The sequence below is a fragment of the Paenibacillus paludis genome (assembly GCF_042610515.1).
In the GTDB taxonomy this organism is placed as follows: Bacteria; Bacillota; Bacilli; order Paenibacillales; family Paenibacillaceae; genus Paenibacillus_AQ.
Genome location: NZ_JBGJZP010000034.1, coordinates 1 through 55,943, shown reverse-complemented (window position 1 = coordinate 55,943; position 55,943 = coordinate 1). Strand labels below are relative to the sequence as shown.

Annotated in this window: 46 protein-coding genes and 1 pseudogene; 15 read left to right on the top strand and 32 right to left on the bottom strand. The window is 48.2% G+C overall.

Annotated features, from left to right (window positions below; translation table 11 throughout):
- Nucleotides 1-337: 337 nt before the first annotated feature.
- Genes ACAN56_RS34180 through ACAN56_RS34170 form a run of 3 tightly spaced genes read left to right on the top strand, consistent with a single transcriptional unit; the run spans nucleotide 338 to nucleotide 3,020 of the window.
- Nucleotides 338-871: a hypothetical protein gene (locus ACAN56_RS34180; protein ID WP_038591965.1), complete on the top strand. Its 534-nt coding sequence runs from the start codon at nucleotides 338-340 to the stop codon at nucleotides 869-871.
- Complete coding sequence (locus ACAN56_RS34175; RefSeq protein ID WP_379148421.1) at nucleotides 868-1,527, top strand: hypothetical protein; 660 nt, start codon at nucleotides 868-870, stop codon at nucleotides 1,525-1,527. Before ACAN56_RS34180 ends, ACAN56_RS34175 begins: the two co-directional genes overlap by 4 nt.
- Before the next feature lie 56 nt (nucleotides 1,528-1,583).
- Nucleotides 1,584-3,020: a DHA2 family efflux MFS transporter permease subunit gene (locus ACAN56_RS34170; RefSeq protein ID WP_081966194.1), complete on the top strand. Its 1,437-nt coding sequence runs from the start codon at nucleotides 1,584-1,586 to the stop codon at nucleotides 3,018-3,020.
- 114 nt (nucleotides 3,021-3,134) lie between these two features.
- On the opposite strand, the gene ACAN56_RS34165 is transcribed toward ACAN56_RS34170, so the two are convergent.
- The 11 genes from ACAN56_RS34165 to ACAN56_RS34115 form a co-directional block, all read right to left on the bottom strand.
- The gene (locus ACAN56_RS34165; RefSeq protein WP_038591960.1) at nucleotides 3,135-4,028 is read right to left on the bottom strand and encodes a hypothetical protein; all 894 of its coding nucleotides are present in this window, start codon (nucleotides 4,026-4,028) and stop codon (nucleotides 3,135-3,137) included.
- A gap of 187 nt (nucleotides 4,029-4,215) precedes the next feature.
- Nucleotides 4,216-5,412 (bottom strand): MFS transporter, encoded by a 1,197-nt coding sequence (locus ACAN56_RS34160; protein WP_379148417.1) that lies wholly within the window; start codon nucleotides 5,410-5,412, stop codon nucleotides 4,216-4,218.
- A gap of 70 nt (nucleotides 5,413-5,482) precedes the next feature.
- Complete coding sequence (locus ACAN56_RS34155) at nucleotides 5,483-6,697, bottom strand: M24 family metallopeptidase (RefSeq protein ID WP_379148415.1); 1,215 nt, start codon at nucleotides 6,695-6,697, stop codon at nucleotides 5,483-5,485.
- Nucleotides 6,698-6,702: 5 nt separating this feature from the next.
- A complete protein-coding gene (locus ACAN56_RS34150; protein WP_379148412.1) occupies nucleotides 6,703-7,536 on the bottom strand; it encodes an ABC transporter permease in 834 nt (277 codons plus the stop codon).
- On the bottom strand, nucleotides 7,529-8,446 hold the full coding sequence (locus ACAN56_RS34145) for an ABC transporter permease (RefSeq protein WP_379148410.1): 918 nt from the start codon (nucleotides 8,444-8,446) through the stop codon (nucleotides 7,529-7,531). Before ACAN56_RS34145 ends, ACAN56_RS34150 begins: the two co-directional genes overlap by 8 nt.
- Nucleotides 8,443-9,570, bottom strand: coding sequence for an ABC transporter ATP-binding protein (locus tag ACAN56_RS34140; protein ID WP_379148408.1), 1,128 nt, complete (start codon nucleotides 9,568-9,570; stop codon nucleotides 8,443-8,445). Before ACAN56_RS34140 ends, ACAN56_RS34145 begins: the two co-directional genes overlap by 4 nt.
- Before the next feature lie 42 nt (nucleotides 9,571-9,612).
- Complete coding sequence (locus ACAN56_RS34135) at nucleotides 9,613-10,782, bottom strand: ABC transporter substrate-binding protein (protein ID WP_038591945.1); 1,170 nt, start codon at nucleotides 10,780-10,782, stop codon at nucleotides 9,613-9,615.
- 72 nt (nucleotides 10,783-10,854) lie between these two features.
- Nucleotides 10,855-12,834: a hydantoinase B/oxoprolinase family protein gene (locus ACAN56_RS34130; protein ID WP_038591942.1), complete on the bottom strand. Its 1,980-nt coding sequence runs from the start codon at nucleotides 12,832-12,834 to the stop codon at nucleotides 10,855-10,857.
- Nucleotides 12,831-14,876 carry a hydantoinase/oxoprolinase family protein gene (locus ACAN56_RS34125; RefSeq protein ID WP_379148405.1) on the bottom strand — a complete coding sequence of 682 codons (2,046 nt, stop codon included), beginning with the start codon at nucleotides 14,874-14,876 and terminating at the stop codon, nucleotides 12,831-12,833. The genes ACAN56_RS34130 and ACAN56_RS34125 overlap by 4 nt, the downstream gene beginning before the upstream one ends.
- Nucleotides 14,877-14,902: 26 nt before the next feature.
- The gene (locus ACAN56_RS34120; protein ID WP_231578272.1) at nucleotides 14,903-15,646 is read right to left on the bottom strand and encodes an FCD domain-containing protein; all 744 of its coding nucleotides are present in this window, start codon (nucleotides 15,644-15,646) and stop codon (nucleotides 14,903-14,905) included.
- Between the two features lie 332 nt (nucleotides 15,647-15,978).
- The gene (locus tag ACAN56_RS34115) at nucleotides 15,979-18,789 is read right to left on the bottom strand and encodes a DUF8487 domain-containing protein (protein WP_231578271.1); all 2,811 of its coding nucleotides are present in this window, start codon (nucleotides 18,787-18,789) and stop codon (nucleotides 15,979-15,981) included.
- Between the two features lie 453 nt (nucleotides 18,790-19,242).
- On the opposite strand from ACAN56_RS34115, the gene ACAN56_RS34110 reads away from it, so the two are divergent.
- The 6 genes from ACAN56_RS34110 to ACAN56_RS34085 all read left to right on the top strand — a co-directional run bounded on the left by ACAN56_RS34110 (nucleotide 19,243) and on the right by ACAN56_RS34085 (nucleotide 27,132).
- A complete protein-coding gene (locus tag ACAN56_RS34110) occupies nucleotides 19,243-21,036 on the top strand; it encodes a sensor histidine kinase (RefSeq protein WP_379148400.1) in 1,794 nt (597 codons plus the stop codon).
- Nucleotides 21,029-22,588, top strand: a complete 1,560-nt coding sequence (locus tag ACAN56_RS34105; RefSeq protein ID WP_379148397.1) for a response regulator — start codon at nucleotides 21,029-21,031, stop codon at nucleotides 22,586-22,588. The genes ACAN56_RS34110 and ACAN56_RS34105 overlap by 8 nt, the downstream gene beginning before the upstream one ends.
- Before the next feature lie 124 nt (nucleotides 22,589-22,712).
- Complete coding sequence (locus ACAN56_RS34100; protein WP_379148394.1) at nucleotides 22,713-23,669, top strand: ABC transporter permease; 957 nt, start codon at nucleotides 22,713-22,715, stop codon at nucleotides 23,667-23,669.
- A gap of 9 nt (nucleotides 23,670-23,678) precedes the next feature.
- Entirely contained in the window at nucleotides 23,679-24,581 is a 903-nt protein-coding gene (locus ACAN56_RS34095; protein WP_038591923.1) for a carbohydrate ABC transporter permease, read from the top strand.
- Nucleotides 24,582-24,657: 76 nt separating this feature from the next.
- The gene (locus ACAN56_RS34090; protein ID WP_379148390.1) at nucleotides 24,658-26,403 is read left to right on the top strand and encodes an ABC transporter substrate-binding protein; all 1,746 of its coding nucleotides are present in this window, start codon (nucleotides 24,658-24,660) and stop codon (nucleotides 26,401-26,403) included.
- A 378-nt stretch (nucleotides 26,404-26,781) separates the two neighbouring features.
- Nucleotides 26,782-27,132, top strand: coding sequence for a hypothetical protein (locus ACAN56_RS34085; RefSeq protein WP_379148387.1), 351 nt, complete (start codon nucleotides 26,782-26,784; stop codon nucleotides 27,130-27,132).
- 46 nt (nucleotides 27,133-27,178) lie between these two features.
- On the opposite strand, the gene ACAN56_RS34080 is transcribed toward ACAN56_RS34085, so the two are convergent.
- Together ACAN56_RS34080 and ACAN56_RS34075 are read right to left on the bottom strand one after the other, a co-directional pair.
- Nucleotides 27,179-28,174, bottom strand: coding sequence for a Gfo/Idh/MocA family protein (locus ACAN56_RS34080; protein WP_379148384.1), 996 nt, complete (start codon nucleotides 28,172-28,174; stop codon nucleotides 27,179-27,181).
- Nucleotide 28,175: 1 nt separating this feature from the next.
- Nucleotides 28,176-29,195: a Gfo/Idh/MocA family oxidoreductase gene (locus ACAN56_RS34075; protein ID WP_379148382.1), complete on the bottom strand. Its 1,020-nt coding sequence runs from the start codon at nucleotides 29,193-29,195 to the stop codon at nucleotides 28,176-28,178.
- Between the two features lie 145 nt (nucleotides 29,196-29,340).
- On the opposite strand from ACAN56_RS34075, the gene ACAN56_RS34070 reads away from it, so the two are divergent.
- Entirely contained in the window at nucleotides 29,341-30,207 is an 867-nt protein-coding gene (locus ACAN56_RS34070) for a MurR/RpiR family transcriptional regulator (RefSeq protein ID WP_379148380.1), read from the top strand.
- A 183-nt stretch (nucleotides 30,208-30,390) separates the two neighbouring features.
- Here the strand turns inward: ACAN56_RS34070 and ACAN56_RS34065 are convergent, their stop codons facing one another.
- Nucleotides 30,391-30,801 (bottom strand): MerR family transcriptional regulator, encoded by a 411-nt coding sequence (locus ACAN56_RS34065; RefSeq protein ID WP_197073594.1) that lies wholly within the window; start codon nucleotides 30,799-30,801, stop codon nucleotides 30,391-30,393.
- Between the two features lie 396 nt (nucleotides 30,802-31,197).
- On the opposite strand from ACAN56_RS34065, the gene ACAN56_RS34060 reads away from it, so the two are divergent.
- Nucleotides 31,198-31,746 (top strand): TetR/AcrR family transcriptional regulator, encoded by a 549-nt coding sequence (locus tag ACAN56_RS34060; RefSeq protein ID WP_379148376.1) that lies wholly within the window; start codon nucleotides 31,198-31,200, stop codon nucleotides 31,744-31,746.
- Nucleotides 31,747-32,096: 350 nt separating this feature from the next.
- On the opposite strand, the gene ACAN56_RS34055 is transcribed toward ACAN56_RS34060, so the two are convergent.
- The 3 genes from ACAN56_RS34055 to ACAN56_RS34045 are packed head-to-tail and all read right to left on the bottom strand — an operon-like array spanning nucleotide 32,097 to nucleotide 34,958.
- Nucleotides 32,097-32,972 carry a sugar phosphate isomerase/epimerase family protein gene (locus ACAN56_RS34055; RefSeq protein WP_379148374.1) on the bottom strand — a complete coding sequence of 292 codons (876 nt, stop codon included), beginning with the start codon at nucleotides 32,970-32,972 and terminating at the stop codon, nucleotides 32,097-32,099.
- A gap of 41 nt (nucleotides 32,973-33,013) precedes the next feature.
- Nucleotides 33,014-33,871: a sugar phosphate isomerase/epimerase family protein gene (locus ACAN56_RS34050; protein ID WP_379148371.1), complete on the bottom strand. Its 858-nt coding sequence runs from the start codon at nucleotides 33,869-33,871 to the stop codon at nucleotides 33,014-33,016.
- Between the two features lie 28 nt (nucleotides 33,872-33,899).
- Nucleotides 33,900-34,958, bottom strand: coding sequence for a Gfo/Idh/MocA family protein (locus ACAN56_RS34045; RefSeq protein ID WP_038591896.1), 1,059 nt, complete (start codon nucleotides 34,956-34,958; stop codon nucleotides 33,900-33,902).
- 83 nt (nucleotides 34,959-35,041) lie between these two features.
- On the opposite strand from ACAN56_RS34045, the gene ACAN56_RS34040 reads away from it, so the two are divergent.
- Nucleotides 35,042-35,890 carry an AraC family transcriptional regulator gene (locus tag ACAN56_RS34040; protein WP_038591894.1) on the top strand — a complete coding sequence of 283 codons (849 nt, stop codon included), beginning with the start codon at nucleotides 35,042-35,044 and terminating at the stop codon, nucleotides 35,888-35,890.
- 19 nt (nucleotides 35,891-35,909) lie between these two features.
- Here ACAN56_RS34040 and ACAN56_RS34035 read toward each other — a convergent pair whose 3' ends face one another.
- A complete protein-coding gene (locus ACAN56_RS34035) occupies nucleotides 35,910-36,542 on the bottom strand; it encodes a type 1 glutamine amidotransferase family protein (RefSeq protein ID WP_038591891.1) in 633 nt (210 codons plus the stop codon).
- Between the two features lie 127 nt (nucleotides 36,543-36,669).
- Nucleotides 36,670-36,861: a hypothetical protein gene (locus ACAN56_RS34030; RefSeq protein WP_231578270.1), complete on the bottom strand. Its 192-nt coding sequence runs from the start codon at nucleotides 36,859-36,861 to the stop codon at nucleotides 36,670-36,672.
- Between the two features lie 188 nt (nucleotides 36,862-37,049).
- Here ACAN56_RS34030 and ACAN56_RS34025 point away from each other — a divergent pair, with 188 nt between their 5' ends.
- Entirely contained in the window at nucleotides 37,050-37,763 is a 714-nt protein-coding gene (locus tag ACAN56_RS34025) for a YwiC-like family protein (RefSeq protein WP_379148367.1), read from the top strand.
- 75 nt (nucleotides 37,764-37,838) lie between these two features.
- On the opposite strand, the gene ilvB is transcribed toward ACAN56_RS34025, so the two are convergent.
- From ilvB to ACAN56_RS33970, 11 genes are all read right to left on the bottom strand, one after another.
- Nucleotides 37,839-39,515, bottom strand: a complete 1,677-nt coding sequence (ilvB, locus tag ACAN56_RS34020; RefSeq protein ID WP_379148426.1) for a biosynthetic-type acetolactate synthase large subunit — start codon at nucleotides 39,513-39,515, stop codon at nucleotides 37,839-37,841.
- A 34-nt stretch (nucleotides 39,516-39,549) separates the two neighbouring features.
- Nucleotides 39,550-40,566 carry a GTP 3',8-cyclase MoaA gene (gene moaA / locus ACAN56_RS34015; RefSeq protein WP_379148365.1) on the bottom strand — a complete coding sequence of 339 codons (1,017 nt, stop codon included), beginning with the start codon at nucleotides 40,564-40,566 and terminating at the stop codon, nucleotides 39,550-39,552.
- A 19-nt stretch (nucleotides 40,567-40,585) separates the two neighbouring features.
- Nucleotides 40,586-42,076 carry an MFS transporter gene (locus ACAN56_RS34010; protein WP_379148363.1) on the bottom strand — a complete coding sequence of 497 codons (1,491 nt, stop codon included), beginning with the start codon at nucleotides 42,074-42,076 and terminating at the stop codon, nucleotides 40,586-40,588.
- A gap of 343 nt (nucleotides 42,077-42,419) precedes the next feature.
- Nucleotides 42,420-42,947 (bottom strand): hemerythrin domain-containing protein, encoded by a 528-nt coding sequence (locus ACAN56_RS34005; RefSeq protein WP_379148360.1) that lies wholly within the window; start codon nucleotides 42,945-42,947, stop codon nucleotides 42,420-42,422.
- Nucleotides 42,948-42,971: 24 nt separating this feature from the next.
- Complete coding sequence (locus tag ACAN56_RS34000) at nucleotides 42,972-43,619, bottom strand: response regulator (protein WP_038591872.1); 648 nt, start codon at nucleotides 43,617-43,619, stop codon at nucleotides 42,972-42,974.
- Nucleotides 43,620-43,626: 7 nt separating this feature from the next.
- Nucleotides 43,627-44,679, bottom strand: coding sequence for a sensor histidine kinase (locus ACAN56_RS33995; RefSeq protein WP_379148356.1), 1,053 nt, complete (start codon nucleotides 44,677-44,679; stop codon nucleotides 43,627-43,629).
- Nucleotides 44,680-44,690: 11 nt separating this feature from the next.
- Nucleotides 44,691-45,149, bottom strand: a complete 459-nt coding sequence (locus tag ACAN56_RS33990; protein WP_379148353.1) for a GAF domain-containing protein — start codon at nucleotides 45,147-45,149, stop codon at nucleotides 44,691-44,693.
- A 49-nt stretch (nucleotides 45,150-45,198) separates the two neighbouring features.
- Nucleotides 45,199-45,885, bottom strand: coding sequence for a respiratory nitrate reductase subunit gamma (gene narI, locus ACAN56_RS33985; protein WP_038591863.1), 687 nt, complete (start codon nucleotides 45,883-45,885; stop codon nucleotides 45,199-45,201).
- A complete protein-coding gene (gene narJ / locus ACAN56_RS33980; RefSeq protein ID WP_379148349.1) occupies nucleotides 45,882-46,448 on the bottom strand; it encodes a nitrate reductase molybdenum cofactor assembly chaperone in 567 nt (188 codons plus the stop codon). Before narJ ends, narI begins: the two co-directional genes overlap by 4 nt.
- A complete protein-coding gene (gene narH, locus ACAN56_RS33975; protein WP_379148346.1) occupies nucleotides 46,441-48,012 on the bottom strand; it encodes a nitrate reductase subunit beta in 1,572 nt (523 codons plus the stop codon). The genes narJ and narH overlap by 8 nt, the downstream gene beginning before the upstream one ends.
- The gene (locus ACAN56_RS33970) at nucleotides 48,002-51,676 is read right to left on the bottom strand and encodes a nitrate reductase subunit alpha (protein ID WP_379148344.1); all 3,675 of its coding nucleotides are present in this window, start codon (nucleotides 51,674-51,676) and stop codon (nucleotides 48,002-48,004) included. The genes narH and ACAN56_RS33970 overlap by 11 nt, the downstream gene beginning before the upstream one ends.
- A 318-nt stretch (nucleotides 51,677-51,994) precedes the next feature.
- On the opposite strand from ACAN56_RS33970, the gene ACAN56_RS33965 reads away from it, so the two are divergent.
- Nucleotides 51,995-52,414, top strand: coding sequence for a hemerythrin domain-containing protein (locus ACAN56_RS33965; protein WP_379148341.1), 420 nt, complete (start codon nucleotides 51,995-51,997; stop codon nucleotides 52,412-52,414).
- A 16-nt stretch (nucleotides 52,415-52,430) separates the two neighbouring features.
- Here the strand turns inward: ACAN56_RS33965 and ACAN56_RS33960 are convergent.
- Nucleotides 52,431-52,856: pseudogene (locus ACAN56_RS33960) on the bottom strand (RrF2 family transcriptional regulator); the annotation flags it as partial.
- Between the two features lie 151 nt (nucleotides 52,857-53,007).
- Between ACAN56_RS33960 and hmpA the strand changes: the two are divergent.
- A complete protein-coding gene (hmpA, locus tag ACAN56_RS33955; protein ID WP_379148424.1) occupies nucleotides 53,008-54,189 on the top strand; it encodes an NO-inducible flavohemoprotein in 1,182 nt (393 codons plus the stop codon).
- Nucleotides 54,190-54,254: 65 nt separating this feature from the next.
- Here hmpA and ACAN56_RS33950 read toward each other — a convergent pair whose 3' ends face one another.
- On the bottom strand, nucleotides 54,255-54,635 hold the full coding sequence (locus ACAN56_RS33950; protein WP_379148338.1) for a DUF488 domain-containing protein: 381 nt from the start codon (nucleotides 54,633-54,635) through the stop codon (nucleotides 54,255-54,257).
- Between the last annotated feature and the right edge of the window lie 1,308 nt (nucleotides 54,636-55,943).

The following is a 55,943-nucleotide window of genomic DNA, read 5'->3' as shown; positions in this document are numbered from 1 at the left end:
TGATGAACGATCATGTGCGACACCCCCTTTTGTAGTATTTTCTTACAGTGTAGCACATATGTTCGCTGAATAGTTGAAAACCGCCGATTCATCTCCGCCTACAGAGGTCGGAGTCTTTTCGGCTTTTGAAGATAAAGCAGCCTGAATTCGGAACACGAATTCAGGCTGCTTTTTATATTAGACAACATATCTTCCAATTCCGGTTCATAACGATTGTTCAATTAATATTTTATAAACATTTTATAAGCAATTCATAAATATCTCGGCAGTAAGATGATCAAGTCAAGTGAAACAGGAAAGCTTCAACATCAACTTAATTAATAAAGGAGACATTATTATGAGTGAGATCACAAGAAACGAATCTAATTTCGTCGGTTATGAGTACAAGGACGTTACGGTAAAACGCAAAATGGAGTCGGTGTATGTAGACGGGTATAACAACTTCGGCTGGGCGCTGGAGGGTACTTCGACCTCAGTTCAGAATGTTGGTTCTGTAACCATGAAGTTTAAGCGGGACCGGAAGATCCGTAATAAAGCCGAGCTGACCCGCCTGCAACGCCAATTCGATGCCTCCGTTAACGAAATTGAAACGCTGGAAAGTTCCAAGGTCATCGGTGCTTCTGTCGTTGCCTATGTTATCGGTGTTATTGGAACAGCGTTCATGGCTGGCTCTGTGTTTGCTAATCAAGCTGATCTGCTGCCTCTTACAATAATTCTGGCAGTCCCCGGTTTTGTAGGCTGGATCATCCCGTATTTTCTCTTCAGCGGTATCAGCAAGAAAAAAACGAACAAGGTAACGCCTCTGATCGATCAGAAGTATGACGAGATTTACGAGGTGTGCGAAAAGGCTAATGCCCTGCTGGGGAAGTGATTAAGTGTTTATTTGACCGCTATCTGGTCGATTATCAAGACCGAACTGCCTTAACAAACGTTGCATCACTTACAATCAATGCTTTGATCGGCATCGGCAAGTTGATCCTCGGTGTGTATCTCCTATCTGGATGGTTCATGATTAACGCGGTGTATTACATAATCCTCTTTGCCGCAAGAGGTCAGGCACTTTATAAATATCGAGTGGCCAAAACTATCGAAGACCCCGCACAAAGATATAACATGGAATTTATTGTTTATCAACGCAGTGGCACTTTCCTTTGTCTTCTCGGGATCTCCTATCTGTTGGTCTGCCTGCGGATGTATGTTGCCGGAGATGCCATCATATTCAGAGGTTACATTGTTTATCTGGTAGCAGCGGTTGCTTTCACCAAGCTTGGTATTGCCATTTACGGTACCTTGGCTAACCGGTATCTGAAGGGACCTATTGTTTCTTCACTGAAAATGATTAGCTTTGTAGACGCAATGGTTTCCATTGTAGTGACTCAATACACTCTGCTTATGATGGAGAAATCCCCCAATGCCTTCAGCTCCAGCGCTTTATTTGGAATGGGATGCAGTGTTTTATTTTTTCTATTAGGGATTTACATGCTGCTCAAAAAGAAAAAGGTACCATTGAAAGGATGGAGTAAGTGAGTAAACAGAGAGAAGTAAACATCAGTGTCCTAAAAAGAGGACCTATTTTGTTCATTATGATTTTTGGAGCTTTTCTTGCGACGTTGAATCAGACGGTGATGGGCGTTGCCATGCCGGAATTAATGAATGATTTCAACATCTCAGCGGCAACCGCCCAGTGGCTGACAACAGGCTATATGCTGGTGAACGGTGTACTGATTCCGATTACGGCTTATTTAATGCAGCGTTTTACTACCCGGCAGCTTTTCCAGACTTCCATGTTTATTTTCCTGGCTGGAACGGTCGTAGCAGCCCTCGCGGCTAGCTTCCCCGTTCTGCTTACCGGGCGTTTGATTCAGGCAACTGGCGCAGGAATTATCATGCCGCTGCTCATCAATGTTATTTTAACGCTTTTCCCTCCTGAAAAGAGAGGCGCTGCCATGGGCATGGTCGGATTGGCGATTATATTTGCCCCTGCGATTGGACCTACTTTGGCAGGATATATCCTGGAACATTACAGTTGGGAAACCATGTTCTATGGGATCATCCCCCCCACTGTCCTTGTTATTGTCTGCGGATTTATTTATTTGAAGAATGTATCGAAACGCTCCTATCCCAAGATTGATATGATTAGCGTGGCCCTATCCACCCTCGGCTTTGGCGCTTTGCTGTATGGCTTCAGCCGGGCCGGCAGCGCAGGCTGGTCGAGTGTAGAGGTGCTCTTGTCTCTTGGTGCGGGTATCCTTTCTCTTGCCCTGTTTACTTGGCGGCAGCTGGCTTCCATACATCCGCTTCTTGATCTCCGGGCCTTCAAATATAAGATGTTTTCCTTAACCACCGTCATCAGTATCGCAGTTACAATCGTGATGTATGCGGATATGATTCTGCTTCCCCTGTACCTGCAGAGTGCCCGCGGCTATACGGCCATGGAGTCCGGCTTACTGCTGCTTCCCGGCTCGCTTGTGATGGGATTGCTTATGCCGGTCACCGGAAAGCTGTTCGACCGGTTTGGAGCAAAATGGCTTGCCATCATCGGTCTGCTTATAACGATCACCACGACCCTAAGTTTTGTTAATTTAACGGACTCTACCAGCTATATCTATCTGGTGTTCATGTCAACAGGCCGGCAGATCGGAATGGCGATGTTCCTGATGCCTATTCAAACCGCAGGATTAAATCAATTGCCGGCGAAGCTTCATGCGCATGGCACCGCAATCTCCAATACCGTTAAACAAGTCGCGGGTGCCATAGGTACTTCTTTGCTGGTAACCATCATGACGAGCCGTACCACAACTCATTTGCAGAATCTTATGGGCGCAAGTGGCGCAAAAAGCGCAACCCAGGAACACATGATGATGGAAGCGTCCATCCAGGGCATAAATGATGCCTACCTCGTTATTGTGGGAATCGGCATTCTCGCCTTGCTGCTTTCCTTCTTCATCCAACAAGTGGGACAGTCAACCGGGAAAGAGTCCGAAATCAAGTTGAAAAAGATGATTGCCAAAAAATCCTGAATTTAAATTGTGGGGAAATCTATATCAGTAAAATAAATAACAGGCGCCCTCCTCTATGAGAGACGCCTGTTATTTATTTTTGCTTCGTTTACCGGGTCATGTCCTGGAAATTCTCTATAAACTCAACTTCTGCTGGAGTAGTACTGCCAGCTCCTCGGCTGTATCCCAAACCATCGGACGGATATCTTGGATTTGTACAAAAAGGTTATCGGCATCGCTGCCGTTTACGGTCCAGATCACCGGAATGTTTAAACCGAGCGCATATCCCGCTGCAAAATACACCTCGGGGGATTGACCGGATAAGTCCGCTATCATCAGTTTACTGTCCGCGATAAGCTCCAAGGAATACTGTTCACGGCTCTGCGTTTTTGTATGTGTAAGCAATCGCGGCAGATAACCGCACTGCTCAATTTTCGGCAACAGTATTTCCAGCCACTCCGTGCGCATATCCCCCTCATCCGAGATGAGAACGACGCAAGGCTTTAATTTTTTTCCTCCGGCGTTCGCAGCGGCTTCACTCCATCCTTTGCCGGTAAGCTTAAAAGACATACCTTCCCTGATGAGCAACTGCTCATTGATCAGCTTATCAATGATATAGACCAGCTCTTGCAGATTGGGCGAATAGGTCAAATTATAGCTGCTGGAGAGTGGTTGAATGACCACAGGTTCCTCCGGTCCTTCGGAATGTCTGTACAAATATTGCAATAGACGGTTTCCTTTATCTTCAATGGTAACGGGTATTTTCGGAGAATTTGCAATCGACTCTAAGTCGTTGGCGGCTAGAGTGACCTTTTCATCACAATCGGTCAACTCCCGGATATAAGCTGATATTAAATGAAGCATGTCGCGTTTCTTGGGGTGCGGCAACGAATTAATAGGTTCATAGCTGTCTCTCCGCAGGCTATAGAAACCGCCGGGTGAACAGGCACAGCCAATATATCTATCGTAATCGCCTTCCGGTTTAATGGGAACAATCTCATCGCAGAACAAACAGTGTTTCTTATTCATGACAACTTTTCACCTCTTATTAATTGCTAACCTCTACCTTACCAAGTTTTTTAAGGAAAGTAGACAAGCAGATATTTCCTTCACTGCTGAAAACGGACGTCATTTGATGAACTTATAGTCTATCCTCAATCAGCGATCATACAAAAAAGACAGCCGTCCGTCGGCTGCCTCTTCTTAGTTTATGGAATTAAAGTTTCTGAATCCCTCCCCCGATCTTGTGCACTAGGAAGCCGCATAACATCAGGCTAATTGCCACATAGGCTGCGATCATGCCGATGATGCCGAACCAGCCAAAATGGCTGTACAGCACCCCCCCGCCTGTACCGCTCACACTAGAGCCTACGTAGTAGAAAAAGAGATACAGTGCATTGGCCTGCGACTTATGTTCATCGGCTACCAGGCCCACCCAGCTGCTGGCAATGGAATGGCCACCGAAGAAACCAAAGGCGAACAGCGCAAGGCCAATGATTTTGACCCATAAGAAGGGATGCAGCGTGCAAAGTGCTCCCGTTAAAATGATGGCAAGGGCTAACCTAATAACACCGGTACGGCCATACCGGTCAGCCAGCCGTCCCATCCAGGTGGAACTGAAGGTTCCCATCAGATACACGACGAAAATGCTGCCGGCCAGTGACTGGCTAAGATTGTACGGTTCACCGGTCAACTCGAAGCCAATATAATTAAACAAGGTGACAAAGCTGCCCATTAGCAGGAAGCCTAGCCCATACAGACAAAGGAGCCGCGGATTACGGCATTGCGACCAGAGCAGAGGAATCACCTGGCCCAGCTTGCCTGTCTGCTTCACGAAATGGCGTGAAGGCGGAATCACCATCCAGAATATCATAGCCGCAGCCAGACCCAACACGCCAATGACACCGACAGCTGCGCGCCAGTCAAACCAGTCGGTCAACAACCCGCTGATGATCCGGCCCCCCATCCCTCCAATGGAGTTGCCGCTAATATAAAGTCCCATTGCATAGCCCAGACTGAGGGGGTCGATTTCTTCCACAAGATAAGTCATTGCTATAGCGGGCAATCCGGCGAGCGCAATACCTTGCAATATACGCAACAGCAGCAATACGGGGAAAAGCGGGCTAAAAGCGGAAATGACAGCGATCACGGAAGTAGCAACCAGAGAGGCCGTCATGATGGCTCTGCGGCCAACCGCATCGGATATGGAACCGATGAACAGCATGGTCAATGCCATGGATAGAGTGGTGACCGACAAGGTTAAACTGGCTTCCGTCGGCGTGATTCCAAACGCTTCGGTAATTTCCGGCATCAAAGGCTGCAGGGTATAAAGAAGCGCAAATGTGACAAAACCTCCGGCAAACAGTGCAAGACTAATATTTCGGAACGATTTTGAACCCTGCTGAATTTTCATTGCTCCCTACTTTCTTTTCTGGAGAAACTCCGATTGTCAGAACAGGACAGGGTGACCGGAACCCTCCTTGTTATTTGCGGAACAGCTTTCGTTCCATCTGTGTTAAGAACTCGTAGCCGTCTGCTGTCACCACGATCGTATCTTCAATCTGAAATCCGCCTGCGCCCAGTTCATAATAAGGAACTTCCACACACAGCACCATCCCCTGTTCCAGAATGCGGTGATCTCCGGGCGACAGAGTTATATCATCGTACAATTCCAGGCCGATGGCATGCCCCACATGCTGGCGCCGGTAATGCGGAATGCCTTCCTTCTGAACTCTGGCTACGGCTGCCTGGAAAACATCAGATGCTTTTACGCCGGGGCGGATCATTTCAAGCGCCTGCTCCCAGCCGCTGCGCACCGCATGAAAGTGCTGTTCCATCCAAGGTGTGGCTTCTCCAAGCACTACAGTCCGTCCTGTATCTCCCCAGTATCCGTCCAACTGAAGACAGAGATCAAAACGGATCTGATCCCCCTGCTCGATGACGCGGAAATAATTCTCAATCAGCGGCAGTGCGCTGCGCGGACCCGCACCAACTGCCGTCATCGCGGGGGTGCCCCCTGCTTTCATCACGGCAAGCCGGTAATGGTCGGCCAAATCCTTCTCGTGCACACCCGCGGCGATCAGATCGATTAGTTGCTGCTCAATCGTCTCGTTCAGAGCTGCAGACTTCCGCAGACGTTCGATTTCAAATGGGGTCTTAATCTGCCGGATCTGGCGGAACAGCTGGTAGGCTGCTACAGCCTGTCCGCCGGGAAGTCCTGCGGCAAATTTGGCAAGCAGATCCGGAGCGATCCTCATTTCGTCCACTCCTACTGCTTGTCCTTTAAGCCCAAGATCTTCAAGAGCCGCCTCCAACGCCTCAATCGGACCCGCATAGGTTGTCGTATTCTGCAGCAAAGCGTAAAAAAGATCGATATCCGGAGTGGATGGCTTGCCTTCGACAGACCCCTCCACAAAAAAATCACTATACACATATAAATCCGCTCCGGTAATCCCCAGCTGCGCGATTACACCCAGCCGGTTGGTAGGGATAATGACACAGGGACGGGTTTCCGGTTCACGCGGCAGTACAGCATAAATTTGCATCGTCCAGTTGCTGGCCCGCAGCTGCGAGCCAAGAATATAGTTGATGTTTTCCGGCGTGGTCGCCACAAGAGCGGCCAGACCTCTGGTTGCCATAAGTTCAGCGGCACGCGGCCGGTTGACTCCGGAAACAGGATTCGAGATTTGCTTGTCCATCAGGTTCAAGACCTCCTTTTCTTCGTTCGGCTGCCGAGCAGTTTTTCCAGACCCGGTGCGGAGCGGATGAGCAGTTTGATTGCAAAAAACAGAACAAGTGCAAAAGCGATAAGCACCATGGACACGACAGCGACCGTAGGATCCTGCCATTTTTCCATGTACAAGAAGAGCTGTATAGGCAAGGTGTAACTTCCCTGACGTAAAATAAGCAGTGCCGTCTCGACCTGATCAAAGGTGAAGACAAAGGCAATCGAACCAGCTAAAAAAAGCGAAAACCGCAGCTGCGGCAATGTGATCGTAAAGAAAATGCGAAACGGTCCCGCCCCCAAATCGGCGGCAGCTTCGCGGTGTGCCGGATTGAGATTGGCGAGAGCGCTGCCAACAATGGACAGGACAAACGGCAGGACGATGACTGCCTCTCCCAGAATCAAGGCAAATAATCCGCCAGCGATGTGCATCTTTGAGAACAGGATCAGATACGCCACACCTAATGTAATCTTGGGCATTACCATTGGCGACATGAAAAAGGCGCGCAAAAGCCCCCTGCCCGGAAAAGGATAATGGACAATCGCCAGCGCAGCCATAGTGCCAGTAACCAGCGCTAGCAGAACTGCACCCGCTGAAGACAGCATACTGTTCCGGAAGGCTTCCAGAAACTGCTTCTGTTCACCCAGACGGCTGTACCATCCCCGCGTCAGCCCCTCGGGCGGAAACTTGCTGGAGGCTCCGCTGCTCACTGAGGTCACCAGGATCATCAACAACGGCAGCAGCAGATATAAGCCGACCGCGCCGGCGCATACGTAGAGAATCCATTTGTAATCCCGTGGTTTTTTAGTCATGGGCCTGCCCTCCCGTCCGGGTACGCCGGAACATCAGCCGGTCGGCTCCCTTGTTCACAATCAGGGATACAAGGATTGATGAAGCAAACAAAAAGAGGCTCGCCACAGCCGCCATTGGCCAGTTCGTATCCAATGTCCGCTGATAGATCAGTACCGGAAGCGTCATGACACGCCCGCCTCCGATCAGCTGAGGTGTCGTAAATGCGGTCAGGCAGAGTGTGAAGACAATCTGCACCCCGCTCGCAATGCCCCTCACGGACAAAGGTAGTGTAATGGTTAAAAACGTACGCCATTTGCCTGCGCCCAGATCATGGGCTGCCGCTTTCAGTGAATCATCGGTTTGGGTAAGCACATTCAAGATCGGGAACACCATAAACGGCAGAAAGATATGTACAAGCGCAACGATAACCCCGGTCTCGTTATACATCATCTCAAATCCGCTATCCGTCAGTCCCATCTTTATGAACAACCAGTTCATAAAACCCTGCTTAGACAACAGCAGCTGCCATCCATACGATCTGACAACAGCACTGACGAGAAGCGGAAGAAACGTTAGCAGCAAGAAGAACTGTTGTATGCCTGGCCTTTTCAGGCCGGCAATACAGTAGGCTAGCGGATAGGCAAGCAGCAGACTCCATAAAGTTACCTTGGCGGCGACTCGAAAGGTGGTACCTATCAAGGTCCAATAATAGGGGTCTCCCAGGAAAGAACGGTAGGAATCGAGATTCCAGTCCCGGATCAGCCTCCCATTCTCGTAGAGGTCAAAACTGTACCGGCCGAAGATCAGCAGTCCACCTAGATACACGATGCCCATCAAGGCAAGCGCAGGCAACAGCAGCAGCAGCTGAGCCGCCCAGGTTCGGTTCCCCGGAGAGAACAGCCCCACGAGCTTGCCGGTAGCTTTCATCATAAGGAACCTACTCTTTGAGGAGGTCCATCAACGGGCAGGAGCAGACCGTCTTCGGGATTGAATCCGATTTGCAGCGAGTCGCCCGGAGCATACCGGGCATCTCCCCGCTGATACAGAGTGCTGGCATGCAGCTGGATATGGCCACCCATATCCAGCGTATACTTGATGCTTGCACCGCCATATGCACATTCGGTCACTCTTCCTTCCAGCCGGTTGTCGCAGCCACTTGCTGCTTCTCCGATCCGGAGATACTCGTAACGGACGGAGAGTGAACCCGTACTCCCCGCAGGGAGCGGGGGCTGGTGTTCCGGCGGGCGCACGGCAAGCTTCAAGCCGCCGGCTTGAACCCAGACCCGGCCTTCTTCCGCACCAAGTACCTTCACCCGAAGCAGGTTGGTGTCACCGATAAACTTGGCAACAAAGCTGTCCACGGGCCGTTCGTAGATTTCATCGGGTGTTGCATATTGAAGCAGCTTGCCGCCCCGCATGACACCGATGCGGTCAGACATGTTCATCGCCTCATGCTGATCATGGGTAACGAAGATAAACGTGCCCCCGAATTCACGTTGTATCCTTTTCAGTTCACGCTGCATATCCAGCCGCAGCTGCAAATCCAGTGCTGACAGCGGTTCGTCCAGCAGCAGCACCTCCGGCTTGTTAATTAAGGCGCGGGCAATGGCAACGCGCTGCGCCTGTCCGCCGGATAGCTGGGAGACGGCGCGTTGGCTGTAGTCGCCGAGCTGTACCAGTTCCAGCATCTCCTGTACTCGCTGTTTGATTTCGTGCTTCGGGGTATTTCTGACTTTCAAGCCGTAAGCGATGTTATTGTAGACATCCATATGCGGGAACAGCGCCAGTTGCTGAAAAATCATGTTCGTATTCCGTCCATAGGCCGGGATCCCCGAGACATCTTGTCCCGACAGCAGCACAGTCCCCTCATCAGGCTGCTCCAGGCCGCCGAGAAGCCGGAGCAGCGTAGTTTTCCCACAGCCGCTGGGCCCAAGCAGAGAGACGAATTCTCCCCGTTTCACCTGTAGCGACACCTGATTAACGGCCGTATTTCCCGCATAAGACTTGCTCACTTTTCGCGTCTCGATTGCAATCGGCCCCACTCCGTCACTCATTGTCCCCAACTCCCATCTCTTCGGTTGCTGCCAGCAGCCGGTTTATAATTTTGTTTTGACCAGACGGTCCCACAGTTCCTTCCAGGCGGAGCTGTTCTTGGCCAGCGTATCCCAGTCCGGATTCATTCCCTTACTCTGCTCCTCAACGGAGAAGGATGGATCATCCTTATATTTATCCGGGATGACTGCTGCCGTGCTTGTCACTGGAGTACCTGTCGCCTCGGCGTAACGGGACAGCGCATCTGCGCTAAGCAGCTCATTAATGATCTCGTTGGCCACTTTTGCCTGCTCCGGCGTAGAACCTTTGACAACCTGCAGCGAGTAAGGGAAGGAAATCGCACCTTCCTTAGGATAAGCTACGGCCAGCGGCGAGCCGCCGTCGATCCAAGTCTGTGCTACTTGTGAGCTGAACGGAGCAATCAGGGCGTCGCCCGAATCGAGCAGACCCTTAAGCTGGTCGTTCGAGGTAACCAGTGTGCCGATCTGCTCGCTGTTATCCGCCCAGAACTGGAAGGCCGGCTCTGGATTCTCGTAGGATGCGCCGAGTTCTTCCCCTTTTACAGCCAGAAGCGGGGACAGATAAGAATAGAACATGTAATCCCACAATGCAGTTTTTCCTTTGAACTCTTCGTTTCCCCACAGGTCGTTCCAGCTTGTCGGCGGTGTTTTTACCAGATCTTTGTTGTAGACCAGCGCAAAGCTCGACACGCCCCAGACGATGCCCTTGTTATCAGCGGTATGGAAGGCTTCGGGAATGTCCTTCATATGGGTGACTATGGCCGGGTCAAGCGGCTCCCACATATCGTCATTGATGCCTTTGGCTGAAGCATCTGCGTTGAAATAACCGAAGTTTACAATCGGATTGTTCGGATCAGCCTGCTTGCCTGCCAGCATCTTCGGATACATTACAGCATTGGAGGATTCTTCGAAGGTCACCTCAACGTTCGGATGGTTCTTTACATACTCTGCTACGACTTCCTTAGGAACCACATCCTGATTGGAGCCGGCCCAGATAAACATGGTCAGCTTGACCTTTTCACCACTGCCGGCTGCTGTCGAATCTTCCGACTTCCCGGCAGCATTGTTTTTAGCAACATTGTTTCCAGTAGCATTATTCGCGTTGCTTCCCCCTCCACAAGCTGACAGTGCCACAATCATGGCAAGCGACATTGCCGGTAAGATATAAGAGCGTTTAGGTTTTTGAGTACTCATTCGGTTCTCTCCTTCAGGTTATTTAATATAATTCCTAATTTTGTCGCCTTCCGGTCATAGCCGCTGTTGTCATCAGCGCAGCCCTATTCCCCTGCGCAATTCTTCCATGATCTCTGGTATTGCTGAAGCCGAAACTGGATGCCCCGCAGCAACTCTGGACTCAGCTTCTGCCATCGTCTGTCTCTTCAAATAATCCCGAAGTGCCAGCGGATAGCTGCTCAGAGCAGCGTTCACGGCGAGCTGCATTTTATCTGTCCAGACCGTTTCAAACGCAGTCCTGGCTCCCCCGAAGCTGAAAGCTTCCCGATTCTTACTGCGTCCATTACGCAGCAGCTTAGTGGATGCTTCATCAAAGGTTTTGCCATTTGAATTTAGCACTACGCCGTATTGTTCACGCGCCTGATCTTCCGACAAAAGTCCTTTCTGCACATCATTCCGTACGAATGCAGGGTCCCGTTCATAAGGATTTCCATATCCGCCGCCGCCCTGGGACAGAAAAGTCACGGTATCTCCCGGTTGTAGCAAAAGCTCATCAATCCGGCCAAGGTTGCGTTCATCTGGCCGGCCTTCATTAAATATCGCTTCTCCATGATTACCTACACCACCTCCCAAGCGGCCCCAGGGCTGGAATTCCATCCGTTCCATATTTCTTGCGGTCATCACGGTATCCGGACTGAGAATCCTGACGCGCAGGTCAATGCCACTGCCGCCTCTGAATTTGCCGGCTCCGGCTGAATCCGCCCTTAAACCGTAACGTTCAATCAGTACAGGCATCTCCGCCTCAACCGTTTCAGCCGGAATATTCCGCAAATGGCCTACGGCGAAATCCATCCCGTCAATCCCGTCCTTCATCGGTCTTGCCCCTGATCCGCCACAGATCGGCTGAATTACACCAACTTTGCTCTTGCCATCGGAAGCATCGGTCATTGCCATCATCACAATGCAGGCTTGACCTGCTCCAGCAGCCGGCACCTTGCTGCTCTGCGCCTGGCTCAGCGCCCCTGTAATGACATCCATCACCCGGATAAAGGTCGCCGCTCGCGCACCTACCGCCGCCATCGGTTCCGGATTGAGCACCGATGCCGGAGGCGCGTAGTTGCGCACCATCCGCACCATCCCGGAATTCCATGGAATCGCCGGATCCAGTGTCCGGAAGTAGCGGATCAACGCCGGCACAAGCATATAGTGCCCTTGCTGGTTATGCGTCGGAATATTAAACGAAGCTCTAACCTGCGGGTCGGTTCCGCTAAAGTCCAGATAGATATCCGTGCCGGTAATTGTCATGCGGCAGCGCAGCCGGATCGGATAGCCGCCGGGCCCCTTCTCCAGATAGTCCCAGAAGTCATAGGAGCCGTCGGGGATATCCTGAATGATCGCCCGGGCTTTAAGCTCCGCATACTCCAGAAGGTTCTCAATGCCTTGCTCCACCTGCTCCGCCCCATATCTGCCGATGAGTTCCTTCAGCCGCTGCTCCCCTCTGTTCAGCGCAGCCATAAGCGCCTTGAGATCGCCAAGATTCTGCTCGGGGATCCGGCTGTTGTCCAGCAGCAGCCGGAGCACCTGCTCATTCATACAGCCAGCCTCATACAGCTTGACCGGCGCAATCCGGATGCCCTCCATATGTATGTCATAAGCGCTTGGCGATACGCTGCCCGGAACCTTTCCGCCGACATCCGAAGAATGTACGAAGCAAAGTCCAAAAGCAATGATCCTGCCGTCATGGAAATAAGGCTTAATCAGGTGAATATCCGGCAGATGGGTCACCATCCCCCCAGTGGTATAGGGGTCGTTGCAGATGACTATGTCACCTTCCTGCCACTGGTGTATTGCCTTGATGGCGGTAGCCGCAGGAATTCCCAGGGAGAGGTTGTATCCCGTATTCAGCGGAGAGCCGAACGTCTCGCCTTCCGGCGATAACAGGTAGGTGCCGAAATCACCCGTTTCTTTGACAAAGGCGGTAAAGCCGGTGCGCAGGACGACGTTGGCCATTTCCTCTACTGCTGCCTGAATCCGGTTGTTGAAGATTTCGAGGAAGACTTTATCCGTAATCATAGATCTGCCTCCCCGATAATATTTCCGTTAGCATCTCTGTGTATTGTGTAGCCGGGAGGTACAAACACCGTCGTATCATATTCCTCAAGGATAGCCGGACCGGAGATTCTTGTATCTGTGTTCAGATGCTCCCGATTAAGCACCTTAGCCTGGTAATCCAATCCGTCAAACGTGATTCCCCGGGACTCCACAGGTTTTCCACTGCCTGCTACCTGCGGAGAAGCTGCCCTAATCTTACTTGGCAGAAGCCCGACGATACTTGCCCGCAGATTGACGAACATGACTTCCGCCTCCGGCTGGCTGATTCCGAAGACGGATTCATATTTGCGGTGGAATTTAATCTCCGCTTCTTCAGGATCAGAAATATCAGAATCTGAGAGAGTAACCTCCAGATCAAATGCCTGTCCTTCATATCGCATATCCGCGCTGTAAATGACGTATGTACCGCCCAGAGTTACTCCCCCCTTGGCCTCATCCTCGATCCAGCGGCGTCCTTGCTGCTCAAGCGAATAAAAATGTGTCTGAAGTTCTCCGGCATCCAGTCCACGGCTGCGCTTGTGAAGTGTGAAGACAAAGTCGTTGCGCAAATTGGCAACCGTACAGCCCAGAGCACAAAGCGTTCCAGGAGAAGGTGGAATCAACACCCGGCGGATGCCAACTTCACGCGCCATCAGAAAAGCATGCATCGGGCCCGCGCCCCCATAGGCAAGCAGAGTGAAGTCACGGGGATCGACTCCTTTTCGCGCCATCAGCGGTGAGAATTGGGCATACATATTCGCGGTGGCCACATCCAGAATGGCCTGCGCCGTCTGCTTGGCAGTCAGCCCGAGCTGGTCACCCAAAATCGTAAGCGCCTGTTCAGCCAGTTCAGGGAACAGCTGCATCTGGCCGCCGAGAAAACGGTCGGCCTGCAGAATGCCCAAATGCAAATAGGCATCAGTGGTTGTCGCCTGCTTGCCGCCGCGGTTGTAGCACGCCGGGCCCGGCTTGGCGCCTGCACTGCGCGGCCCTACCTTCAATACCCCGACCGAATCAACCCAGGCGATCGAGCCTCCGCCCGCTCCGATGGCGGTCACATCTACCGCAGGAATGATAACCGGGAAATCGCCCACCTGATTCTCTGTGGAGTAGGTAGGCTCCTTGTCAATTAAGGCGACATCTACGCTTGTCCCGCCCATGTCGAAGGTAACGACCTGGTTAATACCTGCCTGCTCCGCGATAAAGGTTGCGCCAATCACACCCGAGGCAGGACCGGACAGGAGCGTCCTTACTGGCTCGGCCGCAGCGCGGGCAGCGGTCATCATACCACCGTTTGACATGGTGGACAGCAGCGTCGCCGATACGCCATAGGGTCCGATTCCTTCTTGCAGACGCTTGAAATAAGACCCCATCCGTTCGCCTACATAAGCATTCATCACCGTGGCCAGCGTCCGCTCGAACTCTCGCTGCTGCGGCCAGATTGCACTGCTTCTACAGATGAGCAGTTGCGGATAACACTCACGGATCAGCTGTTCGGCCAATTGCTCATGCCCGGCATTGGCATAAGAATGCAGGAAGCTGATGGCTAGTGCCGTAACCCCCTCCTGCACCAATTCATCCACTGCCTGGAGCAGTTGGTGCGGGTCCAGCGGGGTGAGCACTCTGCTGTCTGCGAGCTGACGTTCATCGATTTCTTTTACAAGCTGGCGCGGGACAAGCGGCAGCGCTTTATCCCCATAGAGGTTAGTTGTATTCTCAAGCCGTAAGCGGCGTATTTCGAGTACATCCCGGAAACCCTTGGTCACGAGCAGCCCGGTAACTGCACCACTGCGTTCGATCAGCGTGTTTACGCCAAGCGTAGTGCCATGCACGAAGAGTTCAATTTTGCGTGTGTCCACTCCCTTCGACTGCAGCTGGTCTAATGCCTGGAATATCGCCTGTTCGGGAGCATCGGCTATCGAGGGTATTTTGAGCGCCGCGACAATCTGGCCCTGCCCGTCTGTAACAATGGCATCCGTAAAGGTTCCGCCAATATCTATGCCTAAGCGGTAATGGATCTCCACAATTTCCACTCCTTTATTCAAAGCATTTACGAATTGCGCTGTTCCTGATTTTGGATAGCGTAATAACGTTTGACATCCTCTATCATTTGATTGATATGCATAACCATTGCCGCTTCCGCCTGCTCAGGTGAACCCGCAGCAACGGCATCCAGAATTTTACGGTGATCAACCACAAGCTCGCTGCCCACCGTACGGCGAATATAGGCGGTTTCCAGGAAATCTTTGCCGGTTTGCCATACCAGCTGAGCCGCATGGAGCAATACCTGATTACGCGCCGTAAGCGCTAGTAAAGTATGAAATTCACGGTCTTCTTCATAGGGAATGATATTTTGTGATAAAAGCTCGCTCTGACTGGCAATAGAAGCCTCTAGCAGACTGATTTCTTCCTTTGTAGCCCGCTGTGCAGCCAATGCGGCAATTTCCCGCTCAAGCGCCCGTCTGGCCACTAGCACATCCACCAATGCGGACTCTCCTGAATTATTCAATAGCTGCAGAAACTGGGAATTTACATTTTTCTGGTGCAGCTCTTTCTCCAAATATGCAATGCGCCTTGTTCCTTTTTCTGTCAGAATGCGCCCTTTCCGGCCTTTCAGAACGGTATAGCCCTCGAAATCAAATTCCATCAGCTTGCGTCCGATGGTTGCCTGGCTGAGTTCATATTTCTTCCCCAGCGTATGAACCAGAGTGCTGGCTCCAAGCGGAACTTCAGCATTCCTCAGAGCCTTTAAGAATTCATACTCGAGCTGCAGATGATGCGATTCAAGTGCCACTCTGTTCATCCTTTCATGTTGCTAGAATTGAGTTCGTTACTCATTGATGATTAATAGAATTATAACTAAATAATGACAAATCTACAACAAAATAATCCCAGATAAAGCATGATTTTGACAATTTATTTTTATGAGCACTATCGGGCAAGAAAAACCTACTCTGCGAGGTTATTATTCGATATCTATTTTTCAATAGACTTGATTGATCACCCTATAAAACTCTCTTCTTCTTCTTCTTCTACTTCTGTTTATCTAAAAAAAACAGGAAGCCGATAAACGGCTCCCTGCAAAATTGAACTTAAGATCTATTCAAATCGAACTGGCCCTGATGCTTATTGAATAAGCTTGTGCAGCTCTGATACGTTTGCTGTGTACTGCGGTTTGAATTCGCTGGATGCCATATAACCGGCTACGCTAGACAGGAATTGTCTTCCTTCCGGCGTTTTTCCTGCTTTACTGGCGTCGAGGGCGCAGACCAGCAGATTGCCCGCCCCTACTCGGCACTCAAAGAGGAACCCCAGCTTATGATTACGCTCAAAGTTGTCGATTGTCTGTACAATCGGGCTCCACTCCCGGTCGGTTCCGTCCAGGATAATTGATTTTGAGTTCTCTATGATACTCCACCAAGGGTACGTGGAATATTGTTCGCACGGGAAATCACGGAACACAGGATGGCTGTTGTCGATCAGAAGCCCCATGGTACCGACAGGTACCGGGCGGTTCATGCTCTCAGAGATGGAGCGGAACATTGGATAACACCAGAAATCCGTACAATAGAAGCCTTCAATAGCGTTATGAAGAGACTCCGGTTTTGGCATGAGCAGCACGTTGTCACCTTGCTCCAGCAGCGCAAGCGCCTCATCGGAAAGCTCTTCGAAAATGCGGATGCGGTCCAGCCCGGAACCGCTATTCTCTGGATATACCCACAGGTCGTAGGATTTACGGATATCTGATCCGGCGATTCTCAGAGTAAGTACAGCTTTCGTCATCTTCTGGACGGCAGGAAGATCAATGGCCAACTGGCAGATATCGATATAATTCGAACCCGCCGGGATGTTTACTGCACTTGAGCCTTCGGCCAGCGTTCTGTCGTCTGCGGTCAACTCCCATTGCAGCACAAGGGAATCTGGTGTTTCGGACCGGAACCAGCTCAGCTCGACGCTGGCACTAAAGACTTCTCCGGAGATGTAATTGTATTTCGGGAATCTTGCCAACAGGACTGCATCGCTGCAGAAGGTGCGCCATTCCTCTGGTGTAATCATTCCTTTGGAGTCCATAAATGCATCAAGAATACCTACCAAGGCTGTTCCCTGTCCGCTGAAATCCTGCAGATCCAGCAGTTGGAATCCGGCAAGTCTCCGGGTGCGGAAAGCGGCCTCAAGCTCTTCTTTGTAACAAGCAGCCGCCAGTTGTCCAGAAGCCTCGAAATATTTGCCCGCGAGATGCCCCAGGCCATTGCTTTCCAGCCGTTCTTGGAAAATTTTGAAATTACCAGCTTTGAGCGGTCCTGTATATTTGCTGATTTCCTCATAATTTGGATAGGTCGCGTATTGCCCGATCTCATGCGAGATAACAGGAATATGCGGAATCCATTCCCCGGACGTGTCTCCGACCTGCACCGTTTTGGCTTCAGTACCATACTGAATTTGGACAGTACCTCCCGCTTCTGCTACCTCTCCGCTCTGCAGGGACGGAGGAACGAACTGGTCGTCATAATCCTTCATCGTACCCGGCAGTGCGGTCTGGACATGACCGAGCGGTGCGTCGCACATCGCATAAGAGCCTCTGAACAGACGCTCCTTCGAGAAACGCACTCCGCAGAAGAAATCTTCATGCTCCAGAATTTCCGGTACCCATTGGTGGTTGTTCGAGCCTTGAGTATACAAGGGTCTGTCGTCGAATGCTTTATAGTCTTTGAGAATGGAATCGATCTTGGTTCTGCTGCCCCACAGCTCGTTGCCGAGCGACATCATCACGAATGACGGATGATTGCCGAACGCTTTCAGAATTTCATATCCTTCGCTGACCAGATAGTCTTGCTCAGCCTGGTTATGACCCTCGTCCGATGGCTCTGTAATCGTTCCCCAGAACGGCAGCTCCGGCTCCATATAGATCCCGAGCATATCGGCAGCGGTAAAGGCCGCTTCCGGCGGACAGCAGGTGTGGAACCGGTAATGGTTGATACCATAGGATTTGGATATCCCCAGAATTCTAAGCCATTCCTCTACGTCTGTCGGGGCATAGCCGGTCAATGGGAAGATCAGTCCGTCATGTTTGCCGCGGAGAAAAGTCTTCTCCCCGTTGATCGTGAATTTATCGCCATCCGCCTTGAATTCCCTCAAGCCGAAGAACGACTCATACAGTTCGCCGGTTCCGCCTTCTCTATCCTTCAGGAGGATATTAAGGTTATAGAGATTGGGTGCGGTTTCACTCCAAGGAAGCGCATCCAAACCTAACGTGTAGTCAATCGTAAAGTTCCCCGGCGAGATTGTGAATTCCTGCTCAGCCACCGAATGGGCTGTCTGGCTATTAAAACTGGAAGCTGATACAGCAATCGTTGTTACAGCCGTTCCTTCCAGTATTCCTGTGATTCGGACAGAACGTTCAGGCAGATTCGGATCGAGCCGAATTCCGCTCAAATAGGACTTGCCGTAGAACTGAAGCTCGATGCGTCCAGTGATTCCGTTCCAGTTGGTCTGAGTGTCCGGCGAAGTCATATGTCCGCCTTTGGTCGGATAACCGGTATTATCGACCCGGACGGTGAGTGTCTGACTGCCAGACTGAAGCTTCCCTGTCAAATCATATACATGCGCAGTGTTCAGGCTATCACGGCTGCCAATCTCTTGACCGTTCAGCCAGAGCGTCGTAAGCCTGGTGCGCTCCAAATATAGGAAACAAGTCTTTCCTGCGAGTTCTTCTGGAATGACTACTTCCTTCGAATACCAAGCCGACCCTTCGAACAGATATTCATCTGTCAGGGCGCTGACCAGAACCTCTTCGTTCTTCGGTCCCTTGCGGGCATGTGATGTCGTTCCCGGCAAGGTAATGACATCGGAAAAAGGCAGCTGTAGTCCTTGTTTCTCCTTATCTAATTGCAATTCCCACTCGCCTTCAAGGCTAATCTTTGTCTGCAACAATCTCACTCCTAATCATGGTAATCTATGCAACCCTGTATTGTTGCTCCTGATCTTTGGTTCTCCATTACTTTCTCCTTGAACATAGCTGTTTCCTGCTTCACCCATCTTACTTCTCAGCTTCTTTAGCTATATAGATTGAACTTAAGATCCTTCTATTTTGGGTTATAGTAGTAACTGCAGATAATGTTTGGACTTCCAGCCGCTGTTGTCGTAAGAATTTCTTGATTTTATTCCGCTGTTCGCGGTTGAAATCCACAGACAAAGGCGGACGCTGTCGCTCCTACAGTTCCAAACTTCTACTCCGTCACTCCCACCCTTTTTTAATTTTCCAAATTCAATCTATATAGTGGTTCTTTCACGAGACAATAAATGCATATTATATTACATTTAATGGATGGTAGTTTGCGATACACATATTTGTAAGCGCTATCAAATATATTAATGGAGGTGTATGTTTCTGTGTATGCCCGAATCATCACCCTAATGAACAATCTGCGGCTCAGGACGAAGCTGTTCTTGTCTTTTGGCTGTGTCGCCCTAATTCCGGTGTTGATTGTTGGGGTATTTCTGACGAGTGAACTGCGGAATATGGCGATGGGCAATGCTCTGGAGCAAATTACAGCTAATGTGGACCGGGTGAAAAAACGGACCGGCGAACTGCTGGGCGTCCCGCTTGACATTGCTTACCGGCTGTCCAATGACAGCCGACTGGAGGAAGCTGCCAACCACCGGTACGAGTCGGTCTATGATGTTGTGAAGGCTTATTGGGACTATCCTGACTTTCGTGATTTTATCCGCCTGTACAAAGAGATCTCCAGCATCCGCCTGTATATCAATAATCCCACAATTCTTGACAACTGGGAGTTTCTGCAGGCGGATGAGACGGTCACACAGGAGCAGTGGTATCAAACCGCTATCGCCAAGAAAGGCCTGGTCTGCTGGAATTATATCCGTGACAACCGCAACGGCCAATATTATCTCAGTCTGATCCGCAAAGTAGATTTTCTGAAGCAGCGTACCGCCGGAGTTTTAGTTGTAAATGTGAATACTGACGAACTTAATGCCATCCTGAATCAGGAGACTTTTGAAACCATAATAGTAGATGAGAACGACAATATAGTAGCCTCCAACCGTGCAGATACACTGGGCAAATCGCTGGTTGATATTAACTTCAGCCCTGTATCTGCCGCCACCGCTGGACAAGGTCCCTATGATATAACGATTGATGGCAACCCTTTTAAAATGCTGATTGATGATTGGCATCCAGGGGGAAGCCTGAACAGTTTGCGCATCATCTCCATTTTTTCCGTTGAAAGTATCGTGAGCGAACCCAACCGGATTATCTCACTGGCTTCCTCTGTCATTATTTCTGCATTACTGATGGCAATTCTGCTTATCTATTATTTCTCCCGGCTACTCACCGGACGGATGCTGCACTTAAGCAAACATATTTCCAAGGTCGCTTCCGGTAATCTGAGTGCTACGCTGGTAATTGACGGTAAAGATGAAATCGGCCAGCTGGCGAGACAGTTCAATCATATGGTGCGGAATATTAACGACCTCATGAGCGAGGTACAGGAATCCAACCGGCAAAAGAATGCAATCGAGCTGAAGCAGAATGAGATTAAATTCAAAATGATGGCCAGCCAGATCAACCCCCATTTTCTGTTCAATGCTCTGGAATCCATCCGCATGAAAGCTCTAGTCAGGGGCCAGTCTGATATATCCCAGGTCGTGCGGCTGCTCGGTAAAATGATGCGCAAAAACCTGGAGGTCGGCAATGGGATGATCAGTCTGCACAGTGAGCTGGAGACCGTAAACTGTTATCTGGTCATCCAGAAATTCCGCTATGATGATAGGCTAGCCTATGAGCTTCAAGTAGACCCCAAGGCTCACAGTATTCAGATTCCGCCGCTGATCATTCAGCCCCTAGTGGAGAATTGTGTGATCCACGGGCTGGAGAACCGGATTGACGGCGGTATGGTCCGGGTGGATATCCGCATAGAAGACAAACAGCTCAAGGTGCAGGTATCCGACAATGGCATAGGTATTTCCAAAGAACGGATGCAAGAAATACGGCAGATGCTGGAGAACAAGGATGACTATGAAACCAATAATATCGGGATGCGCAATATTCATTTGCGGCTTCAGTTAACCTACGGCCCGGAATGCGGACTTACCCTGTCCAGTCAAACCGGATTCGGAACGCAGATTAGCTTTGCCATCCCCCTGAGGAGCGATTCTTATGTATAGAGTGTTGATTGTGGATGATGAGCTGGCAATCCGTGAGGGACTTACTGCTCTGCTGGACTGGGAGAGCTGTGGATATCAGATTATAGATACAGCGGCGAATGCCATAGAAGCCAAGTATAAATATGAACTCTATAGTCCTGATCTAATGATTGTAGATATCCGGATGCCCGGCAGAGATGGTCTGGAGCTTATTAAAGAGCTGCGGGAAAACGATCCGGAGATACACATCATTATCCTCAGCGGTTATGCCGATTTCGACTATGCTAAGCGTGCGCTGGCTTTTGGCATTGATAACTATTTACTTAAGCCGGTAGATGAATTGGAATTGCAGTTATATCTGGCAAAACTGTCAGCAGTGCTGGATGCGCGGAGCACCCATCGCAAGAATCATGCCGCCGCAAAGGTGTGGAGCCGCGAAATGCTGGTTCAATCCCTGCTGATGGAGAACAGCCCGCAGATGCTGCCTTCAATGGAGGCAGCCATCCATGAAGCAGGACTGCTATGGGATTCCTATCAGGTAGTCCTGATCCGGCTGCTGCTCCAGGACAATGCGGACAACGGGCCTTCAACGGCCGTTAAAGCCAGGCTTGCAGCAAGCTTTGATGAACAGGCGTGGGGAATTGTCTTCTCGCTGGACTCCTATTTAGGGGTTCTGTTGCAGCCCTCTTATCAGAAGGAGCTTGTACGCAAATTAATGGTCCAGAATATACTGCAAGCCGTAACTGCCCATGGGCTTGAATGCATCATCACCGCGGGTGATATGGTGGATACCCTGGAGGAGCTTCCCGTCTCCCGCCAATCCGCACTGGTACGGATGAAGGAGCATTTTTTCTACGATGAGCCGGGTATGATTGGACCGGATTCCCTGAAGCTGAAGAAAGTACTCAAGGTCAGATCAGAGGAAGTGGAATGCAGGCTTGATTCTGTGGTGGAGCGCCTGTATTTCGCCATGGAAATCGGCAGCTTCTATGTACTCCCTTCCTTAATCCAGGAAACCGGTGAACTGATGATCGCCGCCAGTTACTCTGAGATGGCTGTGAAATCACGTTATGTACGAATGGTCACGCATTTGATCAACAAACTCTCGCTCCAATACAGTGAGCTGGCTTTGCAGCACAACCGGATGGACGAGCAAATCCAGCAAATCTATAAACATACCTCCCTGCCCCAGCTGTACCGCTACATCACTACTATGCTGGAGCAGCATGCAGGCGGAATTACCCGAGACGATATGGACGTCTTAATGAAGCGAATGCTAGACCTTATTCACCGCCATTACAATGAGAACCTGAAGCTCGAAACGCTGGCGGATGTGTTTACTTACAGCAGCGCGTATCTGGGCAAGCTTTTCAAAAACAGTACAGGCTTTTCCTTCAATAGCTATCTGGACAAGGTCCGTATTGAGAAAGCCAAGGAGCTGCTGGATCAGGGCTGGAAAATCCATCAGGCCGCAAGCGAAGTCGGCTTCAGCGATGTGGATTATTTTCGCGAAAAGTTCAAAAAAGTTGAAGGCATTTCCCCTTCCGTCTACCGCAGAGGAAGCTCTGTGTGAGCACGTAGTTTCAGAAAACGCTTACGAAAAGAGCTGATTTCTCCCTGTTTTTTATAGAAAATGTTCGGGTGTTTCCCTGATTTCCTGTAGCTTATGATAATGCCATATCGAAGGAGGGACATAAATGAAAGCGATTACCACCAAAGTAAAGCCGGAGCTGAAGAAGCCCGCCTCACGCTTTTGGCCAACTTTCCTGCAGCAGAAATATCTCTATATGATGGCCATACCGTTTGTGCTCTGGGCATTTGTATTTAACTATCTGCCGTTATGGGGATGGACTATGGCCTTTCAAAAATATAAACCCGGCAAATCCTTTTTCGAGCAAAAATGGGTGGGTCTGCAGTACTTTAGAGAGCTTTTCCAGGATGAGCAATTCTTCAATGCGCTGCGCAATACGCTCGCTATGAGTATCATGGGCCTGCTTGCCGGATTCATCATTCCCATCATATTCGCCATCCTTCTGAATGAGTTGCGGCTGCAAATTCTGAAACGCTTCGTACAGACGGTCTCTTATCTTCCCCACTTCGTATCCTGGGTAGTTGCCGCCGGGATTATCACCAAGATGCTCTCTACCGACAACGGTGCGGTGAACGATCTGCTGATGGGCCTCCATCTTATCAGTGAACCCATTCAATTTATGGCCAAAGGCCATTTCTTCTGGGGGATTGTCACGGCTTCGGATGTCTGGAAGGAAACAGGCTGGAACACGATTATCTATTTAGCAGCCATTTCGGGTATAGGACCGGAGCTGTATGAAGCCGCAAGGGTGGATGGTGCGAGCCGTCTGCAGCAGGTGCGTAACATTACACTGCCCGGCATCCGGACTACGATTGTTATACTGCTCATTATTTCGATCGGGCATCTAATCAGTATAGGCTTCGAGAAGCAGTTCCTGCTAGGAAATAATCTGGTGCGCGACTTCTCGCAGACATTGGATCTATATGCACTGAACTATGGGCTGGGCATGGGACGTTTCTCCTTCGGCACTTCTATTAACATCTTCAACTCTGTGGTAAGTGTGATTCTGCTGTTTGTGGCCAATGGAATTTTCAAAAAAATAACGAAGGAAAGCATCATATAGGAGGCCCTTATGCTGAACAATAAAATGGCCGCTGCGTCTTGGTCGGACCGCATCTTCGATTTGGTAGTCTATGTTGCGATTACTGTGGTGACTATAGCCACGTTATATCCTTTTTTGAATGTGCTGGCGATTTCCTTCAACGACTCCACAGACAGCATCAAAGGCGGGATTACGGTTTTCCCCCGTGTGTTCACCTTCAAGAACTATGAGACGATCTTTGCCTATTCCGGGCTGATGACCGGACTTAAAATTTCTATCCTGCGCACCGTCATCGGCACGATCCTCGGGCTAGTCAGTGCCTCCATGCTTGCCTTCACCCTGAGCCGGGTGGACTTTCAGGCCCGCAAATTTGTCTCTACATTTCTGGCGCTTACTATGTACGTCTCGGGCGGACTGATCCCCATCTACATCCTGATCAAAAATCTGCATATGATGGGGACCTTCGGTGTCTATGTCCTCCCCAGTCTCGTAAGTGCATTTAATGTCTTCGTCATCCGTTCCTTCATCGATGGCCTCCCTTACGCCCTGCAGGAATCCGCCAAGCTGGACGGGGCCAACGACTTCACGATTTACTGGCGGGTTATTCTCCCGCTAACCAAACCGGCGCTGGCAACCATCGCCCTGTTCCTGGCTGTCGGCCAGTGGAATTCCTGGTTAGATACCTACCTCTATAACGGTTCCAAGGATGAGCTGACCACCCTGCAGTTTGAGCTGATGAAGGTCATCCAGAGCACGACGACCAATGCGGATAATTTCCGCGGCCGCAATATGACCGAGGTTATGGCGCAAATCTCCCCGGAATCGGTCAAAATGGCGATCACGATCGTCGTCACTGTACCTATTCTGGTCGTCTATCCGTTTCTGCAGCGCTATTTCGTCAAAGGCATGACTTTGGGTTCGGTAAAAAGCTAGTCCATCTCCGGTATCGGCAGGCTTAGCCTGTGTATACAATACATTTTGTGACCAGAAAAAGGGAGGGTTTCTATTCATGACAAGAAAGACAGCGAAACCGTACGTCGTACTGATGGTCTTGACCTTGCTCCTCAGTGTGCTGGCAGGCTGCGGCGGCTCGAACAATACCAAGAATACGGCAGAGAATGCCGGAGGCACTAAGGCTACAAATGGTGGCAGCGCCACCGCAGAGGCTACGGCGAAAACCGAAGATTTAAGTCCGCTTACACTCTCCTTCTTCGCGGAGGACCCGAATCCGAACTGGAACAATATGAAAGACGAAGTCAGTAAAGTACTTACTGAGAAAACAGGTGTCACCCTCGATGCGGAATTTGCTGTCGGTGACCCGCAGCAAAAAATCGCATTGATCGCAGCTGGCGGCGAATATCCGGATATTATTTCCGCCAAAGCGGATATCGGCAAGCTTGTCGATGCCGGAGCAGTCATCGATCTGACCGAATTAATTGATAAATATGCGCCCAACATCAAACGTGTGCTCGGCGACAACCTCGCCCGGGCCAAGTATACCAATGAAGACCAGTCCATCTATGCCATTCCGACCTGGGCAGCAGTGGATGAGAAGAAATTCGTGGCCGGGGGCGGGTTCGAACTGCAGCACCGCGTGGTGAAAGAAGCCGGATATCCGGAAATCAGAACGGTTGCCGATTATGAAAATGTGATCAAAGCCTATCTGGAGAAGCATCCCACCGATGAGAACGGCAACAAAAACATTGGGGTTTCCCTGAACGCAGATGACTGGCATATGTACATTTCCGTCACCAACCCTGCGGTTGCCACGACAGGCGGCTCGGATGACGGGGAATATTACGTCGATCAGGAGACCCATGAGGCCATCTACCACTTCCGCCGTCCGGAGGAGAAAGAATATTTCCGCTGGCTGAACCATATGAATGACATCGGCCTGCTCGATAAGGAAAGCTTCGTCCAGAAGTATGACCAATACAAAGCTAAAGTAGCCACCGGACGGGTGCTCGGCCTGATTGACCAGGATTGGGACTACAACGACGCCCAGCAGGCACTCAAGACGGCAGGCAAATTCGATCAGACCTATGGCCATTATCCGGTAACGCTGACGAAAGAATATAAGGAAACCAGCTTCTGGCCTACCGGCTTTATGGGTGGTTACGGCATCTCGATCTCCAGCACGAATCCAGATCCGGTCCGTACGATTAAGTTCCTGGATTACCTCGCTTCCGACGAAGGGCAAATCCTGAACAACTGGGGAATTGAAGGCAAGCATTATGTAGTGGAAAACGGCAAACGCGTCATTCCTGCAGAAGTTCAGGACCGGATTAACAACGACAATACGGCGTTTACTAAAGAATCCGGACTCGGCTTCTACTGGAATATGATGGTCCACTACGGTGATGGCGCCAAGGACTCAACCGGCAACTATTACACTAGAAATTTCCCGGAACAGCTTGTATTGGGTTACAGCGATGTTGAAAAAGAAACCTTGGCCGCTTACAAGGCTACCACATGGAAGGATTTGTTCCCGAAAGAAGAAGAATTCGCGGAAAAAGCTTATGGAGCGGCATGGAATATCGCGATTCCGGGCGAGGATGAAGTCTCCATTCTGGGTAACAAAATGAGGGATATTACGTGGAAACGCATTCCCCAGGCCATCCTGGCGAAACCGGCCGAATTCGATAAAATCTGGGATGCCTACATGGCTGAACTGGATAAAGCCGGCGTTGAGAAAATGGAAAAAGGCTACACCAAATATGTTCAGGACCGTGTAGCCTTATGGAGCAGTAAATAAAGATATTATGTGTAGATAACGGGGGTGTCCCAAGCAGTCATTTATGGCTGTGGGTCACCCCTATTCGATTAAAGAAGGTGAATGGGTTCCTCACTTCGTTTTCATCCATCAATATAAATATTATAATATTAAGTCGTGTGCATCAAAGTGTGTTTTAGTACGAGATTAAGGAGATATTTATGGAAACGAAATGGCGGAAGTTCATCTCTGCAGGAACCATTCTATACACCATTTTAATTCAACGGGTCAATCTGGATACACATTTATACTTATTCCAGAAACCATTCCGCTTCGTTTTCCAAAACTGACTTTTTCATGGGTATATGAGGCCCTATCCGAGCTCTACATGAACTGAAGGAAGTTACAGGTAATATCCCTATGACCGGGAACCTTCCAACTTTCACTGTAGCAGGCAAGAGAATTGAACCTGAATTTAACATGTATAGCAGTGATGGCGACAAAGATAAAAAGTACACCTATATCTTGGGGAACAAAATAGATGTAAAGTTCTATTCCTATTATGGCATTCAGGACAATGGGGATTCCAAAGGTGAGGTCACTGTAATGGCAGACGGGAACATGGTGGCTCAATATAATGATGAATATAGTAAAGAAGCCGAACCTCTGGAGATACCCTTTGATAAAATCAACGAAATTACGATTATAGTTTCCGGCAATGCTAAACTGTGGGATGTTGGAATTACAGAAATGAAGCATTGGTGGGAGTGAACATAGAGAAGGACCACTGAATATGTCAGTGGCCCTTTTTTTATATTTATTGCTTCGATCTGTCCGGACCAAACACAAGATTGGCAGACAGCTTGGCAAGCTCAATCACACGCATAACTCTCTCGCTATGTTCGAGCCTATCTGTAACCTTTTCCATATCCATTTCATTTATCATACGGTCAAAGGCGATGAATTCATCATACATCCGGTGGGGATGATCTTTACGATCTACCCGGATGGGTTGCTCCTTATTGGGAACATAATCAAAGCAATCTATACTGTTAGTCGAGCCTGTCAGGCGGATATATCCTTTATTGCCTTGAATGTTAACTGCACTAGGAGCTGCGCTGTCTTTTGAACCTATGCAGACACATTTGAAATTACCGTAATCAAGCATCAGAATGCCTGAAGTATCTATCCCACGCTCCATGTTCGCAAAGTAGTCCACCTTCTCCGGGCTTCCGAAGAGGCCTATCGCCAAATGAATATTATAAATATTGATATCCATCAACGCTCCCCCGGACAGTTCCGGGTTAAAGGCGGGCAGCACCTCTCCTGCTTTGAAGGCATCATAGCGGGAGGAATATTGGGAATAGTTGCATTCCACGATTTTGAGCTCTCCAAGCTTGGGCAGAAATTCCTTCATGCTTAGATAGTTTTTTAAATATTGATTCGTGATGGCTTCTACCAGTATTAATCCACTCTGAAGTGCAATCTCTTTCAACTCCAGAAATTCACCCAAATTGGATGTGAACGGCTTCTCACAAATGACATGCTTGCCTCTCAGTAAAGCTTCTTTCGCATAGGAATAATGCAGATGATTGGGCAGCCCGATATAGACCGTATCCACTTCATCACTCCCAAGCATCTCAGCATAATTGTAGAAGATCTGAGAGATTCCATATTGGCTTTGCAGGGTCAGCAATTTTTCCTGATGGTCAGGTTTTGAAGAGATGGCCTGTAATGAGATAGTAGGAATATCACGAACAAAGCTTAATAACTCCATTACTATGTTGCCGGCTCCCACGATTCCTAATTTCATTCTAGCTGCACCCCTCTATCCCATTCTCGATGATCTCCATAACGGCAATCGTTTCTTCATCCTTTATTGTCTTATCTTTGCCCTGCAGGATAGCTTGATACATATCGTCATATACCCGGGCATAGTCACCCTTCTCAGAGACGACTTTTTCTTCATGATATTGGCCTGCATCATCCAGATAAGTCAGGGTACCATAATGCTCCGGCAAATCAATGCCAAAATCAGCATGTCCCTTGGGCAAATAAAATAATTTCAGGTGCTCTTCCTGGCGGTCCTGCGTTTGTTTAACGAATACCCCTTTTTTTCCGTATACAACAAAACTGGGCCGCGCCTTCAAGCGGAAGAAGCTCGATTTAACCGATACCTTGAGTGTAGAATAATAGAAATCCAGATCAAAGTAATCATTCATTCTACCGGTTCCCAGCAGTTGACGAACATCGTAATGTATATATTCCGGTTCCCCAAAGTAGGATAAGACCTGATCAATGGTGTGAACCCCATGTCCGTATAAGTAACTGTTATTTTTGGAGTAATGCGCAACTGAATTCGGGGTCTCCGGGCGATAATAATCGTAATGCATCTCCACCTCCAGCAAATCACCCAGTTTGCCTGATTCGATAACCTTTTTGGTTGTGAGGAAGTCCGAGTCGTAACGTCTATTCTGATAACATTGGAGTACCAGATTTTTCTCTTTGGCGTATTGGAAGATTGAGACTGCTTCTTCTTTGGTTGGCATAAAAGGTTTTTCGACAAGCACATTCTTCCCGTGGTCAAGCGCCATTTTTGCATAAGCATAATGCGAATCAATATGTGTACAGATCACAATCAACTGAATCTCTTCATCGTTCATTAACATTTCAAGTTCATCGGTGTAAAGGATGCCAGGCGCCTTCTCCCACTCTCCTTTATCCGGATTACGGGCGTAGATCGTCTTCACCTTCAAATTTTCCCGGTTTAATGAAAAAGGCAGATGATAACGGTTTGTGCTTTTGCCATTCCCGATATAACCGATCGTAAGCATATGAATTCCCCCATAGGTCTTTTTCATTTATTATAGAAGAACTCAGCCTAGCGTAAAGGATCAGCCGGCAAAACGGTACATTCCACCAATTCCTTGGTTAGATCCCGGTAGCTTTTTGAACAAAATGTTTATAGGAGTGAATCTGTTGAAGATATTGACCCAATTATCGGAAATGCATAACTTTACACCAAACGAAAAAAGTATCGCTGCCTATATACTGATGCATAAAGAAAGCATACTGCATTTAAATATTCAGGAGCTTGCAAAGGCTACTTATACGTCGCATTCAGCGGTCAATCGCTTAACCCATAAACTTGGGCTGTCCGGATTTAAAGAGTTCATCATTAAACTTGCCCGGGAATTCCAGCAATATACCCAGAACATTTCCAGCGTCGACCCTAATTATCCGTTTAGTGATGAGGAATCTCCACTTCAAGTGGCGAAAGAAATTGCTGAATTGATGAAGGAAACGATCGACAAAACCTTTGCCTACATGGATGATGATTTGCTGTCCCAAACAGCCGGGATGCTGGACAAAGCCAAAAGGATCTTTATCTATGCCTTGGGAGATTCCCAAATCCGCGCGAAGAGTTTTCAGAATAAAATGATTAAAATCAACAAATATGTAGTGATCGCTACTGAGCTGTACGAATGGGCGTATCATACCGTTAATTTGACGGAAGAGGATTGCGCGATTTTCTTGACTTACCACGGAAAGTCACCGATTTATGTAAGAGCAGCTCAGCACTTCAGACGTGAACAGATCCCTTTTATCACCATCACAGCTACCACTCAAAGTGAACTGGCAAAACTCAGTACGCTCTGTATTCAAGTGCCAAATGATGAAGTAAAACATGCCAAGATCGGAACCTTTTCCTCGCAAATAGCATTTGAATACGTCCTTAACGTGATATACTCCTGTATCTATAAAATTTCTTATTCAATAAACAGGGAATCCGCAGTCCAATCGTTGAAAAGCACCTACGTTGATGAAATGATGAATGACTTATAATGCCACCGTCTTCCATTTCTCATAACGACCCTGAAATCGTGAAAGGTCTCACTAACGTTAAACTTGATATGTAATGCTCATTGCAGCAGCGAAAAGTTAATCAACAAAAGCGAACCAGCAGCACTGTAGCTGCCGGTTCGCTTTTTATTACGCCTTAAAGGGATCGTACATAGGTGTTTAATCCTAGATTTCGTTATCAGACTGCTCAGCAGATCTTCTTAGTGTTTTTTCTCTTTTTCCTATAGTTTGCTCATACCTTGAAATCTTAGAATCCAAGCGTTCCAGCGTTTTCTTCATGACTTCCATTCTTGTGGCGAGCTGCTTGCGTTCCTCGATTAATAGATCTTTTCTGGCCTCGGCGGATTCATCACCCTGGTTAAACAAATCGACATATTCAATCAATACTTCAATCGAGAGACCGGCATGCCGCATACAGATGATAAACTCAACCCATTTGCAGTCTTCTTCCGTATAATCTCTGTTACCGCTTTTATTGCGATTTACATGAGGAATCAGCCCGATCCGTTCATAATAACGGAGTGTATCCTGGGAAACATCAAATTTCTCTGCAACCTGTTTAATGGCCAACGCCATACTCGCTTCACCTCCCGGTTTGCATCAACTATTGAATTGCATGAACCTTCGTCCGTTTTCCGCTTATATAGCGTCGCACAGATGCCAGTACGCCATCCTCGCTATCGCTCCTACAGTTCCAAAATTCCCCTCCGCTGCTTTTGCCTCTAGGTAGTTCTTGTGTTCAACTTTTATAGTTAAATGCCTGCTCCGGCATACCTAGAGTGATCGACAATGCCTCCTCTATTATTTATTAGCTATAGCTACATAGAGGAGTTTACCCTCTGGAGTTAACTCCAAGTCAACACCCATTTTTCACGAGTATAATAACCCTTGATATATTAATGTACAATTGTCTATAATTATAACTAGGTTTAGCTATTAGTTATTATCTTAAGAAAGTCTGGTGACCATAAGATGGCTAAAATAGATCGGAGAATTCTCAAGACACAAGAAGCATTAAAGAAAGCCATTATTGAACTAATGTCTGAAAAGAATTTTGATGATATCACCTTACAGGATCTATCCGACAGAGCAAATATCAGCCGGGGAACGTTTTATCTTCATTACACGGATAAATACGATTTGCTGGACAAACTCATAGAGGCCCATATTAACGAGCTGCGGGAGCGGTGTGAAGCAGCAGCTGATCTGGATTTTGTAAGCGGTTCGTTGATCTGGACAGAATACCTCGAAGACAATTACTCCTTTTTTTCAATGATGCTGGCAAGTAAAGGAGCCCCATATTTTCACAACCGGTTCGTAGACTTTCTGATTGAAGAGTTTCGTAATGAGGTGGATGTGACGAAAGGAAAAAACCAGGGGTTAAATGCAGACCTTACCGTGACATTTGTGGCCTCGGCTTATGTAGGCGTAGTGGAATGGTGGTTTTCGAATGAAATGCCGATCTCACATCAAGCATTAGCTGAACAATTGGGAACATTGCTGGAGCGAATCTGTGAATAGTTCTAATTGCTATATAGATTGAACTTAATATCCTTCTATTTTGGGATTGGCCGTGACTACAGGGAATGTTTGGACTTCCGGCCGCTATCGCTCCTCCAGTTCCAAACTTCCCCTCCGTCACTTTTCCCTAAATGTATATTCTCAAGTTCAATCAAAGGGGATTTTGTTATGAAAAAGCTTGTCACAATATGGGTTGCCTCCATGGTCTACTTTTGTTCTATCAGTATCCCTGTAGATGCCTGGAGAATTTGTTCTTCGATAAAAAATCAACGTGGAACAACAAAAAGAGGCAAGTCTCCACTATTCAGAGACTCGCCTTTTTTTGTTGTATTCATCACTGCCCTATTTCTTTAACGATATTGCCGGATAAAATCAATCGCTTTGGCAATATCAGCTTCCGGCTGATCGCCCACTTCACGTTCAATAGTCAAATACCCGGTGTAGCCAATATCCTGGAGCGCTTTGAAATAGTTATCAAAATCCACATGGCCTTCCCCTAAAGCCAGTTCCCGATAGCTTGCGCCAGATGCAGCATCTTCGGCAATACGGTCGTGACTCATCGGCTCATAGCCTAACGCTCCATAGACTTCACGGGGATCTACCTCCCGCAGACGGATGCCATCCTTCACATGCGTATGAACAATGTAATCTTTCAGATTGTGCACTCCTTGAACAGGATCGTCACCCGTTACCATGACCATGTTGGCAGGGTCAAAGTTGACAGAAACGCCATTCGTGCTCAGCGAATTGAGGAATTGCTTCAAATGTGCAGATTTTTCCGGTCCAGTCTCAATTGCAAAATAGGCATCCAAGCTCTTGGCATAGACACCAAGCTCTTCACACGCACGCTGCATCGTATCATAGACTGGATCATTCACCTGATTCGGAACAATACCAATATGTGTGGTAACAATCTGTGTTCCCAGATCAACGGCTAAATCAAGAATGCGCTTCGATTTCTCAATTTTCGCCGAATTCACCTTCGCATCTTGAAAACCATGGCCAGCCAGATCACCACACAATGCTGAAATTCGCAGACCTAAGGATTCGATATAACTCTTCAATTCCTTTCGGTCTCGCGGGGACAGATTCTCAGGGTCCATCTCACCTTCAACTGCATAAATTTGTACACCATCTGCCCCCAGCTCTTTAGCTTTCACCAGTCCATCCCGCAAGTTAAGACGCAGACTATCGACCATTATACCAATCGGGTTTGCCAATTTCATTCTTAAGCCTCCTCTTAATCGGGTTCTGATCTCATCGCAGATTAACTTTCGTTCCAAAGCCTTCTCACATTATCAAGACCTATCCGGGTTCCCCGTTTACATTCCTCAAGCCCTTCAAATTCCAGTGAAATATATCCGTCATATCCTGACGCTTTAACCACACGAAGCACTTCACGCATATCAATATCTCCATGGCCTGCGATTGCACCTCTTAAATAATTACCGCTTGCCGTTTGGAACCAGCCCTCCCCGGGATTCTGATACGAAGGTCTCCAATAGAAATCCTTTACATGCACCACAGAAGCATATGCAATATTGTTCTTCACGGCAACCACAGAGTTCTCATCCACGCACATGAAATTGCCCACATCCAGCGTTGTACGGAAATTTGTCCGATTCACCCGCTGAATCAATGCTTGTACCCGGTCACTGGCTTGTATAAAATAGCCATGATTCTCAACGCTGGTTACTATACCATACTGTGCTGCATAATCGGCAATTCGCCCGCAGGCTTCTGCCAGGCGGTCCAATTGACGATGAAAGTTGCCGATCGAAGTATCGCTGCTGCTGGCAACATCATGGCGCATACGAGTTACACCCAGTCTTGCGGCAACGTCGACTTCATCCATTACCCGCTTGATTTCCAGCTCAAAGGCTTCTTGGGAATCTGTTTCAAAATTGGCGCCGATGGCATAGTTGGACACATCTATGTTTCGCGACTTTGCCTTTTCTCGAATAGCGTCCGCTAAGTCAGGATTACCAGTCAATTCGAATCCAATGGGTACAATCTCAATATGCTCGCCGCCTTGGTCGGCAATCCAATCAATTACACCCAAAATATCCATTTCACCCGATTCCAATTCATTTACCAAGCTGTATGAACTGATTCCCAATTTCATTGTTTCACCCTCTTTTCCTGAAATTCTATTAGAGCTGAACTTCTTGTCCTTTGTTCGCAGACTCATAGATACCGCACAATATCTTCATGATTTGCAAGCCATCTTCTACCGGACTGATCGGTGTTTCTCCAGATTGCAGGCAGGCCAGAAAGTGATTCACTTCATTACAAAATGCTTCCGGCACATTTATGGATTTGCTGTCTGTTTGCGGAGCTACATTCAGAATGGTGTCATATTTTTCAGTAATCATGGTCAATTCAGGTTCAATTTCCACTCCGCCCTTATCACCGTATAAACGAATAGCAAGCTCATCCGACTTCGCATGAAGGGTAAAGCTGACATCAACCATAAGCGATGCCCCATTCTCGAAACGGATTAGTGCATTTGCCATATCTTCCACTCCATTGGTGCTTGGATCATAATCGGCTGCCTGATAAAAGGATAAGTTCTTCACATTCGCGCGGTTGCCCAATTTGTGATACGTGTTGCCGCTAACCGAAACGGGCTTTGGACGCCCCATCATATACCAGCACAAATCGATAATATGGACTCCGAGATCAATTAATGGGCCTCCCCCGGAACGTTCAACATCTGCAAACCAGCCACCCGGATTCCCAAGTCTACGGATACAAGTAGCTTTAGCATAATAGATTTCACCCAGTTCATCTTTCTCAATGAAGTTCTTTACAAGCTGCGCATTGGCGTCGTAACGGCGTACAAATCCGACCTGCAACAACTTGCCAGTTTCACGTACCGCATCCTGGATGGCATTCGCTTCTTCAACGCTGCGGCATAAAGGTTTCTCCACTAGCACATGCTTACCGGCACGCAGGGCTGCAATACTGATCTCTGCATGACTGTTGTTCCACGTACAAATGCTGACCGCTTCCACTTCGGGATTAGCTAATAAATCATGATAATCTTTATACACATTCGGAATATTGTACTGCTTCGCTTTATCTTCTGCCCGTTGCTGATTCAAGTCACATATAGCATATAGTTCTGCATGTTCATTCCCCTGGTAGGCTTGCAAATGCAAGTCGGAGATGGATCCCGCTCCGATCAGTCCAATTTTCTTTTTACTCATGCCGCATGAACCCTCCTATATATTGGTCATATTTTATTATACAATTAAGATAACATGACTCTTCTGGAGGTAGAATAACCATCATGACCACCTACATGGACTATACAATCAGTTCTAAGCCTATTCGCATTATTGATCGCACGACAGATGAAAGTAAGCTGCAGCTAAAATCATTATCGATCGTCAATGTCGGGCACCTCCCCAACCGGTCGCTGTATCGAACCCAAGCCCAATTCCAGTATTATGCTTTCGTTTACATTGCAGGCGGCAAGGGCACATATCAGGTTAACAACAAGGAAAAGCAGCCTGTTCATAAAGGTTCTTTTTTTGTCTTTTTTCCAGACGCCACCTTTGACTATGGACCCGACCCGCAAGAGACTTGGGATGAATTCTATTTCACAGTAGAAGGATCACGAACTGCGGAGTGGCTCTCTACCTGGTTAACCGAACCTTACCGTGTTCGCCAGACAGGACTCGATGATGCACAACAGAGCAAAATTGATCGAATCTTCATGTTGATGGAAAGCGGCATTCCAAGCAATCTGGACCGGGCTTCCTTACTCCTTGAATCCCTTTTGTACGAATTTGTACAAAGCAGCCAGCCTAATACCGATTCGACAGACTACATCACCAAGCTCATGGATGATATTGCGGCATCCCTGCATCAAAGTTTTGATGCTGATGCATTCTGCGAACGCTACCACATTTCGATATCCACGCTCCGGCGTATCATTCAGAAACATACCGGGTACTCACTTAATAAGTACATTCACCGTCTCAAAATTTCCGAAGCCAAAAATATACTGCTGAATACAGATCGATCGATTAAAGATACTGCCGTTTCCCTTGGATACAATGATGTTTTTTACTTTTCGCGGCTATTCAAAAAATATGTAGGTGTTTCCCCCCAACATTTTCGCAATAATGTATAATCACATGTTGATTGCACGCTTACAAGGATATTGAATTCATTAACTGGAAAAAGTATTCAGGTTGTTGAGTCTTATTGAGGTTGTACCATGAATGCAATGTATCTGGTGTAAATACATCTAATTGTTTCAGTACCTCCATCGCAAATTCCAGAGGAGCTACCCCTGAGGCAGTAACCAAATTCTCACCAGATACAGCAGGTCCTATCTCATAGAATTCATCTCCTTTATAATTCGGACAGACCATTTTAAGATACTCTAAGTTATTACTTGTGTGCTTTCTAGAATCCAGGTATCCATTGTTCGCCAGCCCCTCGGTTGCCCCACAAATTGCAGCAACAATAGTGCCTAGCTGTAAGGCTTGGCCAACTTTTTTCAAGACAGGCTGATGAATATCTTCTCCCCAAGTATTCCCTCCGGGCAACACTAAAAGATCTTTACTCTGAATTGTACACTCATCAATGGAAATATCCGGTTTTATGCTCAGTCCTCCCATCGTAGTAACCATTTCTTTATTAGCACCTACCGTAACTACTTTTAAAGGTGCTAAATCTTTTTTGAAATATCTGCCTGTGTTTAGTTCAGCAATTAAATATCCGTATTCCCAGTCTGACATTGTATTAAATACATAAAGATAAGCTTTTTTGGTTTGCATTCTATAACACTCCAATCACATTTGATAAGCCTATTATAATTAAACTTCCCTGACAGCTATCGTCAGGGAAGTTTATCAAGCCATATAAAAAAGCGCGTATCAGGTTAACCTGCACGCGCTTGATTCATTAATTATTGTCTTCCAGCTCATCCGGTACATCATATTTATTGATATGTGAGGTCATAGCTACAACGGCTTCGTCGATCCCCTTTGGGGCAGACACACTACGGACTACATCGTCTGTTTGGTCGTGAAAGTTCAACTGGTCCGCTTCAATAGCGTTCTGTTTAATTTCTTTTTCTTTCATGCTCCACAGCACTCCCTTCTTCTTCCACTTTATGAGCAGCGTTCTTCTTTACTATGTACAAGGTAAATGACTGTTATTCATACATTATTATTGATACGTAGTGTCTCAAATCACTATAACAACATAGGTAAGGACGTATAGTTAAGTAGTGCGGCAACCTAAGGTTGTCGTTTATTTTCAGGGAAGGAGGTTTTGTTCTCATGAGGAAGTACATACCCAACCAGCACGGGGCTTGGGCGATGCTTATCCTTCCATTTCTGTTCGGAGTCGCTTCATCGAAAGGACAATTTATACATATTCCCCTGTTTGTTTGCTGGCTTCTGATCTATTTGTTCAGCTTCCCGTTGCTGCAATGGGTAAAGACAGGGAAATTGGAGCGTTACCTCCAGCCCATGCGGGTTTACGGGATTCTGCTTCTGCCCTTTATCCTTTATCTGGTGATTGCTGAACCTAAGCTGTTAGGATTTGTTCTGCCGCTTGTTCCCCTGTTCGCGGTTAATCTGTATTATGCAAAAACCAAAAATGAACGTGCCTTGCTTAATGATATTTGCGCCATATTGGCATTTTGCCTGATCATTTATCCTGTCTTTTATGTCGGCAAAGGAGAAAGCTGGGGAGCCGCGACAGAGCTGTTCCTGCTCAGCGTACTCTATTTTATCGGGACCGCCTTGTATGTCAAAACGGTTATTCGTGAACGAAACAACATCCGCTTCTATTACGGATCTGTTCTGTATCATCTGCTGTTCGCAGTGGCTGGTCTGCTGCTATTCCCTTCATTGCTCGCTCCACTTGTTATCCTGCTGCTGCGGGCAGCCATTCTCCCCAAGACAGGGATCACCGCCAAGCGTACCGGAATGATTGAAATAGGTTTTTCCCTTATGTTGTATGTGTCTGTGCTTGTCTTGTACTTCTAGTGGTTGGCAGCAAAAAAAAGGAAGTTCCTCTACGGTGATTCGATAGAGAAACATCCTTTTTGAATTGTTCTGATGTTATTCAACAATCATGTCCTGATTGCTGGACCCCGGAGGTACGATGGGATATACATTCGTTTCCTCGGTAATATCGAACTCCATGACGACAAGTCCGTCCGTATGGAGAGCAAGATCAATAATATGCTCGGCATCGGCAAGATTATCGGCCCGGAGCCCCTGGGCGCCAAAGGATTTGGCCAAAGCTACGAAATCGGGTGAACTGATACGTACGGAAGAATAACGGCGGCCAAGAAACAGCTGCTGCCACTGCCTTACCATACCCAGGTAGCCATTTTTGAAGATAGCGACTTTGACGTTCAGGCCCAGATCGACCGCCGTCATCATTTCCTGCATATTCATCTGGATGCTTCCGTCTCCCGTGATACACACCACTTGACGGTCAGGAAAAGCTACTGCAGCACCAATTGCAGCCGGCAGGCCATAGCCCATTGTCCCAAGCCCACCGGAGGTCAGGAAAGAGCGGGCTTCTGAGAAATTATAATGTGTGGCGGTCCAAATTTGATGCTGTCCTACGTCCGTAGAGATGATGGCATCGCCATCTGTTGCATTTTGTATGCACCTTATCACCTCAACCGGAGTCAGCTTAGTATCCTGCACCCGCGATGATTTTGTTGAACGCTTGGACCAGATCCGGATTTGCTGATTCCAAACAGCAGGTTCTTGCATATGTATTTTTTCCAACAGTCCGGCAAGCAGATTTGCGCATTCTCCTGTGATAGCAAGATCGACTGCAACGTTCTTATTTAATTCGGAAGTATCGATATCGACTTGGATTTTATAAGAACCCGGCGAGAATGCCTTACGGTTGCCTGTAACACGGTCACTGAAACGAACTCCGAGACATAACACAACGTCCGCACCCTGCAGCGCACGATTGGCTGCGACTGTTCCGTGCATCCCGACCATACCCAGATGCAGGGAATGCCCGGATGGAAAGGCACCCAAACCCATTAGCGTACTGGCTACAGGAAGGTTGAATTGCTCGGCGAACTCTTTTAACAATGCCGGAGTATTACCTGTCATACAGCCTCCACCAATAAGAATAAGCGGGCGTTCAGAACGGTTCAACTGATCAGCTGCGAGCTGGATGTCCAGAGGATCCATAGAATGCTTTGGCTGATAACCCCGGATATATGGCTGGGAATCCTGATTGCCAGATTGTTCCTCCATGTTAAATTCTGCTGCCATTACATTCTTCGGCAAATCAATGAGGACTGGGCCGGGTCGTCCCGTTGTTGCGACATGGAATGCCTCGTTCACAATCTTCGGAAGATCGGCGACCTCCCTGACAATATAGTTGTGCTTGGTGATGGGCATCGTCATGCCATAAATGTCTACTTCCTGAAAGCTGTCCAGACCTATGAGATCGGTGGAAACCTGGCCCGTCAGGACGATTAACGGAATCGAGTCCATAAAGGCTGTAGCAATACCGGTAACCGCATTTGTTGCACCCGGCCCGCTGGTAACAAGCGCTACTCCCGGGCGTCCCGTTACTCTGGCATATCCATCAGCAGCATGTACCGCTGCCTGCTCATGTCTAACGAGAACATGCTGTATGCTGTCGCAATCATACAACGCATCATACAAAGGTAATACCGCACCGCCGGGGTATCCGAATAGGGTGTCAATTTTCTTCTCTATCAACATCTGAATTAGCAGCTGTGCTCCGTTCATTGGCACAATTCATCTCCCATCGTACTATCAGTCGTTAACCTCCAATATAGGACATCCCTATCTTTGTTCTATTCCTTACGGTTTGTTCCGTCCGGTCATCAGAATAGCGGTCTGTACGCTGCTCCCAGACGTTCCTAATAGCTTCGAGCAAGCTTTGATCATCCGCCCCGCTGCGAATCATCTTCCTGAGATCAAAACCGCTTGATGCGAACAGGCAGGTATAAAATTTGCCGTCAGAGGACAGCCGGGCGCGCGTGCAGGAAGAACAAAACGACTCGGATACCGAAGTAATAAAACCAACCTCTGCCTTGCAGCCCTTATAGCGGTAGCGTTGGGCAACTTCACCGAAATAATTGTTGTCGAGTGCTTCCAGCTCGAATGTACTCTGGAGGCGCTCCATGATGTCTTTTTTCGTTACGACTTTTTCAAAGCTCCAGCCATTGTCGTTGCCGACATCCATGAACTCGATGAACCGCAACGTTATATTTCTTTCTTTGAAATAGCGGGCCATCGGCAGAATCTCCGATTCGTTCAGACCTCTTTGCACCACCATGTTCACTTTGACCTCAAAACCGGCCTCTATGGCATGATCAATCTGTTTTAAAATAAAACCGGGTTTGATTCCACGCCCGTTCATTCTCCCAAAAAGCTCAGGATTCAGTGCATCCAGGCTAACATTCAGTCTGCGTAGTCCCGCCTCATATAGAGGCTTCGCCTGTTGCCCTAGCAGTACCCCATTGGTCGTCAATCCGATATCTTCTACACCGTCCAAAGAGCCAATCTTGACAACAAGCTCGGACAGACCCCGCCGCATCAGCGGTTCACCGCCGGTCAGCCTGATTTTGCTTACGCCAAGCGAAACAAACAACCTCGTCAAGCGGTGAATTTCTTCAAATGTCAGCAGTTCACTTGTCGGTAGGAAGGCATAATCTTCACCGTACACTTCTTTTGGCATGCAGTAGGAACACCGGAAATTGCACCGGTCGGTTACAGATATCCGCAAATCGTGGATGGGCCGCCGCAGTTGATCTTGTGGTGGATGTACATTCATCTGGCATCGTCCCTTTCGATTACTTCTGCGTGATATCGCTAAACGTGCCCACATAGCGGACATCTTCGCCTGTCTCGTCTTTAACAGCGCTGATATTTAGCCACTGCAAATATTCCTCACCATTTTTACGTCGATTCCAGATTTCACCCTGCCACATCCCCTTCGCCCTGATTTCACTCCACATGCCGCTGTAGAAATCCTTGGATTGGCGGCCTGACTTCAGGATGCTGGGCTGTTTGCCGAGTACTTCTTCTTCAGTGAAGCCCGTGAGCTTCGTAAATGCCGGATTCACGGTTTTAATAAGTCCTGATACATCGGTTACCAGAATCCCCTGTCCGGTCGAGTTGAACACTTCAGAGGTAAGCGCAAGCCGATCCTGATAATACAGCCATACCACCAGCACCAGACTGGCTAGGGCCACCTGCGAGAGCAGCATGAATCCAATGGAATATTGACCTGTGACCGAATAAATCAACGACAGCATAATCGGCGGAAAAAAGCCGCCAAGACCACCCATCATTGACACAATCCCGTTGGCAATCCCTGCCTGCTTATTGAAGTACAAAGGCATCAATTTGAAAATAACACCGTTTCCGATTCCCGCACTTACCGCAATGGCAAGGCAGCCCGCTGTATACAGACCCATGGAAGGCATAAATGCAAGAATAATCGCTGCAACCGTATAGATACTGAATGTGCCAATCAGCAGGAACAAAGGCTGGAATTTGTCGCCGAGCCAGCCACCTACCGGCCTGAAAAAGGTAGCAACTGCGATGAAGCCGGCTGTGCGCATGCCTGCATCCACCTTTTCCAGTCCAAAATTGGAGACCAGGAAGTTCGGCAAATAAATCGTAAACGCTACAAAAGACCCGAAGGTAATAAAGTAGAACAGCGAGAACAGCCAGAGCTTCTCATTTTTGGCAACACCTTTGATTTGCTCGATGATCGGTGTTTTCATCTTGGGTTCGTGCCGGTCCCCGAAAAAGAAATTCAATGCAATAAAGATAAGTAAAAGAATCAAGTACATCTTCACAGTCGGTGACCAGCCGATTTGTGCGGCTACGAACGGGGCCGAGAAGGTTGTGACGGCAGTTCCGATATTGCCTATTCCGTAAACCCCATTTACCAAACCATGTTTTTCTTTAGGAAAATACTTAGGCAGTGAAGTAACCCCTACTGAGAATACAGCCCCGCCGACTCCAAGAAAAGTTCCTCCAATAATTAAATGAGTCATTGTAGAAGCTTCACTAATAAAGTAGACCGGAAACAAGAGCAGAATAAAGCTGGTCATAAAGATAATCCGTGCTCCTAAAATATTTGCATAATAGCCAAGCGGAATTCTTAGAATCGAACCCAGGACAACCGGAATTGCGGTGACCATCGCCAATTTCCCGGGTGGAATGCTGATGTCTTCGGAAATAAAAGGCATCAGGGAGGAAATTATAACCCATACCATGAATCCGAGAATCAAGTTTAATGTTTGTAGCGGCAACTGCATTTTTTTAATCATTCAACTCACCTTTTCGCCATTTATTCTCCTGATTGTTTATCTAGATACGTATTTCCTGATCTCATTGTATCCGCCGATCCCCCTGTTCAGATATAGGGGAGAACCCTTTCCCTGACAGGGTAAACCCTGAAAATAGGCAGGAACGGCTTCGCGGTTGAAATCCGAAGACTGCTTATGCTTTCGAAGCGAGCTTTCCTACGGAAAGCTTTCAGCCGGTCGCTATCGCTCCTACAGTTCCAAAATCCCCCTCCGTCGCACCGCTCCCTTTTCTCAAGTTTCAATCTCAATCTATATAGCTACAAAGCATAAAAAAGCCGCTTCAAGAAGAAGCAGCTTGTGTGTTTCAGGTGATGAGCGTATTTAGTTTCTGGCATAACCGCTCTTTGTCCAAGGCATTCATCTGATTTTCGGCCATCGGATAAATGACATTCTCCTCTTTTACAAAGTGCACAGTCAATACTTCAAAAGCTTCACCGGCATATCTCACAGCTTCACGGATCTCTTCAAGTGTCATCAGCTCTATCCCGCTATTCGTGTGATGCAGGAAATGGCCGATATATCCGTCAATTTCGCTGTGTTCCTCCTGGATACCGACAAGCGGCCCTTGTTCAAAACCGATATAAGTACCCAACAGCGGAAAAAAATGTATTTCTTCCTTCGCTGTATGCTTCTTCAGCGGACCGGTAAAATCGAGGACCCCTTTACGCAGCTCTTGAAGCCGTGTCCTGCCTTCTTCCACACTTATCGTTTCCTGTTCAAACCAAAGCACGATGGCATGCCATTCTTCCATAAGAAAAGACAGATAACGGTGTTCGTTCTCAAGAATGCGCATGGCGGGTGTTGTAAACTGCAATTCTGCAAAATCCGGCACGCAAGCATAACCTCCATTCACCGGTTAGAAATCCAGCATTTTTTTCCTTAATGCATATTCAACCAGCTCAGGCCGGCTTTTAAGATTTAATTTCTCCATGATTTTAGCTTTGTGGGCTTCAACTGTTTTGACGGAGATGAACAGCTTCTCAGCAATTTCCTTGTTGCCGTATCCCTTGGCGATGAGCGGTAGAATCTCCAGTTCCCGTTTCGACAACAGTTCGAACAGGTCTTCTGTGCTGACGGTCTTATCCTTTTTGATGAACTCCCGGACTAGAGAAGTCGCCATCTTGGGATGAATATAGGTGCCGCCTTCATAAATGGTCCGAATGGCCAGCAATAGCTCCTCGTCCGGCGCGCTTTTGAGGACATATCCGGAAGCTCCGTTCTTGAGTACATGGAATAAGTATTCCTCATCATCATGCATCGTCAGAATCAGGATTTTGGTATCCGGGTAATCCTCTTTAATCTTGCCTGTCGCAATCAGTCCGCTTTCTCCCGGCGGCATGCTCAGATCCATGATCAGAATATCCGGCCGGAATTTGGCTACCATGGCATAAGCTTCTCTTCCGTCTGCCGCCGCTCCGATCACTTCGATATCATCCTGAAAATTCAGGATCATGGAGAATCCGCTGCGTACTATCGCATGGTCGTCTGCAATGACGATCTTCATCAGAATCTCATTCCTTCCCTTGAGCAAATCCTACAGGAACCTGTAAAAGGATTCTTGTACCTCTGCCAATACCTGAATCTACATTGAAAGTACCGCCTACCAATTCCGCCCGTTCCTGCATGCCAAAGAGGCCAAGTCCGGTTCCGCTAGGTTCGTCTCCCAATTTAAAGCCGGTTCCTTCATCTTCGACCAGGAGCCGCAGGACACCGTCTTTCTCTGTAAGAGTAACTTTGACCGTGTCTACTTGGGCATACTTTAGCGCGTTCAAAACGGCTTCCTGGCAAACCCGGTACATGACGGTCTCGATTTCACTCTCATAGCGCTTCTCTGAAAGCTGAGATTTATATTCGATTACAAGGCCATAGCTTTGTTCCATCCGTTTGAAGTGGGACCGGAATGCAGCTTCCAATCCGAAATCATCGAGTGCCGCAGGTCTAAGCTCTACTGAGAGGTTGCGGATATCATTCAGCAGCCGGGTCATTGATACCTCAGTCTGCTTCACTTTCCTCAGCAGCTGCTCGTCAGATGTCATATATTTGAGTACGCGAAGATCAATGACGGCGCTCATCAACTCCTGGGCAACACTGTCATGCAGCTCACGGGATATCCGTTTGCGTTCATTCTCCTGCGCTTCTATCACATGTTTCATCATTTTGTTCTGATAAAACTTCTCTTGCGTTTTGAACTGTCTGGTTAAATCCCTCAGCATAAATACCCGGATACCTTGCTCGTAATCAATGGTATGAAACGTAGCGGCATAAGGAACAATCCCTTTGTCTTTGGTTTCCAGGTAAACTTGATAGGATGTAAAATCCTCGGAGTCCGGTGTATTGAAATAACAGTTAAGGCAGGTGCGCAGTTCCGTTTCACTGGTATACCCCCGGCAAGTTCCACAAAGAGCCTGGGGATTTCCCTGATAAAGCTGCTTCAGGATATCCTTGTCTACGATATTCTCAGCAGCCGGATTCATTGCCAGGGCTTTCCCTTCCCGGTCAAAAAAGAACATGGCCTCCATGCTGTTCTCAAACAGCTTCGTCATTAACAGATTCGGCAGATCCATTCCGGGTACCCTCAACTCAGCAACAATTCCTTCCCGTTCAAGTCTCCAATACCTTTACGCGCAACTGTCTCCAAGGCGTGCAGCATTTCTTCGGTTACCTGCTCTTCTCCCCTGAATCCTCCAAGCAGTACACCTGCGACGCGGGCATCATTCCATATGGGTACAGCGCCAATGCTGTTCAAATTCTCCATCTTAGTAATGGGATAGTTAAACAATGTATCAGGCTGCACATGTTTCTGTACAGAAGAGAGTGAAAACGGTTTTCCGGTCTTGAACACGATTCCCGCAATTCCTCTTCCCGATTGCAGCACAATCCGTTTGAAACGGTCATTCGTATTGCCGGAGGCGTATTTCCATCGGATCACATAGTCATATTCTGCTGGTTCAGCAAGGGCCATTGACATAAAATCATAACCTAAAACCTTGCGGATCTGATCTAGCTCCTTTTGGTAATTCACCGTATTTGTCATCGTTCTCTCTCCTAATTGAACAGGGAAAGAAGTTTTCGCTTGCTTTCCTTTAATTCGATTTATTTCTTCTGTATAGAATATAACTTCTGCCTACATAATTCAATGGAACACTCCATACATGGACTAAGCGGGTGAACGGCCAAAAGGCAAAAATGGCAAAGCCGGACAGGATGTGCAGCTTGAAGGAAAACGGCACACTTTCCATAAGTGACGGATCCGGTCTGAACATGAAGAGGCCCCGGAACCAGACGGAAATCGTCTCACGGTAATCAAACTCGGGCTGTACGGCATTGGTTACGATTGTGGAGTACATTCCCATAAAGACAATAAAGAGCAGCAGTGAATTGACAATCAAATCGGAGGCACTGCTGAGCCGGCGGACATTCTTGATCGTAAAGCGGCGGGAGGTCAGAATGATCATCCCCAGCAACGTGGCTACTCCGAAAAATCCGCCAATATACACCGCGCCTATGTGGTAAAGATGTTCATTGACACCGATTGCCTCCATCCATGACTTCGGTATGGCGAGACCGCCGACATGGCCAAAAATGACCGGAATAATCCCAAGATGGAATAAGATACTTCCATATTTCAGCTGTTTCTTTTCAATGAATTCACTGGATTTCGCCGTCCAGTTAAACTGATCCTTGCGGTAGCGGAAGATATGTCCGCCGATAAAGACCACCATACAAATGTAAGGGAAAATAACCCATAGAAACTGAGCAAACATATTCATTGACTGGGGGCCTCCTGTCGGGCACAAGCTTTAAATGTTTCACGCAATCCCTTCACCAGGTGGAAATAGGGACTTTTATTCTTATCAAGCGCCTTGAGCAGATGATAGGTGCCATCCTCAAGAATCGCAATCAGCATCCCGAAATTCTCAGGCGCTGACGGATCTTCAAGCCATTCTGCAGCATACAGAAACTCACACATCAGCGGAAGATAATCGGGCAGCTCCCCTTCCGGCATTTGCAGCCCGAACATTTCGTATAATAGCTTCAGTTTGGCCAGCATCTGTCCGCGTTCTTTGGCATCTTCAAATTTAAAATAGGTCATGTACAGGGCGCAGTCTTTCTGGAAATCAAAAGTGGCCGCATAACTCTCCTGAATCTCTTCCAGGCTGAAGTTTTGCATCAGTGACCAGTAGGTGTGCACATGGGCGTAACCCGGGTGGCCGCTGCTGAACGCCTCTTCCAGAAAAGCCGGATGAAAATCCAGCTTCTCCGGGTACATAAGCTGCAGGGCGAAATATCCGAAGGATTGCTTGAAATCATACAATTTGATCAGATCAATCACGCCAAATCCCTCCGTAGAAGTTCTCTTCATACATTTCCTTGCCGTTCTTCATCGTGGTTCCTGCAGCACTGGCCGGGCCGCAGCCGTCACAGCCGGAGCCGGAGCCCATATCACCCATGCTATTGCCATAGCCGGTCGAACCTTGGGCACGATAAGGGTTCATATGCTGTTCTCTGTGGGAAGTCGGAATCACAAAGCGGTCTTCATATTTGGCGATGGCAAGCAGCCGGTACATCTGTTCCGTCTGATGCGCAGTCATGCCTACACGATCCAGACGGCTTAGGTCGAATTCCTGACCTGTGGATTTGGCGCGCATATATGAGCGCATCATTGCCATCCGCTGCAAGGCTTCTTTGACCGTCTGCGTGTCACCTGCAGTCAGCATGTTGGCCAAATACTGGATTGGAGTACGCATTTCTTCGATAGCCGGGAAGATCTGATCCGGATTCTTCAGCGAATCTTTTCCTTCAAAATAATTCATGATCGGACTAAGCGGCGGCACATACCAAACCATTGGCAGCGTCCGGTATTCCGGATGAAGCGGGAATGCCAGCTTGTGCTCGATGGCAAGCTTGTAGACCGGGGAGTTCTGGGCTGCCTCCAGCCAGTCTTCAGAAATGCCGTCTTTTCTTGCCTGGGCGATCACTTCCGGATCATGCGGATTCATAAACAGATCACATTGTGCTTTATACAGGTCCTTCTCGTCCGGCGTCGAAGCGGCATCAAGGACTTTGTCAGCGTCATATAGCAGAACGCCCAAATAGCGAATCCGGCCGGTACAAGTCTCGGAGCAGACCGTTGGCAAGCCCGCTTCCACGCGAGGGAAGCAGAAGGTACATTTCTCCGCCTTGTTGGTCTGCCAGTTAAAGTACACCTTCTTATACGGACAGCCAGTCATGCAATATCTCCAGCCGCGGCAGGCTTCCTGGTCGACGAGCACAATTCCGTCTTCATCCCGTTTGTACATCGCACCGGAAGGACAGGACGCGACACAACTCGGATTAAGGCAGTGTTCACAAAGGCGGGGCAGATAGATCATAAAGGATTTTTCGAAGTTGAATTTGATCTCTTCCTCAATTTTCTGGATGTTCGGATCCAGCGGTCCGGTTACATGCGCTCCCGCGAGATCATCTTCCCAGTTCGGCCCCCATTCCAGATCCATCTTCTCACCCGTTACCGCCGAATGTGCCCGTGCGACCGGGGAATGTTTTTGTTCACCTGCATTCGTCAAATGTTCGTAATTGTAAGTCCACGGCTCATAGTAATCCTTCATTTCCGGCATGTCTGGATTGTAGAAGATTTTGCCGAGCGCGATCTTGGACAGCTTATTGCCTGACTTCAGCTCCAGCTTTCCTTTACGCAGCTTCCAGCCGCCTTTATAGAGCTCCTGGTCTTCCCAACGTTTCGGATAGCCGATCCCCGGCTTTGTTTCAACGTTGTTGAACCACATATATTCCGCGCCTTTACGGTTAGTCCAGGTTGTCTTGCAGGTGACACTGCATGTGTGGCAGCCAATGCATTTATCCAGATTCATTACCATTGCTACTTGCGCTTTAATTTTCAAGCCAGTTAACCTCCTTCATTTTGCGTACGGCTACGTAGACATCCCGCTGGTTGCCGATTGGACCATAGTAGTTGAAACCGTAGCTGAGCTGTGCGTATCCGCCCACCATCTGAGTAGGCTTCAAATGAATTCGTGTAGGAGCATTATGGCTTCCGCCGCGAGTATCCGTGATCTCAGAGCCTGGTACTTGAATATGCTTGTCCTGGGCGTGGTACATAAACATGGTGCCTCTCGGCATCCGGTGGCTGACGACTGCGCGTGCGGTTACGACACCGTTGCGGTTGTATACTTCCAGCCAGTCATTATCAGAAATCTGATGCGCTTCGGCATCCTCATTATTGATCCATACGGTTGGACCCCCGCGGAACAAGGTCAGCATGTGCTGGTTATCCTGGTAGGTAGAGTGGATATTCCACTTGCCATGCGGTGTCAAATACCGTAGTACAAGCGAATCCTGTCCGCCTTTCACTGCCTTATCACGCGGTCCGAAGACCATCGGCGGCAAGGTGGGCTTATAGACTGGCAGCGATTCTCCAAACTGCAGGAAGATCTCATGGTCAATATAGAAATGCTGTCTTCCGGTCAAGGTACGGAAAGGAACAAGACGTTCGATATTGGTTGTGAACGGCGAATAACGGCGGCCCTGCTTATTCGAGCCGCTGAATACCGGTGTGGGAATGACTTCCCTCGGCTGAGCGGTGATGCTTTGGAACGTAATCTTCTCTGCTGCCCGGTCAGCCGAGATATCTCTGAGCTCAACGCCCGAATCTTTCTCCGCTTGCGCGTAAGCCTTCTGCGATACGCGGCCATTGGTAGCCGATGACAGATGAAGGATCGTATCTGCCGCCTGGCGGGCAGTTTGAAGTTTTGGCAGTCCGTTTTTGATTGAATCGTCGAAATGAACCCCGCTTATCTGCTTCAATTCCTCGTATTCTTCGGCGACAGAGAAGCTGATGCCATGTGCCCCTGCTTTGCCGGTTGCGAGGTTGGGTCCGAGCGAGATGTATTTATCATGTATTTGGGTATAGTCCCGTTCTACAATGCTTAGGTTTGGCATTGTTTTACCCGGAATCGCTTCAATCTCGCCTTTGGCCCAGTCTTTGACAAGACCCATAGGCTGTGAAATCTCGCTTACCGAGTCATGGCCGAGAGGTGTTGAGACAAGGTCTTTGTAGACGCCAGGCAGATGTGATTTCGCCATTTCGGAGAAAACCTCCGCAAGCTGGCGGTAAATATCCCAGTCCGAACGCGATTCCCAGAGCGGGTTCACAGCCGGATTGAACGGGTGAACAAAGGGATGCATGTCTGTTGATGACAGATCTGTTTTCTCATACCAGGTGGCCGCAGGCAAAACAATATCTGCATACAGCGGCGTTGTGGTCATCCGGAAATCCAGGGCAACCATCAGATCCAGCTTGCCTTCCACATCTTCCCGCCAGATAATTTCCTCCGGCTTCTGCTCTTCATTCGGCTCGGCGAGCAGCCCGTCGGAAGCTCCCAGCAAATGCTTCATGAAATACTCCTGCCCTTTCGCGGAGCTTGAGATCAGGTTCGAGCGCCAGATAAACAGTGAACGCGGGAAGTTCTCAGGAGCGCCCGGATCTTCCACTGCAAAGCGGGTTTTACGCGATTTGATTTCTTCCAGAGTGTGGCTAATTATTTCGGCATTGGACTTCTTGCCTTGCTGCGCAGCTTCTTCCGCGAACAGCAGGCTGTTCTTATTGAACTGCGGAAAGGACGGCAGCCAGCCGAGACGTGCAGCCAGCACGTTATAGTCAGCCGGATGCTGATAAGCTACCTCTCCGCCAGTCGGCGATTTCAGCGAATCCGTGCCGTTCTCCTCATAACGCCATTGCTCAGTTGCAAAGTAGAAAAATGATGTGGCATTTTGCTGACGGGACGCACCCTGCCAGTCTTTGGCAAAGGCAATAGTTGACCATCCTTCGATCGGGCGGCATTTCTCTTGACCGACATAATGCGCCCAGCCCCCGCCATTGACACCTTGTGAAGCGGTGAGCATCACCAGATTCAAGATGGAACGGTAGATGGTGTCACTGTTGAACCAGTGATTGATCCCAGCCCCCATGATAATCATCGAACGTCCGCCCGTATCAATCGCGTTCTGGGCAAATTCACGGGCAATTTGAACAACGACACTTGATTTCACACTCGTAATTTTCTCCTGCCAGGCAGGCGTGTAAAGAGAGAATTCATCAGTGTAGTCCTTGGCGTTCAGCGGGCTGGCTGTACGAGCGATGCCGTACTGGCTCATCATCAAATCATAAACAGTCGCAACAACCTGTTCTGTACCGTCTGCCAGCTGGATTGTTTTGACCGGGATCATCCGTCTGAACGTACCGTTACCGGCATTATCGAAGTAAGGGAATACAATTTCTGTCCACTTTTCTCCATGACCTTCAATGCTCAGCGCCGGCTCCACTTTGCTTCCATCTTCACGTTCAAGGATCAGGTTCCATTGCTTGCCTTCTTCCCAGCGCTGGCCCATGGTCCCATTGGGAACGATGAATTCACTGGCTGACTCATCAAAGATGACCGGTTTCCAGTCTGAATGCTGCGATGTCTCACCGAGGTCGCTCGCCCGGAGAAAACGTCCGCCTTTCAAGGCATCTTCATGCGTGTCCAGCAAAATCAGAAAAGGCATGTCTGTATATTGCTTGGCATAATTCAGGAACATCGGTTCCTGGCGCTCATTATAGAACTCATTCAGAATTACATGCGTCATAGCCTGGGCGAGCGCGGCATCCGTACCGGGATTCGGCGCCAGCCAGTTGTCGGCGAATTTGACGTTTTCCGCGAGATCCGGTGCCACCGATACTACCTTGGTTCCCTTATACCGCACTTCCGTCATGAAGTGTGCATCCGGTGTCCGGGTAAGCGGCACATTGGACCCCCACATCATCAAATAGCCAGCATTGTACCAGTCAGAAGATTCCGGCACATCTGTCTGCTCACCCCAAATTTGCGGAGATGCCGGAGGAAGATCGGCGTACCAGTCATAGAAGCTCAGCATTTGACCGCCCAGGAGCGAGATGAAGCGCGCACCCGAAGCATAGCTGACCATCGACATGGCCGGAATAGGTGTGAAGCCGGCAATCCGGTCGGGACCGTATTTTCTAATGGTATAAATCAGTTGTGCCGAAATGAGGTGGAGTACATCGTTCCATCCCACTCGGATATGGCCGCCTTTGCCGCGGGCCTTCTTGTAAAGGTCAGCCTTCGCAGGATCTTCTACAATGCTGGCCCATGCGTCGACGTAATTGTCATGCTCGGACAGCGCCGTTTGCCACAGACGCCACAGCTTCCCTCTTACATAGGGATATTTCACGCGCAGGGGACTGTATTCGTACCACGAAAATGTAGCTCCACGGGGACAGCCGCGCGGTTCGAATTCCGGCATATCCGGCCCGCAGGAAGGATAATCAATCTGCTGGTTCTCCCAGGTAATAATTCCGTTCTTCACAAATACCTTCCAGCTGCAGGAACCTGTACAATTGACTCCGTGAGTGGTGCGGACTACTTTATCATGAGACCAGCGCTGGCGGTACATATTCTCCCAATCCCGGTTTTTCTCCTCAAGAATGGACCAGTTCCCGGAATAGCTTTCAATTGGCTTGAAAAAGTTGAGACCATATTTTTTCTTCATCGATTACGAACACTCCTTTGCAGAATGAAGGACAGGGTTGCGTAAAAATATACATTCATTCAATTAATCTCATTATGGATCCCCCTGGCGATACTTCCCATTAGGGAATCGCCTATTGCGCCGCGGGAATTCCCTTGATCTGAATAAAAAGCAAAAAAAGCCTTCCTCGCTGAGAGAAAAGCTGTGCGGTGTACTTGATGATTAGGGATATTAGCTCCTATTAGGGAGTTCCCTGTTTGTGATCCGTGGAATTCCTTAGCGGGAATTCCACTGCTTTCTGGTGTGCTATACTGAAAAAAAAACGAGAGGATGAGCCACATGACAGGTCCTTCATTGCGCCAGTTGCACGCCCATCATGCCATTCATCAAGGCGGGCTGTCCGGTGCTATAGCTAAAACTGAAGAAGTGGAAGAGCTTCTGGAAGCAAAAGAATTCGAGGTGGCGCGCCAAGCGGCCGATCATTTGATTGAGTATTGGGAGACGCGAATCATTAGCCACGCCGATGCGGAGGAAGACGGATTCTATCAGGAAGTAGCCGATAAGAATCCTCACTTGCAAGACGCAGTTAAGCAGCTGACACGTGATCATGAACTGCTGCGAATCATAGTAAAAGATGTGAAAGCAATGCTTGCTGAAGACGGACTCATTCCTGAGGTGATTCGTCAGTTCCATGCCCTGTTGGTTGTGAACTCCATTCATAGCCGGGATGAGGAACGGCTGTTGTTAGCGGAGGCGTGACCTTCTCCTGCTGTTGAAGAATAGCACGCAGGTCATCTTTGTTGATTAATAAATCCTGCAGCGTATATTCATTTAGCACCTGCAGATAGGCTTGAAGTGCTCTGGCAAGTGCTCCTTTAAGTCCACAAACCGGGGAGATCGGACAACTGCCGCCTGAAGGATTGAAGCACTCGACAAGATAGAAGTCGTCTTCCATCCGGCGTACGACCTCCCCAATGTTTATCTCTTCAGGTGTCCGGGCAAGCCGTATACCTCCCCCCCGCCCTCTTACAGTTTCAATATATCCCGCCTTTCCTAATTCGTGTGAGACCTTCATCAAATGATTTTTGGAGATATGATAAGCGTTCGATATGTCTTGTATGGTTGAAAGCTCATTTCGCTGCTTTGATCCAAGATAGAGGAGGATTCGCAAAGAAAAATCTGTATACAAAGTAAGTCTCATATTTCCCTCCAATTGTTGGTATAGTAAGTGATATTTATTACAAATAATATCATATATATTGTCCATTTTGTTAAAGTGGTATTTTAAATATATCTTTTAACTTAAAATGAGTATATATTAAATTTGTAACATTTGAGAGGAGCTGATCGTTATTTTATCACAGGAAACCAGGGATATTGTCAAATCCACAGCACCCGTATTGGCCGAACATGGCACAACCATTACATCAGTGTTTTACCGGAATTTGTTCGAAGCCCATCCAGAACTTCTTAATGTATTTAACCATGCCAACCAGGCGCAAGGCCGCCAGCAGGCTGCACTTGCCAATGCGGTGTACGCAGCAGCCGTCCACATTGACAACCTTGAGAATATCCTGCCTGCGGTTGTCCAGATTGCACACAAGCATGTCAGTCTTGGCATTAAACCGGAGCATTACCCGATCGTCGGCGAATTTTTACTGAAAGCCATCAAGGAAGTGCTGGGTGATGCCGCCACCGATGAAATTCTCAAAGCATGGGAAGAAGCCTACGGCGTCATCGCAGGTGCCTTTATCGGCGTTGAAGACAGCATGTATAAAGAAGCGCGTGAACAGGAAAATGGCTGGAATTTCTTCAAACCGTTCACTGTTGCGCGCAAAGTACAAGAAAGCACCAACATTACATCGTTCTATCTTAAACCGGCAGACGGTTCCAATGTACCGGATTATAAGCCAGGACAGTATATCTCTGTACGTGTCTTAATACCTGGCGAGAAGTACACCATGATCCGTCAGTACAGCCTTTCGCAAGCGCCAAAAGCGGATGAATTCCGCATTTCCGTGAAACGTGAAGCCGATAATGATCCGAATGGCGTCGTCTCGCTTTATCTTCATGAGCAGGTTGCAGAAGGAGATTCCGTCGAAGTAAGCGCCCCGGCGGGTGAGTTTTTGCTGGATGCCACCAAAACAACGCCTGTGGCCTTTATCTCTGGCGGTGTGGGCATCACGCCGATGATAAGCATGTTCGAAACCGTTGCGGCAGCAACGCCGGACCGGCCGGCTGTATTCCTGCATTCTGCGCGGAATGAAGCACTGGCCGCTTTCCGTAAAGATGTCGAGAAACATGCATCTGCTATGAGCAATGTTAAGACCAAAACCTTCTATTCCGGTGGTCCGGATGGAGTAATTACAGGCGAAGTCCTAAAGTCATATGTAGATATTACAGGGGATGCCTATGTTTGCGGTCCGGTACCTTTTATGGAAGCGATGATTCGTGAACTGCATGCGCTCGGAATGAAAGAAGAACAAATTCACTATGAGTTTTTCGGCCCAGCCCTGCAATTGGACAACAACTAGTAATACCTAAACACATAGGCCGCTTCCCGGATCTTAGTCGATCCCGGGGGGCGGCCTGTACTTTTTTATCGGGAAATAAGCCATTCAAGCAGGACGTTCGCATGATTGTGAACAGGATCTTTTGCTCCATAAACCAAAGTAACCTCTTGTTCCAGCACCAGTTCATCAATCTTCGCAGCAAGTCTGCCACGCTCCGGGTCTTCCTCCAGCTCCTTGATATAGCTGCTTGTGAATCCCGCAAACCGCCCTGGCTCATGGCCGAACCATTTTCGCAGCTCCGGGCTGGGGGCAATCTCCTTCATCCATTCGTCAATTGCGGCTTCTTGTTTGGAAATGCCACGGGGCCACAGCCTGTCTACCAGTATCCGGTACCCATCCTCTGGCTCAGCTTCCTCATAAATCCGCTTCAGCCTGAGATGATTATTTTGTTTTTTATGCAGCACCATGATTAACGATCCTCCTTGTTTTTGTCATCATATTATAAACAATCAAGGCTTATTAAGGATATAAATAAAAGCTTCGATTTGTGGTGCTAGTTTCCGGCAACTCCTCCATAAGAGAGAGCTTATTCAGGAGTCTAAGTACGACACTCCTGAACAAGCTCAATCAGAAACNTAAACAATCAAGGCTTATTAAGGATATAAATAAAAGCTTCGATTTGTGGTGCTAGTTTCCGGCAACTCCTCCATAAGAGAGAGCTTATTCAGGAGTCTAAGTACGACACTCCTGAACAAGCTCAATCAGAAACCTTTCAATAAATCTACTTTATGATGTCCTGGCAATCGCTTAAGCGGGGCGAGGCTGGCCCAAGCCCAATTGAGCAGAGCCAATTCAGCACTACCTCATGCAGCACGTTGATGTTGTCTACCACTAATATGCTTGCCGGAGTTCTATTCGTATACCCCTGTTAATACGGGCTTTCGAAATTCCGGATAGTGTCTAATTCCCGGACGCTGTAAAATATCCTATATATAAACATTTCTTCTATATGGGAATTGGCCGTGACTACAGAGAATGTTTGGACTTCCGCCCGTTGTAGAATCCGCTCATTCTCCTCCTCCCTGTTCACCCGATGCAATTTCATAGTAGGATATAGTAGTATTATCTTTCCTGTACATCTGAACAAATCAATGCATAGAAGTTAGACATGTTAAAAAAGTCGCGTTTCCGTCCTAGCTACTAGACACGCTGCAGAAAAAAAACCCGTCAGCTTGGTTTAGTTCGATGGGTTATTTAATGTATGCCCGATTCTCAAACCATCAACGAACAAAATAAACACCAGCTAACTTCGTCTTACGATCTAAACACAAAGTACAGTTTGACCACAAAATATATATCAGCATATAAAGAAGAAAAGCCAATCCTAACAATGGATTTGGCTTTTCTTTGGGTAGAATTCCCCTTTTATATAGACCGTTAAGAAATCATCATTTGACAAACGTCAGAAAAATCTGTATTAATTGTCCACTCTAAACGTCTAACCCATTCGTTTTGAACTTCTACAGGAGCATTACTTACCCTTATAAGGATATTCAATACTTTATATACACAACATGCTTTTAATTGTTCTGACGAAATGGATAAGGGATAATGGGATATGTATTCATTTATAAATGCTGTATTCAGTAAAAGTGCTTTTCAGAGTAATGAAGCCCCGTTAGAATTCCTGTAATACGAATAATTTGGAGTTTGAACAAAAACGAGCGCCTCTGTACGATGGGATTATGCAACGGGTCAAAAGCCCTTAAAATCCA

What these genes read in the sequence shown, in the direction of transcription:
- ACAN56_RS34180 (WP_038591965.1), top strand. Translation starts at nt 338, where the DNA reads ATGAGTGAGATCACAAGAAACGAATCTAATTTCGTCGGTTATGAGTAC.
- ACAN56_RS34170 (WP_081966194.1), top strand. Translation starts at nt 1,584, where the DNA reads ATGATTTTTGGAGCTTTTCTTGCGACGTTGAATCAGACGGTGATGGGC.
- ACAN56_RS34165 (WP_038591960.1), bottom strand. Translation starts at nt 4,028, where the DNA reads ATGAATAAGAAACACTGTTTGTTCTGCGATGAGATTGTTCCCATTAAA.
- ACAN56_RS34160 (WP_379148417.1), bottom strand. Translation starts at nt 5,412, where the DNA reads ATGAAAATTCAGCAGGGTTCAAAATCGTTCCGAAATATTAGTCTTGCA.
- ACAN56_RS34155 (WP_379148415.1), bottom strand. Translation starts at nt 6,697, where the DNA reads ATGGACAAGCAAATCTCGAATCCTGTTTCCGGAGTCAACCGGCCGCGT.
- ACAN56_RS34150 (WP_379148412.1), bottom strand. Translation starts at nt 7,536, where the DNA reads ATGACTAAAAAACCACGGGATTACAAATGGATTCTCTACGTATGCGCC.
- ACAN56_RS34145 (WP_379148410.1), bottom strand. Translation starts at nt 8,446, where the DNA reads ATGATGAAAGCTACCGGCAAGCTCGTGGGGCTGTTCTCTCCGGGGAAC.
- ACAN56_RS34140 (WP_379148408.1), bottom strand. Translation starts at nt 9,570, where the DNA reads ATGAGTGACGGAGTGGGGCCGATTGCAATCGAGACGCGAAAAGTGAGC.
- ACAN56_RS34135 (WP_038591945.1), bottom strand. Translation starts at nt 10,782, where the DNA reads ATGAGTACTCAAAAACCTAAACGCTCTTATATCTTACCGGCAATGTCG.
- ACAN56_RS34130 (WP_038591942.1), bottom strand. Translation starts at nt 12,834, where the DNA reads ATGATTACGGATAAAGTCTTCCTCGAAATCTTCAACAACCGGATTCAG.
- ACAN56_RS34105 (WP_379148397.1), top strand. Translation starts at nt 21,029, where the DNA reads ATGTATAGAGTGTTGATTGTGGATGATGAGCTGGCAATCCGTGAGGGA.
- ACAN56_RS34100 (WP_379148394.1), top strand. Translation starts at nt 22,713, where the DNA reads ATGAAAGCGATTACCACCAAAGTAAAGCCGGAGCTGAAGAAGCCCGCC.
- ACAN56_RS34095 (WP_038591923.1), top strand. Translation starts at nt 23,679, where the DNA reads ATGCTGAACAATAAAATGGCCGCTGCGTCTTGGTCGGACCGCATCTTC.
- ACAN56_RS34090 (WP_379148390.1), top strand. Translation starts at nt 24,658, where the DNA reads ATGACAAGAAAGACAGCGAAACCGTACGTCGTACTGATGGTCTTGACC.
- ACAN56_RS34085 (WP_379148387.1), top strand. Translation starts at nt 26,782, where the DNA reads ATGACCGGGAACCTTCCAACTTTCACTGTAGCAGGCAAGAGAATTGAA.
- ACAN56_RS34080 (WP_379148384.1), bottom strand. Translation starts at nt 28,174, where the DNA reads ATGAAATTAGGAATCGTGGGAGCCGGCAACATAGTAATGGAGTTATTA.
- ACAN56_RS34075 (WP_379148382.1), bottom strand. Translation starts at nt 29,195, where the DNA reads ATGCTTACGATCGGTTATATCGGGAATGGCAAAAGCACAAACCGTTAT.
- ACAN56_RS34065 (WP_197073594.1), bottom strand. Translation starts at nt 30,801, where the DNA reads ATGGCGTTGGCCATTAAACAGGTTGCAGAGAAATTTGATGTTTCCCAG.
- ACAN56_RS34060 (WP_379148376.1), top strand. Translation starts at nt 31,198, where the DNA reads ATGGCTAAAATAGATCGGAGAATTCTCAAGACACAAGAAGCATTAAAG.
- ACAN56_RS34055 (WP_379148374.1), bottom strand. Translation starts at nt 32,972, where the DNA reads ATGAAATTGGCAAACCCGATTGGTATAATGGTCGATAGTCTGCGTCTT.
- ACAN56_RS34050 (WP_379148371.1), bottom strand. Translation starts at nt 33,871, where the DNA reads ATGAAATTGGGAATCAGTTCATACAGCTTGGTAAATGAATTGGAATCG.
- ACAN56_RS34045 (WP_038591896.1), bottom strand. Translation starts at nt 34,958, where the DNA reads ATGAGTAAAAAGAAAATTGGACTGATCGGAGCGGGATCCATCTCCGAC.
- ACAN56_RS34040 (WP_038591894.1), top strand. Translation starts at nt 35,042, where the DNA reads ATGACCACCTACATGGACTATACAATCAGTTCTAAGCCTATTCGCATT.
- ACAN56_RS34035 (WP_038591891.1), bottom strand. Translation starts at nt 36,542, where the DNA reads ATGCAAACCAAAAAAGCTTATCTTTATGTATTTAATACAATGTCAGAC.
- ACAN56_RS34025 (WP_379148367.1), top strand. Translation starts at nt 37,050, where the DNA reads ATGAGGAAGTACATACCCAACCAGCACGGGGCTTGGGCGATGCTTATC.
- ilvB (WP_379148426.1), bottom strand. Translation starts at nt 39,515, where the DNA reads ATGAACGGAGCACAGCTGCTAATTCAGATGTTGATAGAGAAGAAAATT.
- moaA (WP_379148365.1), bottom strand. Translation starts at nt 40,566, where the DNA reads ATGAATGTACATCCACCACAAGATCAACTGCGGCGGCCCATCCACGAT.
- ACAN56_RS34010 (WP_379148363.1), bottom strand. Translation starts at nt 42,076, where the DNA reads ATGATTAAAAAAATGCAGTTGCCGCTACAAACATTAAACTTGATTCTC.
- ACAN56_RS34000 (WP_038591872.1), bottom strand. Translation starts at nt 43,619, where the DNA reads ATGAAGATCGTCATTGCAGACGACCATGCGATAGTACGCAGCGGATTC.
- ACAN56_RS33995 (WP_379148356.1), bottom strand. Translation starts at nt 44,679, where the DNA reads ATGGATCTGCCGAATCTGTTAATGACGAAGCTGTTTGAGAACAGCATG.
- ACAN56_RS33990 (WP_379148353.1), bottom strand. Translation starts at nt 45,149, where the DNA reads ATGACAAATACGGTGAATTACCAAAAGGAGCTAGATCAGATCCGCAAG.
- narI (WP_038591863.1), bottom strand. Translation starts at nt 45,885, where the DNA reads ATGAATATGTTTGCTCAGTTTCTATGGGTTATTTTCCCTTACATTTGT.
- ACAN56_RS33970 (WP_379148344.1), bottom strand. Translation starts at nt 51,676, where the DNA reads ATGAAGAAAAAATATGGTCTCAACTTTTTCAAGCCAATTGAAAGCTAT.
- ACAN56_RS33965 (WP_379148341.1), top strand. Translation starts at nt 51,995, where the DNA reads ATGACAGGTCCTTCATTGCGCCAGTTGCACGCCCATCATGCCATTCAT.
- ACAN56_RS33950 (WP_379148338.1), bottom strand. Translation starts at nt 54,635, where the DNA reads ATGGTGCTGCATAAAAAACAAAATAATCATCTCAGGCTGAAGCGGATT.